This window comes from Pseudomonas sp. EL_65y_Pfl1_R83, assembly GCF_963970695.1.
GTDB lineage: Bacteria > Pseudomonadota > Gammaproteobacteria > Pseudomonadales > Pseudomonadaceae > Aquipseudomonas > Aquipseudomonas tritici.
The window spans coordinates 400,896-456,556 of the sequence record NZ_CAXAQI010000002.1 but is presented as its reverse complement, the minus strand read 5'-3'; the positions used below and the strand labels follow the sequence as shown (position 1 = coordinate 456,556).

The window sequence follows — 55,661 nt, the reverse complement described above, 5'->3', positions numbered from 1 at the left end:
ACACGAATATTGCGCATCAGCCAGCGGCGCGCCATGTCCTCCCCCGGATGGCGGGCAAATTTGGTCTTGGTGAGGTTCTGTGCCATGTACAAGGCAAACTGTTCCACCACAGGCCAGCCACCGATCAGGTAGTGGCGCATGGTCTTGGCGCTGAGCGTGTTATCGCGCATGCGCTGGTACAGTTCGTGTTCGACAACGCGACGCTTGCTCTCGCTACAGTCCTGGATCAGTTTTTGTGCCCAGGCGGGATAACTCGAGGCTTCCATAAGCGGGCCGGTTCTGTTGAATGTGTCGATCACTGTTTAAGGCTCCTTTTTAAGTGTGATTGTACAGACCAGCGAATGTTTCAGCGGAATGTGCCAGGCGCCTTGAATAACAGGGGCTGCGGCCGCACAGGTCGACACTGCAAGCTATCAAAGGTAAACAATTGCGGTCGTTCAATCAGGTAGCCCTGAGCGTAATCAACACCAATGTCGAGTAGTGCCTGTTCGATTTGCGGTGTCTCGACAAATTCTGCAATTGTGCGCTTACCCATGACATGGCCGATGTGATTGATCACTTCGACCATCGCGCGGTTAATCGGGTCGTCCAGCATATCCTTTACGAAACTTCCATCGATCTTCAGGAAGTCTACAGGTAAATGTTTGAGATAAGCGAATGAGGACATTCCGGCACAAAAGTCATCCAGCGAGAACTGACAACCTAAGGCTTTGAGTTCATTAATAAAACGGATTGCACTGCCCAGATTAGCGATCGCACTGGTTTCGGTAATTTCAAAACAGATCATGCCGGGCGGAATATTGTAAGTATGAAATTTCTCACGTAAAAATCCGAGAAACTCATCATCACCAATAGTTATACCTGACAGATTGATCGCACACACGGCCATAGGGCGGTTCGGACGCTCCTGCAGGCAACGGGCGATGATCTTGAACACATTCTCCACCACCCAACGGTCCAGGGACGTCATCAGACCGTAACGCTCGGCCGCAGGGATAAAGCTGTCAGGCAAGATGATGCGGCCGGCCTCATCATGCAGGCGCAGCAGGATTTCGATATGCCCATTGCCCGCATCGGTCTGTCCCAGGGGCGAGATTTCCTGGGCGTAGAGGCAAAACCGATTCTCTTCCAAGGCCATGTGCAGGCGCTGCACCCAGGCCATCTCGCCAAAGCGCAGGGACAATTCCGAATCATCGGCGTGGTACACCTGCACACGGTTGCGACCTTTCTCCTTGGCCATGTAGCACGCCATGTCGGCGGCGCGCAGCGAGGTTTCCAGGGTGGTTGGGGTTTGCCCAAGGTGCACCAGGCCGACGCTGACAGTGGTCATGAACGGCCGGCCCTTCCACACAAAATGCAGGCTCTGCACAGTATGGCGCAGGCTCTCGGCGATTTTTTCCGCCACGACCGCCGGGCAGTTTTCCAGCAAAATGCCGAACTCATCCCCCCCCAGGCGCGCCAGGGTGTCGCCCTCGCGCAGGTCCGACTGCAGCAACGCGCAAATATGTCGCAACAGTTCATCACCTGCCGCATGACCACAGGTGTCGTTGACCAGCTTGAACTGGTCCAGGTCAAGAAACATCAATGCATGCCGCCCGCCGTCCTGCTGCCCTGCTGGGTGCAGCACCTGTTCCAGGCGGAATTCGAATTCGCGGCGGTTGGCCAGGCCAGTCAGGGCGTCATGGGTTGCCTGCCAGGACAGGTTGGCGATGTATTGGCGCTCTTGGGTCATGTCATGCAACACCAGCACCGCCCCCGTGACCTTGCCGTCGCTGCGGATCGGCGCCCCCACCAGGGTTACCGAGACCGTGCTGCCATCCAGCCGCTGGATGGTCTTTGAATGCTCGCTGCCGCCGCTGAGCTGGCCCTTGACAATATGTTCGATCAGGGTAAACCCGTCGGGCTCGGCATCGTCATCCAACAAGTTGAACAGTGCTGCCAGCGGCAGTCCCTGAGCCTGGGCCGAATGCCAGTGCGTCAGCGCCTCGGCTGCCGGGTTCATATAGGTAATGGCACCGTCGACGTCGGTGGTGATCACTCCATCGCCAATCGACTCCAACGTGATCTGCGCTCGCTCCTTCTCCTGTTGCAGGGCGTTGGCGAAAGCGTGGCGCTGGGCCAGCAACTTATGCGTGCGCAACAGCGCCAGCGCAATCAGGCCAAGGGCCGTGGCCAGGTTGGTAATCAGCAGCAGCCGCAGGATCATCCGCGAGCCTTCGCCCAACGCATCGCTGAAGGCCTTGGCAGCTGGCGTTACGCCTTCATTGATCGCGATGATATGCGCCTTCCATTGCCGCACGTCGTGGGCGCTGACTTGGTCGCGGATGATTGCGCCGTGCATCTCCTGGGCCAGGCCATCGAGTTGCACCAGGTAGCCATCGCCCACGGTCCACAACTCGATGGCTTTTTCCAGGTAGCTGAAGTGACGAAAATTGAGGTACAGCCAAATCAGGCTCGATACGTCATCCGGGTGGTTGCCCCCCTTGAGAATGCCCAGCCGCGCAGCCGTAAGATCAGGCGTAGGACGATCGAGGGCGATGCGCAGCTCATGCCCGCCCTGAGGCACGGCTATGGCCTGCTTGTATCTGAGGTACGTGGCTTCGTCACGGTTGTCAGCGTAGAGCGTGAGGTAGTAGATGGCGTCTTTTTGGCCCTTCGACCACAGGCTCTCGCCGGCCACATAGCCGCGCACAGCTGAAAGCATGAAAAGACTGACACAGCCCAACAATGCCTGAAACAGCACCACGGCGATGAAAGGCCACACAATGCCCAACAGCCTTGGCGTTCCGAAAGTACGCTTTTGCTTCATGAAGTCCCTTGCACATGCACTGCTGGATACGCACGCGAAAAACCGCTTCCGATAGCTCAGCTTAGGCTGAATCAACGTACTTGCTGTAAGTGCCCGTAGAGTTTGGCGTACAAGCCGCCATCGGCAATCAATTGCTGATGATCACCGTCCTCAGCAATGTGACCGCCGTCGAACACTAATACTCGGTCGGCTTGCTTAACCGCCGACAGGCGGTGGGCGATGATCAGTGTAGTACGCCCACTGAGAAACCGCGCCAGCGCCTGGTGCAGGCTGTACTCGGTAGCGGCGTCCAGGGCGGAAGTTGCTTCGTCGAGGATCACCACTTTCGGCTCGGCCAACACCATGCGCGCAATCGCCAGGCGTTGACGCTGCCCGCCGGAAAACCTCACTCCGGAGCGCCCCACCACACTGTCCAAGCCCATCGGCAATACCTTGACGGTAGCATCCAACTGGGCGATTTCCAGTGCCTGCCAGCAGGCCTGGTCGCTGCGCTCGCGACCCATGGTCAGGTTGGCGCGCACGGTATCGTTGAACAGCGCGGGATGTTGCAGCACCACGGCGACGTTTTCGCGGATGCTCTCCAGCCCGATTTCCTGCTGAGTGGCACCACCAAAGCGGATAGTTCCAGCCTGTGGCGTATACAGCCCGAGCAGCAGTTGCACCAAGGTACTTTTACCGCCGCCGCTGGCGCCGACGATTGCCACTTTCTCGCCCGGCGCAATGACCAGGTTCAACTGGTCGAGCACCAGGTCTTCGCCGTAGCCGAAGTCCAGGCCGCGCACTTCGATGCCGACGGTCTCACGCCCGATAAACGGGTCTTCACCCCCGGCATACTGCGGTTCGTCGGCACGTGCCAGCAGTTCGTTGATCCGCGTCAGCGCACCGCCCGCCGCGTAATAGGCATATTGCAAGTTCAACAGTTGTTCCACCGGCCCGATCATGAACCATAAGTAACTGAACACCGCGAGCATCTGGCCAATGGAGAGGTCGGAAAACAACACGGTGAGCATGGCGGCCGCACGGAAAATATCGATACCAAACTGGAACAGCAAACCACTGGCGCGGCTGGAAGCGTCGGTTTTCCACTGTGAATGAATGGCAAAGTCACGCACTTCCCGGGCACGCTGGCCCAGGCGCCCGAGGAAAAAGCCCTGGCGGTTGCCGGCGCGCACTTCCTGGATAGCGTCGAGGGTCTCGGTCAAGGCCTGGGTGAAGCGCGACGTACTGTCGTTTTCCAGCTTCTTCAAGTGTTTGACGCGTTTGCCCAACTGCACCGTGGCGTAGATCACCAGCGGGTTGAACAACAGGATCAGCAGCGCCAATTGCCAATGCATCCACACCAGGATCGCCGAAGTGCCTACCAGCGTGAGCATGGCCACCAGAAAGCGGCTGAGGGTTTCGCCGACAAATCTATCCAGGGTATCCAGGTCGGTGACCAAGTGCGTGGTGACCGTGCCACTGCCCAGGCTTTCGTACTCGCCCAGGGAAATACGCTTGAGCCGCTCGATCAGGCGCACCCGGATGCGGTACACGATGTCCTTGGCCAGCCGCGCAAACAGCCGCGCCTGCACTACGTTGAACACCAGGGCACCGCAGCGCAGACACAGGGTCACCAGCAGCATGAGGCCGATATACCCGGCCGCTTTCTGCCAACCCAGCGGGAGGGCGTGGTTCATCACTTTGAGGGCAGCATCGCCATGACCCAGCAGCACTTCGTCCACCAGCAACGGCAGTAGCAAGGGGATCGGTACACTGCACAGGGTTGCCAGCACGGCGACACCATTGGCGAGCCACAGGGATTTCTTGTGACGCAGGGCCAGGCGGCGAATTTCCGCCCAGGTCAGTCGGTCCACACGTTTGCCGGCATCTTTGTCTGGCTGATCATGCACAGGTCGCTCGCTCCAGCCACCGGCCCAACAACGGCGACAGCTCGGACAACGGCTGGTAACCGTTGGTCAGCAGGGCCAACTGGCCATTACGCTCGGCCAACAGCGTCGGGAAGCCGGCGATACCCAAGTCCTGCACCCAAGTGAAGTCGGCAGCCGTGGCAGCATGCTGCTCGGCACGGTCAAAAGCACCGGCGAACTCGATACGCGGAATGCCCGCCTGCTCGGCCAGCTCCACCAGCACGCTGGCAAGGGTCACATCGCAGCCCTCGACATAAAAAGCACGCTGGATCAGCCCCAGCAGTTTCCACGCGCAATCCGGCGCCAAGCTGCGGGCGGTAACGATAGCGCGGCACGCGGGCTCCGTGTCGTACACAAAACCGTCAGGCAATGCGCCTTCGCGTTTGAACGGCTGGCCGGTGGCGTCGGTGACGGCCTGCCAGTGCTCCAGGATGTAGCGGCGGGTCGTCGGCTCCAACGCCGCGCCACTGCCAGTGCGCAGGCCGCCCACCACCAGGTGCAGTTCCACACCGGCCGACTGGGCCTGCTTCACCAACGCCTCGGCCACCGGGGCAAAGCCCCAGCACCAGGAACACATCGGGTCCATTATATAGAGCAGGCGCGCGGACATGGCTCAAGCCTCGGAAGGTGATTGCTTATAGTTGAAGCCAATCGGGTGCGGCATGTTGCGGGCCTTGGCCAGCTCGATCTGCTTTTGCCGATCAATCGCGCTGCGACGGGTCTTCTCGGGCAGCGTATCCCAACAATGCGGGCAGCTGATGCCAGCCACGTAGTGCTCGGATGCACGGTCTTCCACACTCACGGGTGTGCGGCAGGCATGGCATTGATCGTAGTCGCCTTCGCTCAAGTCGTGGCGCACGGTCACACGATTGTCGAACACAAAGCAGTCGCCCTGCCATTTGGTTTCTGCCTGCGGCACCTCTTCGAGGTACTTCAGGATGCCGCCCTTGAGGTGGTAGACCTCGTCGAAGCCTTCGCTGAGCATATAGCTGGAGGCTTTTTCGCAACGAATGCCGCCGGTGCAGAACATGGCGACTTTCTTGTGCTTGGCGGGGTCGAAGTTGGCTTTGATGTAGTCGGGAAATTCACGAAAACTGGTGGTTTTCGGGTCGATCGCGCCTTCAAAGGTACCAATGGACACTTCGTAGTCGTTACGGGTGTCGATCAGCAGCACTTCCGGATCGCTGATCAGCGCGTTCCAGTCCTGCGGGTCGACGTAAGTACCGACCTTTTTGTTCGGGTCGACGCCTTCGACGCCCAGGGTCACGATCTCCTTCTTGAGCTTGACCTTGGTGCGGTAGAACGGCTGATCGTCGCAGTAGGATTCTTTGTGGTCGATGTCGACCATGCGCGGGTCTTTTTTCAGCCAGGCCATCAGGCCATCAATGCCTTCGCGGCTGCCGGAAACGGTGCCGTTGATGCCTTCTTCGGCGATCAGCAAGGTGCCTTTGATGCCGTTGTCGACCATCGCCTGTAGCAATGGCTCGCGCAGGGCGACGTAATCTTCGAGGGTGACGAACTTATACAGTGCCGCCACGACAATCGGTTGAGTCACGGGTGTTCTCTCCAGGTGGCTACCCTCGTAAAGGGTGAACCGGATAGGGGCAGTTGCGAGTTTTCAGCTGCAAGCTACAAGTAAAGGCAAAAGCAAAAAAACGCGCCGACTATGCGGCGCGTTGAGGATTCTAACAAGAAGGAGCTATATGCGGTATGCGAGCTTCAATCTTGCAGCTTGCAGCTAAAAACTTGCCGCTGCGTCACTCTCCTCCTGCGCAGGTCGGCGAGGCCGGAGCTGCGTCGATTTTCGCCCATTCTTCAGGCGTGTAGGTATGCAACGCGAGCGCATGAAACTCGCCCATCAGGTCACCGAGGGTGGCGTAGACCTTCTGGTGGCGCTTGACGCGGTTGAGCCCTTCGAACTGCGGGCTGACCAGCACGGCCTTGAAGTGGGTCTGCAACCCACGGCTGTGCATATGGCTTTCATCCTGCACGCTCAAATAGTCCTGGCCCAGCTCGGCGAGCGCCTCTTCGATACGCTGTTGCATGGTCATTGCCGGCTCCACTTACTTCTTGGCAGGGGCGGCAGGTTTCTTCGCCGGTGCCAGTTGGTTGGTCATGTCTTCCAACAGCTTGTTCACCACCGGCACGGCGCTTTCCAGCTTGGCCTGGGTCATCTGGGCCGATTGCTGGGTCAGTTGCGGCATTTTTTCCAGGACTTTCTTACCCAGTGGAGACTGGTAGAAGGCAACCAGGTCCTTGAGTTCGGATTCGCTGAAGTTGGTGGTGTAGAGCTTGACCATGTCCGGTTTCAGCTTCGGCCAGCCGATAGCCTGGTCCAGGGCAGCGTTGGCCTTGGCCTGGTAGCTGTCCAATATGGACTGCTTGGCGGCAGGCGCCTTGGTTTGTTCGAAACGCTGGGCGAACATTTGCTGCACTTGCATGTACACCGGGGTACCCAGCTTGTCAGCGTGGGCCAGGGTAAGGAAGGCTTCGGCACTGGCGTTGTGGCTGGCGGTATCGGCAAAAACCTGGCCGCTGGCGCAAACCAGAGCAACCGCGGTACAGATGGCACGAAGACGAGTCATCGAGTTTCCTTTTCTAGCAGGCGAGGTAGGACCCCAAGGGCGCTCATTCTGCGCCTAAAAAACGCCATGGCTCAACCCCACCCCTTGTCGGGCCTGGATTTGCGGGCAATGAATCCGATGAACAACCTTTTATGGAACCCGGTGGGTCGATCAGGGCCTAAACTGCGCAAACGAACCCGAAGGAGTGTGCCCGATGAGCCGTATCGAAACCGACAGCCTGGGAGAAGTCCAAGTCCCGGATGACGCTTACTGGGGCGCTCAGACCCAACGTTCGCTGGTGAATTTTGCCATTGGCGAGCAACGCATGCCCCTGGCGGTACTGCACGCCCTGGCCCTGATCAAAAAGGCCGCGGCACGGGTCAACGATCGAAATGGCGACCTGCCTGCCGACATCGCACGCCTGATCGAACAGGCCGCCGACGAAGTACTGGCCGGCCAGCATGACGACCAGTTCCCCCTCGTGGTCTGGCAAACCGGCAGCGGCACCCAAAGCAACATGAACGCCAACGAAGTGATCGCCGGCCGCGCCAATGAACTGGCTGGCAACAAGCGCGGCGGCAAGAGCCCGGTGCACCCCAACGATCACGTCAACCGTTCCCAGAGCTCCAATGACTGCTTCCCCACCGCCATGAGCATCGCAGCGGTACAAGCGATACATGAGCGATTGTTGCCGTCGATCGCCACTCTTTCCGGTGGTTTGGCCGAACTGGCCGCACGGCATATGAAACTGGTGAAGACCGGGCGCACCCATATGATGGATGCCACGCCGATCACTTTTGGCCAGGAACTCTCGGCATTTATCGCCCAGCTCGATTACGCCGAACGCGCCGTGCGCAGTGCCCTGCCCGCCGTGTGCGAGCTGGCCCAGGGCGGCACTGCCGTGGGCACGGGGCTGAATGCGCCGCATGGTTTTGGCGAAGCGATTGCCGCCGAACTGGCGGCGCTGTCGGGCTTGCCGTTTGTGACCGCGCCAAACAAATTCGCCGCCCTCTCCGGCCATGAGCCGTTGGTAACCCTGCACGGCGCACTGAAAACCCTGGCCGTGGCCTTGATGAAAATCGCCAACGACCTGCGCCTGCTGGGCTCCGGCCCGCGCGCCGGGTTGGCCGAGGTGAAGTTGCCGGCCAACGAACCGGGCAGTTCGATTATGCCGGGCAAGGTCAACCCGACCCAATGCGAAGCGCTGTCGATGCTGGCCTGCCAGGTCTTGGGCAATGACGTGACCATCGGCATGGCCGCGAGCCAAGGGCACTTGCAGTTAAACGTGTACAAGCCGGTGATCATCCACAACCTGCTGGAGTCGATCCGCCTGCTGGCCGACGGCTGCAACAACTTCCAGGCGCATTGCATTGCCGGTCTCGAGCCCGACGCCGAGCAGATGGGCGCGCACTTGGAGCGTGGGCTGATGCTGGTGACTGCGCTTAATCCGCATATCGGCTACGACAAGTCGGCAGAAATCGCCAAGAAGGCCTACACCGAAGGCCTCACCCTACGGAAAGCTGCACTTGAGCTGGGCTATCTGACGGATGCCGAATTTGATCAGTGGGTTCGCCCGCAAGACATGCTCGGCGCCTAGCAAGCCATGCGCACCCGCCGGGCCTTGAGCCCGGCGAGTAACGACGGCGCCAGCGCAACAGTCGCCGAGCCCAACACCACCACCAACGCCCCGGCATACCCCAGGGCGTTGATTTCTTCGGCCTGCACATACTCAGGCCACAACCACGCCGCCAGGGCGACTGCTACAAAGGTCACCAACGGTGTGAGCGCAAGCGTCGCACTGACCCGCGAGGCTTCCCAATGCGCGAGCGCTTCAGCAAAGGCGCCGTAGGCCACCAGGGTGTTCATGCAGCACGCCAGCAGCAACCAGCCTTGCAGCGGGCTCAGGCCCAACGCCTCCAGCGGGTGCGCCCAAGGCGTGAGTAGCACGGCGCAGGACAGGTAGATCACCATCATCACTTGCAGCGAATTCCACACTGTGAGCAATTGCTTCTGACCCAGGGCGTAGAACACCCAGATCGACGTAGCGAGCAGAACGGTCAGCACCCCGGCGGTGTAGGTGCCAAGTGACGTCAACAGCTCCAACAGACGTTGGTTGAAGAACAGGCCAAAACCAACCATCAGCACCAACAACCCCAGCACTTGCCCGCGGCTGAAACGCTCCTTGAACACAAACACGCTGGCCACCATCAAGAAGATCGGCCCCATCTGCACCACTAACTGTGCAGTGCCGGGGCTGAGCATTTTCAAGCCCACCAAGTACAGCACGTAATTGCCCACCAGGCCGCACACGGCCATCCCCACCAGCCAGCCACCCTTGGGGCCCAGCACCTTGCGGCTGGGCAAGCGCCGGGTGAGCGCCAGGTAGACGAACAGGCAACCGCCGGCCACCGTCAGGCGAAACCAGGTGACGGTGATAGGGTCCATCACCTGCAACACCTGCTTGAGTTTGATCGGCAGAATGCCCCAGAGCAGCGCGGTCATCAGGGTCAGTAAAAAACCATAGACCCAGCGGCCGGAAGAGATGTGCATGAATGCCCCAGGAGCCAGAGGAAGTGGTGCAGCATTCTAGGGGTAAGTGAAAGGATTGGGCTACGACGCCGTTCAAATGTGGGATCTGGCAAGCCAGCTCCCACATTCGAGCCGGTTTTTTCAGTGGGGTTTAGCGGACGACTTCGAACAGGCCGGTGGCGCCCATGCCGCCGCCGACGCACATCGTGACAATGCCGTAGCGCAAATTGCGCCGCTGCAGCTCACGCACCAAATGCCCTACCTGCCGCGATCCGGTCATGCCGAACGGGTGCCCGATGGAAATCGAACCACCGTTGACGTTGTACTTCGCGTTATCAATGCCCAGGCGATTACGCGCATACAGGCACTGCGACGCAAACGCTTCGTTCAGCTCCCACAGGTCGATATCCGCCACTTGCAAGCCCTTGGCCTTGAGCAGCTTGGGCACCGAGAACACCGGGCCGATGCCCATCTCGTCCGGCTCGCAGCCAGCCACGGTAAACCCACGGAAAAAGGCTTTGGGCTTGAGGCCCAACGCGAAGGCTTTTTCCAGGCTCATCACCAGGGTCATCGAAGCCCCGTCGGACAGTTGCGACGAGTTACCCGCCGTCACCGAACCGTCCTCGGCAAATACCGGCTTCAACCCTTGCAGGCTGGCCAAAGTGGTGTCCGGACGGTTGCAATCATCACGATCAACCACGCCATCGAGCACCTGCACTTCACCGGTGTTCTTGTCCTCGACCTTGTACTTGACGGCCATGGGCACGATTTCATCGTTGAACAAGCCGTCAGCCTGAGCCTGGGCGGTACGCTGCTGGCTTTGCAGGGCGTACAGGTCCTGCTCTTCGCGGCTGACAGTGTAGCGACGAGCGACGATTTCAGCGGTCTGGCCCATGGGGAAGTAAATACCCGGCACCTGCTCTTTGAGCAGGGGGTTGATCAGGTTGTCGGTGTTGACGCTTTTCATGGTCAGGCTGATGGACTCGACACCACCGGCGACGATGATGTCGCTGCAACCCGAAGCAATCTGGTTGGCCGCAATCGCTATCGCCTGCAAGCCCGACGAGCAGAAACGATTGAGGGTCATCCCCGCCGTACCGGTGCCCAGTTGCGACAGCACCGCCACATTGCGCCCGATGTTGTAGCCCTGGGCACCCTCGTTGGAACCGGCGCCAACGATGCAATCTTCCACCGTCGCCGGGTCGACGCCGTTGCGGCTGAGCAGCGCATTGACGCAATGGGCCGCCATGTCATCCGGGCGAGTCTGGTTGAACTTGCCGCGAAAGGATTTGGCCAGGCCGGTTCGCACGCTGTCGACGATCACTACTTCACGCATGGGCTACCTCGATCTTGTGGTGGTTGGGAGATGGATCGAGAATAGATCCAGCTCCCATCAACCGCGACGATCATTCACCCTATGGATAGGCCTACTTCTTCTTGCCTTTCTTGCCGTGCTTGTCGGATTGTTCAAATGCCTCCTCCAGCGCCCGGTTGATCGTGCGCAGTACCTTGACCCGGGCCCAGCGCTTGTCATTGGCTTCGACCAACGTCCAGGGCGAGACTTCAGTGCTGGTACGGTCGACCATATCGCCGACGGCGGCGCGATAGTCGTCCCATTTGTCGCGATTGCGCCAATCGTCCTCGGTGATCTTGAAGCGCTTGAAGGGGATTTCCTCCCGAGCCTGGAAACGCTCCAACTGGGTCTGCTTGTCGATGGCCAGCCAGAACTTCACCACGATCACGCCGGCATCGCGCAGTTGCTCTTCGAAGTCATTGATCTCGCCATAGGCGCGCATCCAGTCCGCCGTGGTGCAAAAGCCCTCGATGCGCTCAACGAGTACACGGCCGTACCACGAACGATCAAACACGGTGAACTTGCCCCGCGCCGGGATTTTCTGCCAGAACCGCCACAAGTACGGCTGGGCGCGTTCGTCTTCGGTGGGCGCGGCAACCGGCACGATATGGTATTGGCGCGGGTCCAGTGCGGCGGCGACACGACGGATCGCCCCGCCCTTGCCCGCCGCATCGTTGCCTTCAAATACCGTGACCAGGGCGTGCTTGCGCATGCGTTTGTCTCGCATCAGGCCGGAGAGGCGCGCCTGCTCAGTAATCAGTTGCTCTTCGTAATCGTCCTTGTCCAGCCGCAGCGTCATGTCGAGGCTATTAAGCAGGCTCATCTGGTCCACCGCCGAGGGTAACGGCGCCGGGTTCATGCCACTGGCCTTGCCCTTGGACAGCTTCAAGGCGTTTTGCAGGCCTTCGAGCAGGATCTTGCCCACGGTCAGCCCACGGTAATGCGCGTCAACGCCTTCGATGACATGCCACGGTGCATAGTCGCGGCTGGTGCGGCGCAGCACACGTTCGCCGAAATGCACGAATTTGTCGTACGTCTCGGACTGCTGCCAATCCAGCGGGCTAATGCGCCAGCTGTGCAGCGGGTCATCGGCCAAGGCCTTGAGCCGCGCCTTCATTTGCTTTTTGGAGAGGTGGAACCAGAATTTGAAGATCAGCGCACCTTCATCGCAGAGCATCTTCTCCAGACGCTCGGCGCCGGCGATAGCCTGGTCCAGACGTGCATCCTTGATCTGCCCATGCACGCGGCTTTGCAGCATCTGGCTGTACCAATTGCCGAAAAACACGCCCATGCGGCCTTTGGCAGGCAGTTGACGCCAGTAGCGCCAGGCAGGCGGGCGCGCCAGTTCTTCGTCGGTCTGCTGGTCGAAGGTGCGCACTTCGATCAAGCGCGGGTCCATCCATTCATTGAGCAGTTTGACGGTCTCGCCTTTACCGGCGCCTTCGACGCCATTGATCAGGATGATGACCGGAAAGCGCTTCTGCTGTTGCAGCTCGTACTGCGCTTCCAGCAGGGCTTCACGCAGTGCCGGCACTTCGGCGTCGTAAGTGTCTTTGTCGATGGCGTGGCCGATTTCAGCGGATTCGAACATGGGCAGCTCCGTTTCAAAATGGATCAAGACTAGCGGATTGGGCAGCAGCGCGCGGGAGGAAATTCCATACGCGCTTGCCGTAGGTCAATTCAAAGCTTGTTGATCAGCTAGAATGGCCACCTTGCCTTTGCCTGCTTTTTTATGAGCCGTCCATGACCCCCATCACCCACGCCCAGCTCGACTGGGATGATCAAGGTCGCCCGCACTCGCGGGCGTTTGACGATGTGTACTTTTCCGACAAGTCGGGCCTTGAAGAAACCCGCTATGTATTCCTCGAACAGAACCGTTTGCAGGAACGCTTCGCGGCCCTCCCGGCGGGTGGGCGGCTGGTGATTGGTGAAACCGGCTTCGGCACCGGGTTGAATTTCCTGTGTGCCTGGCAACTGTTCGAACAGCACGCGGTTGCCGGCGCGCACCTGCATTTTCTCAGCGTGGAAAAGTATCCGCTGAGCCACGCCGACCTGCAACGCGCCCTCGCCCTCTGGCCCGAACTGCAGCCCTTCGCCGAGCAACTGCTGGCGCAGTACATCGCTGTCCATCAAGGCTTCCAGCGGCTGGTGCTGGATAACGGCCGCGTGACCCTGACCCTGTTGATCGGCGATGCCCTGGAACAATTGCCACAACTGGATGCGCAGATCGACGCGTGGTTTCTCGACGGCTTCGCCCCGGCGAAAAACCCGGACATGTGGACCGCCGAGCTGTTTGCCGAACTGGCGCGCCTGGCGGCACCCGGCTCAACCATCAGTACCTTTACCAGCACCGGCTGGGTGCGACGGTTGATCAACGCGGCCGGGTTCAAGATGAAGCGCACGCCAGGCATCGGCCACAAGTGGGAGATCCTGCGCGGCGAGTACCTTGGCTGGCCCCATGACACGCCGCGCCCAACGTCAGCCAAACCCTGGTTCGCCCGCCCGCCTGCCCTCGACGGTGAACGCCATGCCATGGTCATCGGCGGCGGCCTGGCCGGTTGCGCCACCGCCGCCAGCCTCGCGGCGCGAGGCTGGCGCGTCAGCCTGCTGGAGCGCCACGCGGCGTTGGCGCAGGAAGCGTCGGGCAACCCCCAAGGCGTGCTGTATCTCAAACTGTCCGCACATGGCACGGCCTTGTCGCAACTGATCCTCAGCGGGTTCGGCCACACCCGACGGCTGTTGGAGCACTTGCAGCGTGGTGTCGACTGGGACGGCTGCGGCGTGCTGCAACTAGCGTTTGATGCCAAGGAAAGCCAGCGCCAGGTGCAACTCGCCGACGCGTTCGCCCCGGATCTGCTGCACCTGCTGGACCGCGATCAGGCCCAACAACGCGCCGGGATCAGCCTGGCCCAGGGCGGCCTGTTTTTCCCCGAAGGCGGTTGGGTGCACCCGCCGGCGCTGTGCCAGTGGCAGGCGGCACATCCGTTGATTGAGGTCCTCACACACAACGAGGCCGTTGAGCTGCACCGGGTCGATGGCCAGTGGCAAGCCCGCAACGGCGATTGCGTACTGGCGAGCGCCTCGGTGGTGGTGCTGGCGGGCGCTGCTGAAATCAAGCGGTTCGCGTTCAGCGCCGACTTGCCGCTCAAGCGGATTCGTGGGCAGATCAGCCGCCTGGCGCAAACCTCGGCCAGTGAGGCGCTGACCACGGTGGTCTGCGCCGAAGGTTACGTCGCACCCGCCCGGCTGGGTGAACACACGCTTGGCGCCAGCTTCGACTTCACCAACGACGACCTCACGGCCACCGCTGCCGAACATGCTGGCAACCTGGAGATGCTGCGCGAGATTTCCGAAGACCTGCTGCAGCGCCTGGGCGGAGAACAACTGGCCCCGGAACAGCTGGAGGGGCGTGCCGCATTCCGCTGCACCAGCCCTGATTACCTGCCGATTGTCGGACCGCTGGCGGATGGTACGGTGTTTCAAAGCGTGTATGCCGTGCTCGGCAAAGACGCCCGGCAAGTCCCGGATACGCCGTGCCCGTGGCTACCGGGGGTGTACATCAATAGCGGCCATGGTTCACGCGGGCTGATCACGGCGCCACTGTGCGGCGAACTGATCGCCGCCTGGCTGAGTGACGAACCGCTGCCCATACCGGCCAATGTGGCCGAAGCTTGCCACCCCAACCGATTTGCCTTGCGGGCATTGATTCGAGGTAAAACAAAGACACCGTAATCAGCGCAAACGAGGGCGTTAACGCCAGTGCGCCTATTTGGCTTATAACTTATCGGTCTAAAACTCTACGGATAGCACTGGGTCAGTTTCTGGGTACGCGCCCTCAGGGCGTATTGAGTATTGACCCCTCCCCAACGGAAAAACCGGTAAGGAATTTATGTGCGGATTAGCTGGAGAATTACGTTTCGATGCCCAACCTGCCGACTTGGCGGCCATTGAGCGCATCACCCATCACTTGGCCCCACGTGGCCCGGATGCCTGGGGCTTCCATGCCCAAGGGCCGATTGCCCTGGGCCACAGACGCCTGAAGATCATGGACTTGTCGGACGGCTCGGCCCAACCCATGGTCGATTCACACCTCGGCCTGAGCCTGGCCTTCAACGGTGCGATCTATAACTTCCCGGAATTGCGCAAAGAGCTGGAAGCCTTGGGCTACGCCTTCTATTCCGGCGGCGACACCGAAGTGCTGCTCAAGGGCTACCACGCCTGGGGCGAAGCGCTGCTGCCCAAGCTCAACGGCATGTTTGCCTTCGCCATCTGGGAGCGCGATGCCCAGCGTTTGTTTATCGCACGTGACCGTCTCGGCGTAAAACCGTTGTACCTGTCGCGCACCGGCCAGCGCTTGCGCTTTGCCTCGGCATTGCCTGCGCTGCTCAAGGGCGGCGATATCAACCCGATCCTTGATCCGGTGGCGCTCAACCACTACTTGAACTTTCACGCTGTGGTGCCTGCACCGCGTACCCTGCTGGCAGGCATTGAAAAACTGCCACCGGCGAGCTGGATGCGTGTCGAAGCCAACGGCAAGACCGAGCAGAAAACCTGGTGGACCCTGCCCTACGGTCCGCATGAGGACGAGAAAAACCTCAGCCTGGAAGACTGGACTGATCGCGTGCTCGACAGCACCCGCGAAGCCGTGGCCATCCGCCAACGTGCCGCCGTGGATGTCGGCGTGCTGCTGTCCGGCGGTGTCGATTCGAGCATGCTCGTCGGCCTGCTGCGCGAAGTCGGCGTGCAAGACCTGTCGACCTTCTCCATCGGTTTTGAAGACGCGGGCGGCGAGGCTGGCAACGAGTTCCAGTACTCCGACCTGATCGCCAAGCACTACGGCACCCGTCACCACCAATTGCGCATTGCTGAAAGCGAGATCATCGAGCAACTGCCGGCGGCATTTCGCGCCATGAGCGAGCCAATGGTCAGCCATGACTGCATCGCCTTCTACCTGCTGTCGCGGGAAGTGGCCAAGCATTGCAAGGTGGTGCAGAGCGGCCAGGGCGCCGACGAGCTCTTCGCCGGTTACCACTGGTACCCGCAGGTGGATGGCGCCAGCGATCCTTATGCGGCGTATCGCGATGCGTTTTTCGACCGCAGCTACGAAGATTACGCCGCCACCGTCGCGCCGAAATGGCTGACGGCCAACGACGCTGCCGGTGACTTTGTACGCGAGCATTTCGCCATGCCAGGCGCCGATGCCGCCGTGGACAAGGCACTGCGTCTGGACAGCACAGTGATGCTGGTGGACGACCCGGTCAAACGCGTCGATAACATGACCATGGCCTGGGGCCTGGAGGCGCGTACACCGTTCCTGGACTACCGCCTGGTGGAGCTGTCGGCCCGTGTACCTGGCAAGTTCAAGTTGCCTGATGGCGGCAAGCAGGTCCTCAAAGAAGCCGCGCGCCGTGTCATCCCAAGCGAAGTCATTGACCGTAAGAAGGGCTACTTTCCAGTGCCGGGCCTCAAGCATTTGCAAGGCGATACCCTGAACTGGGTCCGTGAACTGCTGCTGGACCCCAGCCAGGATCGCGGCCTGTTCAACCCGGCCATGCTCGACCGCCTGCTCACCGACCCGCAGGGCCAACTGACGCCGTTGCGCGGCTCCAAGCTGTGGCAACTGGCGGCGCTGAACCTGTGGCTCAGCGAACAAGGAATCTGATTGATGAAACCTCTTGCAGCGGCTTACAGCCAACGCTTGCTGAAGGGCCAGGCGCCAACCTACGAGCGCCTGCAAGCCCGCCTGGCTGAAGACGGCAGCCCCTTGGCCGCCGAACCGATTGCCGTGCATTGCGGTTGGGGTCGGCTGTTGATCGGCCATACCTTTCCGGACCCTGCCAGCCTCGCCCTGGAGTTGCTCAATGAGCAGGCTGGCGAGCGAGACATCGCCCTGTATGTGGCGGCCCCCCAGCAAATTCTGGGGATCGATCCCCAGCAGTTGTTTCTTGATCCATCCGACACGTTGCGCCTTTGGTTCAGCGACTATCGCCCAGCGACTCGAGTGTTTCGTGGCTTCCGTATTCGCCGCGTGCAGAGCGAGGCGGATTGGCTGGCGGTGAACCGGCTCTATCAAGGGCGCGGCATGTTGCCTGTCGACACCGAACGCCTCACGCCGCGACATCAAGGTGGCCCGGTGTATTGGCTGGCAGAGGATGAAGACAGCGGCGCGGTGATCGGCAGCGTGATGGGCCTCAATCACCAAAAAGCCTTTCACGACCCGGAAAACGGTTGCAGTCTGTGGTGCCTGGCGGTTGACCCGCAATGCACGCGCCCCGGTGTGGGTGAGGTGCTGGTGCGCCATCTGGTGGAACACTTCATGAGCCGTGGCTTGAGCTATCTGGATTTGTCGGTGCTGCACGATAATCGCCAAGCCAAGAACCTTTACGCCAAGCTCGGTTTTCGCGCGCTGACCACCTTTGCGATCAAGCGTAAGAATGGCATCAACCAGCCTTTGTTTCTCGGCCCCGGCCCGCAGGCGGGGTTCAACCCTTATGCACGAATCATCGTGGAGGAGGCCCACCGCCGAGGTATTGATGTGCAGGTGGATGACGCTGACGCGGGCATGTTCACCTTGAGTCATGGCGGCCGCCGTGTGCGCTGCCGTGAATCCCTGAGCGACCTGACCACCGCCGTCAGCATGACGCTGTGTCAGGATAAAAGCCTGACGCATAAAACCCTGAAAGCCGCAGGGCTGAACGTGCCGTCGCAACAACTCGCGGGCAGCGCCGATGACAACCTGGAGTTCCTCGACGAACACCTGCGCGTCGTGGTCAAGCCGCTGAATGGCGAGCAAGGCCATGGTGTAGCGGTGGATTTGCAAAGCATCGAAGACGTGCAGCAGGCGATTGAAGCGGCGCGGCAGTTTGACAGTCGGGTATTGTTGGAAAGCTTTCACGAAGGCCTGGACCTGCGCATCCTGGTGATTGGTTTCGAAGTTGTCGCCGCTGCAATCCGACGCCCAGCCGAAGTGACTGGCGACGGTCAGCATTCCATCGGCGCCTTGATAGAAGCCCAGAGCCGCCGCCGCCAGGCCGCCACCGACGGTGAAAGCAAAATCCCGGTCGACGCCGAAACCGAGCGCACCTTGACAGCCGCCGGCTACGACTACAGCAGCATCCTGCCTCGCGGCCAGACCCTGGCCGTGCGCCGCACCGCCAACCTGCACACGGGGGGTTGCCTGGAAGACGTCACCGCGATCCTGCACCCCACGCTGGTGGACGCCGCCGTGCGCGCTGCGCGCGCCCTGGATATTCCCATGGTGGGCCTGGACCTGATGGTGCCTGCCGCCGATCAACCCGAGTACGTGTTTATCGAAGCCAACGAACGCGCCGGCCTGGCCAATCATGAGCCGCAACCCACTGCTGAAAAATTTGTCGATTTGTTGTTTCCGTATAGTGGGTAGCGGCAAGCGGCAAGCTTTTAGCTTCAAGCTTCAAGCGAAATCAACAGCCTTACACCACACCGAACTTGCAGCTTGCAGCTTGCAGCTTGCAGCTTGCAGCTAATAGCTTGCAACTAAAGGACCCCTTTATGCCCCAAACCATCCCCGAACCGGATCTCGCTTACCTGCAAAAAGTGCTGCTGGAAATGCTCGCCATCCCCAGCCCCACAGGGTTTACCGACACCATCGTGCGCTACGTCGCCGAGCGCCTGGAAGAACTGGGCATTCCGTTTGAAATGACGCGGCGCGGCACTATTCGCGCCACCCTCAAGGGCCAGAAGAACAGCCCAGACCGTGCGGTGTCCGCACACTTGGACACCATCGGTGCCGCCGTACGCGCGATCAAGGACAACGGCCGCCTGAGCCTGGCGCCGGTGGGCTGCTGGTCGAGCCGATTTGCCGAAGGCAGCCGCGTCAGCCTGTTTACCGATAACGGTGTGATCCGTGGCAGCGTGCTGCCGTTGATGGCCTCCGGGCACGCGTTCAACACCGCCGTGGACGAAATGCCGGTGAGCTGGGACCACGTGGAGCTGCGCCTGGACGCCTACTGCGCGACCCGCGCCGATTGCGATTCCCTGGGGGTCGGCATCGGTGACTACGTGGCCTTCGACCCGCTGCCCGAATTTACCGAAAGTGGGCACATCAGCGCCCGACACCTTGACGACAAGGCTGGCGTCGCTGCCCTGCTCGCCGCGCTCAAGGCGATTGTCGACAGCGGCGAGCCGTTGCTGATCGACTGCCACCCACTCTTCACTATTACCGAGGAGACCGGCAGCGGCGCAGCGGCCGCCCTGCCCTGGGATGTCAGTGAGTTCGTCGGCATCGATATTGCCCCCGTCGCCCCCGGCCAGCATTCCAGTGAACATGCGGTGAGCGTGGCGATGCAGGATTCGGGTGGACCGTATGACTATCACCTGTCGCGGCATTTGCTGCGCCTGGCGTCTGACAACGAGTTGCCGGTGCGCCGCGACCTGTTCCGCTACTACTTCAGCGATGCACACTCGGCCGTGACCGCCGGCCATGATATCCGCACCGCGTTGCTGGCGTTTGGCTGCGACGCGACTCACGGCTACGAACGCACCCATATCGATAGCCTCGCGGCGCTGAGCCGCCTGCTGGGCGCGTATATTCTCAGCCCGCCCGTATTCGCCAGCGACGCACAACCGGCCCAGGGTTCACTGGATCGGTTCAGTCATCAGATTGAACACGATGCACAAATGGAGAGCGACACGCGGGTGCCATCGGTGGAGAGCCTGGTGGGCAACAAGCCCTGAGACTGGCAACTCCGGTCCCGGCGCAGTAGCATCGCCGGGATCCATCACCCGAGGCTTGTATGCTGATTCCCTACGACGCTCTTGAAGTCGACACCCTGACCCGCCTCATCGAAGACTTCGTCACCCGTGACGGCACCGACAATGGCGACGACACGCCCCTGGAGACCCGCGTATTGCGCGTGCGCCAGGCGCTGACCAAGGGCCAGGCGCTGATCGTGTTCGACCCCGAGAGCGAACAATGCCAGTTGATGCTCAAGCACGACGTGCCCAAGCATCTATTCGACTGAAAATGCGCTAAGGGTTGGGGGCCGCGTTCAGCTCAGCGGCTTGGCGTTCGAGGATTTTCTGGTACACCTCCGCGCGATGAACATGCACCCCGGCCGGCGCTGCAACACCGAACTTCACCTGGTTACCGTTCAACTCGAGGATGTGTACGGCGATGTCATCGCCAATGGAGATGACTTCGCCTACGGCGCGGCTTAAGACCAGCATGGCGGTTGTCCTTTTAGAATGACAGGACCTCGACCATGCGCGCTGGCTGTGGGGCCATCAATGCCTTGCGGTGAAATCAGGCACTCCCTACATACGCAGGTAACTTGCCTGACAGACTGCCACCTGATCAGCCTTTAACCGCCTGCGCTTTGGCACGCATCTTGTCGGCCATGGTCGTCATCTCGTCATAGAGCAACTGCGGGTTCTTCTGCTTCAACGCCCACGCCATCCGCCCTTGCTCATGGGGCAGGATCATGAATTCGCCTGCTGCGACGCGCTCATAAATGTAATCGGCAATGTCTGCCGCCGAAATCGGCGAGCTCTCAAGCAGTTTGCCCACTTGGGCCTTCATCGCCGGGGTCGGCCCGCGGAACGAGTCGAGCAGGTTGGTCTGGAAGAACGACGGGCAGACCACGTGCACGCCGACTTTCTGCTGCTTTAGCTCCACCAGCAGACTTTCCGACAGCGCCACCACGCCGGCCTTGGCCACGTTGTAGTTGCTCATGGCCGGGCCCTGCATCAATGCCGCCATAGACGCGATGTTGATGATGCGGCCCTTGCTCTTTTCCAGCAGGGGCAGGAACGCCTTGCAGCCCTTGACCACGCCCATCAGGTTGATTGCTATTTGCCAGTCCCAGTCTTCCAGGGACAGTTCGGCGAAGAACCCACCCGAAGCCACGCCTGCATTGTTGACGATCACATCGATGCCACCCAGTTTCACCTCGCAAGCCTGGGCAAATGCGGTGAGCTGGCTGTAATCGCGCACGTCACAGCGTTGCACAAAACCGTCGCCGCCCGCCTCGCGCACGCGCTTGAGGGTTTCCTGCAAGCCCGGCTCGCTGACGTCAGACAAGGCCAATTGCCAACCTTCGCGGGCCCAGCGCAGAGCGATTTCGCGACCCAGGCCAGACCCGGCGCCAGTGATCATCATGCGATTTTGCATAGGAGGTAGCCTTGTGGTTCACGGAAGAAGTGACCGGCAGTGTAGCGAAGGTTTTCCCCACACCCACCCACCATCAGAGTGATGAATGCCCTTGGCAAACCGGCGGCTGGGTCGGATATTTTCCTATTGCCTAAGTTCAATATTTTTCAACTAGCAAAGTGGATTTGCGAACGCATTAAAAGAAATAAGCGAGTGCACGAAATGCTTTAAAAAATACTGAATTTTTCGCGAGGGGCAATAGTCGGAGTTGTTAAGGCGTCCGTAAGTTAGCTGTCGGGCCTATCGTTAAATAACCGGTCTTTGCAGAAAGCCAATAAGGAAAAAACCATGAGCCTCATTCTGATCATTATCCTGATCCTCCTGCTGGTCGGTGGTCTGCCAGTGTTCCCTCACTCGCGTAACTGGGGTTACGGCCCGTCGGGTATCCTCGGGGTGGTATTGGTAGTGCTGCTGGTGTTGATGTTGCTTGGCCGGATATAAAGTCCTGGTAGCAAAAAACAGCAAAAAAAGAGGCCTTGAAAAAGGCCTCTTTTTTATTGCCGGTTAATTAGTCCGGCTTGCCGTCAGCCACACCAGCGGTGTTATCCAACAGGCTCTTGGTCGCCGTCTGTAGGAACGACTCAAGTTTCTGCCTCAATGCCCCCTCGTCCGGCGATTCAGGAATCACTTTACCGGTCGGGTTGGCGCCCAGCTCATATTCCCAGAGCTTGGGTGGCATTTCCTTCGGCAACACCAGAATGCGATCGCCGGTAACCAGCGCCACTGTCTGATCGCTGCCCGACGGTTTGATCACGCCGAAGCCTTTATCGCCTTCCGGCAGGTTCAGCAGGTCGCGCCCCCAGCACTGGTGCAAGGTTTCGCCACCCAGGCGGCCCATGATGGTCGGCACGATGTCGATCTGGGTGCCCACGGTGTGGTCACGCTCGCCGAACTTCTCCTGTATGCCCGGTGCGATCATCAGCATCGGCACGTTAAAGCGACCCAGGTCCATTTCGGTGATCTGCTGTTCGTTGCCAAAGCCGTGGTCGCCGACAATCACGAACAAGGTTTCCTTGAAATACGGCTCCTTACGCGCCTTTTCAAAGAACTGGCCCAACGCCCAGTCGGAGTAGCGCATCGCCGTCAAATGCTCGTCGAGGCTGCCACGACCCGTGACCTTCTCGACCGGCAATGGCGTCGGCAAGGCATACGGCGTGTGGTTGGACAAGGTTTGCAGCAAGGCATAGAACGGCTTGCCGCCTTCGCGGGCTTTCAGCTCTTCCAGGCCACGGTTGAACATGTCCTGATCGGACACGCCCCAGGTCGGGTCGGAGAACACCGGGTCGACGAAGTCGTTGCGACCAATGAAGTGGGTCATGCCCTGGTTGCTGAAGAAGCCCGATTGGTTATCCCAGGCGAAGTCACCGTTGTAGACATACACGTCGTCAAATTTGCGTGCGCTGAGCAACTGCGGCAGGCCCGACAGCTTGTGGCTGCCTTCCGGGGTCTGCATCAGGTATTCGAACGCCGGCAGGTTGGGGAAACACGCCATGGTGGCGAACATCCCCTGGTGAGTGTGAGTGCCGTTGGAGAAGAAGCGGTCGAACAACAGGCCTTCCTTGGACAGTTTGTCGAAGTACGGCGTGATGTTACCCGGACGACCCAGGGCGCCGACCGAGTGACCGGCGAAGCTTTCCATCAGAATCACGACGACGTTCTTGATCGGCAGGGTTTTCTCTGCCGGTGGGGTGAACTCGCGGCGCACAGCGGCGGTGTCGGTATCCACCAGTTTTTCCGTCGGCAGCACCAGCATGTCGCGCACAGTCTGGGTCGCCAACGGCTGTTCCAGCGTCGCCTTCCAAGTGTTGTCACGATGCTCGGAGAACCGTGCCTTGGCCGCGCCGACCAGCGACAACGTGCCATTCAGGCCCAGTTGGTTGGCGAAGTTCGAGTCGGTGGTGTAGACGTCACCCCAACGCAGTGGCGCGCCTTGGCGCAGGGTGCCACGCGCGGCGATGACAGCGACCAACAGGCAGACCACGAACACCGCAATACGCGTGTACCACGGCGCTACTTGGCGAGTGCCGATGCTGCCACCGCTGAACGGCCCGCGTGGGCGCGTTGCACGGTCGGCGCCTTTGAAGGCGATGCTCAGGATCAGCGTGCCCACGGCCCAGGCCAGCAGGTAACGCACCACCGGGAAACCGTACCAGAGCATGCTCATCACGGTTTTCGGGTCTTCCTTCACGTACTGGAACACCAGGCCGTTGAGGCGCTGGTGGAACTCGCGATAGAAGTCCATTTCCATCAGGCCCAGGAACAGGGCGATGCTGGACGCCACGGTCAGCCAGAAACGGAAGAACCCGCGAGCAGCCATCGCCCGTACGCTGAACAACGCCAGCAGCAATGGGATGATCAGGTAAACCACCAGGCGCAGGTCCAGGCGCAGGCCGTTGGCGAACGCTTCAAGGAAGGTCGAGGCCGGCGTGTCGAGGATCATCTCGCGGTTGTACACAAGCAGCGCCAGGCGCAGCAGGGAGAACATCACCATCATGACCAGTGCGCAGAGCAGCGTGTATGCCAGATGGGATTTGACGGTCGGTTGCAGCAGGCGACTTGAAGCTCGCTGCTGATTCAGGGCGTCCGGGTTTGCCATGTCGTTTGAGGACCCATTGGAAGTTTAAGTTGCGAAATATTGCTGCGGCATCCTGCCCACGCCCAAGCGTGTAGGAACGGGGGGGTAAGCGCGTTGGCGCAAATGGTGCCCGATGAATGCCATCAACGCTATTGATTACTGAGGAAAAACACTTCTTTGTAGGGCTTTCGCTGGCCGGCGACAGAGCCGTCCTACAAGGAAATAGAACGAAGGGAATTGTCCGGAAGGCTGTGTGAAAATTCTGTGTAGCGAATATTTCGACACAAAGAAATGTGGGAGGGGGATTGCCCCCCTCCCACATTGACTACAGCCACTCAATGTTGAGTGGGCAGTTTTACAGTCATATCCGCACGTTGCCACGCGGCCCGGCGATTGCCCAAATGATCAAGCCCAGCACCGGCAACAACAGGATCAGCAAAATCCACAGCACCTTGGCGCCCGTGCTGGCACCGCTTTTGAACACATTGATGATCGCCCAGATATCCAGCGCCAGGATGATCAGCCCGATCAGGCCATTGAAAGTCGAACCCATGGTGTCGCTCCTAAGTGAGGGCATGCACTTGTAGGATAGTCAGCACTGGCCGGGGTTCCGTTCTATTTCAGACGTGCACAGCGATCTTCAGCGCTTCCAGGGACGGCTCGCCCTTGATACCGACTTCGGCGCACAACGCCAGCACACGCGGCAGGTCGTTGCCGTAGACCAGCACGGCCTGGATCTCGTCGTCCAACAGTTGGCTGAAGTTGAGCAACACGTAGCCGCCATCTTCCGGGCTGAGGGCACTCATCTGGATCTGGATGCGGTTCAGTGCAGTCAGGTCTTCGGTCTTGGCCAGTTGCTTGGGCTTGAGGTTGAACGCCACGCCTGGGCCGAACGAAGCGACGATCTGTGCGAACAGGTCGCCGTAGGTGTCGGCCTGGAACAACACGGTGTCCGGCAGGCTGCCGACGACGATCCATTCACCCAAAGGAATCGGGAAGGTATCGTCGTAGTTGATATCCGGGTTGGCCGCCAAAAACGCCGCCGGGTCCGCGTAGGCCTGGGCCGCTTCATCGGCGATACGCGCCACTTCGTCCTCGCCCATGACGCCGGCGCTGATTTTGCTGATGAGTTCGACGAGGGCGGTTTTCATGGGCATGGTCCTGTAGCGGGCTGGTTTTTGAGGGCGCGTAGCCTACACCAGTTTCTGCAACTGCGCCGCCGTATCCACGGCGCCCATGGTCTGCGCCGCCGCCAACGCCGTCGCGCCCTGGGCATCAGTCGCCTTGGGGTTGGCGCCCTGGCCGAGCAGGTAGTCGACCATCTCCACGCGGTTGAACATTGCCGCCATCATCAAGGCGGTACGGCCGTCCGAGGAGGAGGCATCCACTGGCGAGCCACCTTCGATCAGCGCCTGTACTACCGGCAAGGTGCCCTTGAACGCAGCCCCGGCGATCGGCAACTGGTTTTTGTCATTGGCGATCAGCGGGTCAGCCTTGAACTCCAGCAGGACTTTTACCGCCTCGGCATGGCCGTGGTACGCCGCGAGCATCAACAGGGTGTCGCCGTTATGGTTACGAAAATTGGGTGGCAAGCCTTTGGCCAGAAGCGCGGCGAGCATAGCGGCGTCGCCTTTGCGGGCGACGTCAAAGACCTGCTCGGCAAATTCGGCGGCTTCATCATCGGTCATTTGTTTGGGTTGATCTGACATGTGGGGCTCCTTGTCCTGATACTGAATAGGCGCCAGTGTCGCGAGGGAGTTCCCACCTGTCATGGCTTTTTTGTCAAAAGGCGCCATAGGCAGAATCAATAACGCTACGGTTAATAACGGAAGTGGCCGGCCTGGATCTGCGCCAACAATGGCCCCGTCACCGGTACATAGCAGTCCGAACCCGGCAGCCAGGCGTAGACCGGATCATTGCCTGCCTTGTCCGGGTCGAACGCCTCCTGCTTGAGCCGCACCTTCTGGTATTTGAAGGTGCCGGTGGTTTCCATCTTCACCTTGACCCGCAGGAACAACGGCACCGCATAGTGCGGCAACTGGTCATGGGCGAACTGCAGCAACTCGCGCATGTCCAGGGCGGCCAGGGACTCGCTCGGGGTGATGGCAACCATGCCGGCACGGCCGTTGGTGTTTTCGATTTCCACACCATAGGCCACGACCTCGGCGATCTGCGGATGTTGCAACAGGACATTCTCAACTTCAGTGGTGGAGACGTTTTCGCCCTTCCAGCGATAGGTATCCCCCATACGGTCGACGAATTGCGCATGGCCAAAGCCAATGCTGCGCACCAGATCGCCGGTATTGAAGTAGCGGTCGCCCTTCTCGAATACATCGGTGAGGACCACCTTTCGGTTCTTTTCCGGGTCGGTGTAGCCATCATAAGGCGACTTTTCATCGATCCTGGCCAGCAATAATCCCTGCCCACCTGTCTTCACTTTGTGCATGAAACCATCGCTGCCGCGTAGGGGCTCACCCGTATCGTGGGTGTAGTCCACCAGCGCCCAGTGCTGCAGGCAAAAGCCGACGGTATTGTCGAAATTCAAGACGTTGGTGAAGCCGATATTGCCGTCGCTGGCGGCATACAACTCGCACACATGATCGACGCCGTAACGCGCCTTGAACTGCTCCCACACGCCAGGACGCAGGCCATTGCCGACCATCTTGGTCACGCGGTGATCACCATCGTTTTCGCTGGCTGGCTGGTCGAGCAGGTAACGGCACAATTCACCGACATAACCGAGGGTGGTCGCCTTGAATCTACGCGCGTCGTCCCAGAACTGGCTGGCACTGAATTTACGCCGGATGGCAAACCCCGACGCTCCGACAATCGCCGAGCCCCAGCACACGCACAGGCCGGTGGCGTGATAGAGCGGCAGCGTGCAATAAAGGACGTCGTCCGGGCCCATGTCCAAGGCAATGCAGCCGAAGCTGACGGCGGTCTTGGTCCAGCGGCCGTGCTTCATGATGCCGGCCTTGGGCAAGCCCGTGGTGCCGGAGGTGTAGATATAAAAGCAGGGATCGTTGAAGAAAACCTGCGCAGTGCTGGCCGGGTTAGTCGCCGGCCGCTCGGCGCTGGCAGCGATCAGGTCGATGTAACCTTGCGGCACGGTGCCGCCGTGTTGCTCGGCGACGAACCACGTGCGTTTTGCCTCGATCGCCACCTCATTACGCACGACTTCGTAGGCGGCCACCAATTCTGCCCCCACCACAATCGCCACGGGGTTCACCAGGTTAAGGCTGTGCACCAGCGCCGCTTGGGTTTGCGCCGTATTGAGCATGGCGCAGATGCCGCCCAGCTTGGCCACGGCCAACACGTTAAGCAGCAGTTCGGGACGGTTTTCGATAAACATCGCGACTACATCACCCTTGCCGATGCCATGGGCCTGCAGATGATGGGCAATGCGGTTGGCGTGTTGGTTGGCTTCGGTGTAGCTGAGGACGCGGTCGGCGTACAACAAGGCGGCGCCATCCGGGTTACGCAAGGCGGCTTGTTCAAAGTGCCAGCCCAGGCCGCAGGGTTGCTGGGGGTCTGTGACATTGGCGGCACGCATGCCGCGTACCACGCGGGGGAGCGCACAAACAATGGCAGGCACCTTACGCAGCATCATGCCCCAAGTGATCATGTCGTTTTGCGGATGGCTCATGGGAACGTCCTTTTTCTTATTCTTCGTAAACCTTGCAGGAAAGTACGTCAGCCCCTCTTCGGCTGTACACGCAGGATTTGAAAAGTTTTGTATCCCGATGAGCGACCGCGGAAAAATGGAATTTAGCGACGCAGAGGCAGTCTTTAAAACTGATGGGGCGCCTGTTCAGGCCTGAGGAACAACGCAAAATGCAGGATGCATGACGGCCATCCATGCAAATTGCACGAAACTGAAATTCCTGATTTTTCGCAAATAACTGATTTATAACGATATTTTTATAAATCAGTAGCTGGCACAATCACTGCACCTATCACTCCATGCTTGCCAACTTGAGCCAACGGAGCTGATAGACATGAGCCTGATCCAAGATAAATTCGCTTCAGTATTCTCCAACTACGACGTCACCACTCAGCCACGTCCTGACGGCGGCATCCTGTTGACCCTGCGTAACAGCGAAGGCAAACAGGTGAAACGCTCGATCTCCTACCAGCAGTTGCACACTGCCGACCAATTGACCTGGGTGATCAGCGCCATTCGCCGCGACCTCGCCGAACAAGCCAGCGACCTGCCGCAGATTTCGATGCTGCAGAGCCAAAACCGCTTTGCCCTGCCGACGTACCACTCGGCTTAAGGCTCAGACAAAGCAAAGGGCCGCGACACTGTTGAGTGTCGCGGCCCTTTTTTATGCCTTCAGCAAAGCCCCTGACGCGCGGCCTCATTCATTGCCTGCACGCGGTTGGTCACTTCCAACTTGCCGTAGATATTGCGCAAGTGGAATTTTACCGTGGCTTCTGACGTGGCGCGTATCTTACTGATCTCCCACACAGTCTTGCCTTCCGAGGCCCAGCGCAATATTTCCAATTCTGTCGGGGTCAGCGACTTGCCCGCCAGGTTAATGCGTCGCCTGGCAGCATTGGGTACCGAATACGGCGGTAGAAACGATTCCCTCGGGCCTCTCATTGCGTTCTCTCCATTTTATTGGTCGACGTCCTATCACCCTTCGGATTCCTCCTATTGACAGGTGATATAAACGCTAATACCAGAGAGAGTTACATAAGGAATGGTATTAAGGCGCAGGCCCGAAAATAAACAGCAAGCCCCTACAGAAGGTTAAGTTTCTTCCCACAGAAACTTCCACCATACGGGGATTGAAGTTTCTGATAGGCCGTAATTAATCGTCCAAACCGGGAAAGCGCCGGGCAATATCGTCACCTGTGAATTCAGGTACCCACCCTTTCGCCGTATTGAACAACCGCAACGCTACGAAGTGCGGGTTCTCACCCATGTCAAACCAGTGCGCAATACCGGCGGGAATCACCAGCAGGTCGTTTTTCTCACAACGCACGGCGTACACGTAGTCGCCAATGTGCAGGGCGAACAGGCCCTGGCCAGCAATGAAAAAACGCCCATCGTCTTCACTGTAACGGCGCTCGTCCAAAAACTGTGCACGCCGTTCAGATTTTTGCGCGTGATCGCCGGTAACGCGCAGCACTTCTACAGAGCCGTAGCCGAGAGCATCGATCTGCGTCTGATACGCCGCGATCAGTTCGGCATCGCTGGCGCCCTGCTCAATCGGGCTCGGCTGCCAGCGGTCAAAGCGCACGCCATGCTCGGCCAGAGTCGCGGCGATGTCATCGAAATGGGTCAAGACCTTGTTCGGAGTGTCCGGTGTAGCGGCGGAGTAGACAGCGACGTAGCTCATTGAAGGGTTCCTTGGTTCTGCTCTTGCATTCGAAGACCGATGATAACGGCGGCGGCCAGGGCGGCGACGCTGGCGATGCTGAAGGTTAGGGTCGGCCCCAACAGGTTCCAACTGTAGCCCGAATACAGCGCGCCCAGCGCACCGCCGGTACCGGCCAGGGCGGCATACAGTGCCTGGCCCTGGCCTTGTTGTTTGTCGCCAAAACTGCGCTGCACAAAGGCAATCGCTGCCGCGTGAAAGCTGCCGAAGGTGGCGGCGTGCATCACCTGCGCCAGCAACAGCACCCAGAAAAACTCGGCAAACGAACCCAACAGCAGCCAGCGCAGTGCCGCCAGCAGGAAACTGGCGAGCAATACCCGGCGTACCGAAAAGCGCGAGAGGATACGGCTCATGGCGAGGAACATCAGCACTTCCGCCACGACACCCAAAGCCCACAACAGGCCGATCACACCGCGGCTGTAACCCAGGTGTTCGAGGTGCAGGGTGAGAAAGGTGGAGTACGGGCCGTGGCTCATTTGCATCAACGCCACACAGGCGTAAAACGCCAAGACGCCCGGGCTGCGCAATTGTTTCAGGAACCCCTCGCCTGCCAGGCGACTACCCTGGGTCGCCGGCTGCGCGTTCGGCACCCACAGGCTGGCGCCGATGATGCCGGCCATGATCACCACAACCACCATCGGGTAGATGTCCAGGCTCAGCCAGTCGAACAGGCGACCCATGATCACCACGGTGAGGATAAAACCAATGGAGCCCCAGAGGCGGATCTGGCTATAGCGAGAGGTTTTTTTGCGCAGGTGCGCGAGGGTGATCACTTCAAACTGCGGCAGCACTGCGTGCCAGAAGAACGCATGCAGCGCCATCACCAGGGCCAGCCAGGCGTAGGTATGACTGACGAAGATCAGCGAAAAACTCGCCAGGGTGCACACCGCGCCAACGCGCACGATGGCCAGGCGCTGGCCGGTGTAGTCACCCAGCCAGCCCCACAGGTTGGGCGCCACGCAGCGCATCAGCATGGGGATGGCTACCAGCTCGCCGATGCGCGCGCTGGAGAACCCGAGGTGATTGAAATACAGCGCCAGGAACGGCGCGGTGGCGCCCAGGAGGGCGAAGTAGAACAGGTAGAAGCTGGAGAGGCGCCAGTATGGTAGGGCTTTGTTCATAGTGTTATAGAGGGCTGCTTCGCAGCCCTGAGCGACGATTCGACAAGCTCGCTCACTACAACTGTCACAGCTGGCCCAGTACCGGGGTGGTTACGTGGACGTCAGCATTTTGACCCCGGTTGCGCAGCAGGTGGTCCATCAACACGATGGCCATCATCGCTTCGGCAATCGGCGTAGCGCGGATGCCGACGCAGGGGTCGTGGCGGCCCTTGGTGATCACGTCAACCGGGTTGCCGTGCACATCAATCGAACGGCCCGCTGTGGTGATGCTTGAGGTCGCCTTGAGCGCCAGGTGCGCAACGATCGGCTGGCCGGAGGATATACCGCCGAGGATGCCGCCCGCGTTGTTGCTGAGAAAACCTTGCGGGGTCAGCTCGTCGCGATGCTCGGTGCCGCGCTGGGACACGCACGCGAAGCCGGCGCCGATTTCCACGCCTTTGACGGCGTTGATGCTCATCAGCGCGTGGGCCAGTTCGGCGTCGAGGCGGTCGAAGATCGGTTCGCCCAGGCCCGGTTTAACGCCTTCGGCAACCACGGTGATCTTGGCGCCGACCGAATCCTGGTCGCGGCGCAACTGGTCCATGTAGGCTTCCAGTTCCGGCACCTTGTCCGGGTCGGGGCTGAAGAAAGCGTTTTCTTCCACGCTGTCCCAGGTCTTGAACGGAGTTTCAATCGGGCCCAACTGGCTCATGTAGCCGCGGATCACGATGCCCTGGGTCGCCAGGTATTTCTTGGCAATGGCGCCGGCAGCCACACGCATGGCGGTTTCGCGGGCCGAGCTGCGGCCACCGCCACGGTAGTCGCGTTCGCCGTATTTGTGGTGGTAGGTGTAATCGGCGTGGGCCGGGCGGAACAGGTCCTTGATCGCCGAGTAGTCCTTGGACTTCTGGTCGGTGTTGCGGATCAGCAAGCCGATGGAGCAGCCGGTGGTACGCCCTTCGAACACGCCGGAAAGAATCTCGACTTCGTCGGGCTCCTGGCGCTGGGTGGTGTGGCGGCTGGTGCCGGGTTTGCGACGATCGAGGTCACGCTGCAGGTCTGCCACGGACAGCTCGAGGCCAGGCGGGCAGCCGTCGACAATGGCGACCAACGCCGGGCCATGGCTTTCGCCCGCGGTGGTGACAGTGAACAACTTGCCGAAGGTATTGCCGGACATGCAGGGCGCTCCGTGAAATCAGTCGAATCAAGTCAACTGTAATAACTTAAGGCCGCCAGTATACGCAGGCCAACCGACTAGTTCATCCTCGAAACCTTACCGGTAGACCTTGGTCCAACCGGCACCTCTCTGATGATGGCGCGATGATGCTGCGAGTTCTACTGTTGACCCTCACCCTGTTTTCCAGCCTTGGCTTTGCCGCCTCTCCCATTGTGTTGCAACGCCCAATAAGCCTGGACACCGGTAGCGGCGAGCTGTTTGGCTCACTCCTACTGCCCAAATCCGACGAGCCAGTACCGGTGGTGCTGATCATTGCCGGCTCCGGCCCCACCGACCGCAACGGCAACAGTGCCGACGGGGCGCGCAACGACAGCCTCAAGCGCCTGGCCTGGGTGCTGGCGCGGCATAACATCGCCAGCGTGCGCTACGACAAGCGTGGCGTGGCCGCCAGCCTGGCCGCCACGCCGGATGAGCGCAACCTGACCCTGGACGCTTACGTCGCGGACGCCGTGGCCTGGGGCAAACTGCTCAAAGCCGACAAACGCATGGGCCCGCTGATTGTGCTCGGCCACAGTGAAGGCGCCCTGGTAGCAGCCCTCGCCGCGCCGCAACTGGACCCCGCCGGGGTGATTTCCCTGTCCGGCAGCGCACGCCCGGTTGATCAGGTGATCCGCCAACAGTTGGCCGATCACCTGCCGCCTGCCCTGCTGCTGCGCAGCAATCAAATCCTCGATCACCTCAAGGCCGGCCAAGTGGATATGGATGTGCCTGGCCCACTGGAAGGCATTTTCCGACCCAGTGTGCAGCCGTATCTGATCAGTTTGTTTCGCGCCGACCCGTCGGCCGCCTTCGCAAAGCTGCGCATGCCAGCGCTGATCATCCAGGGCACCAACGACATCCAGGTCGGAGTGGGCGATGCCCAGCAACTGAAAAAGGCCAAGCCAGACGCTCAGCTTGCGGTGATCGGGGGCATGAACCACGTGATGCGCATCGTGCCCAACGACGTGAAACAGCAATTGGCCTCCTACAACGACCCGCAATTGCCCCTCGCCGCAGAGCTGGGCAGTCGTCTGGTGCGCTTTATCGACGGACTTCAACCCCATTAAGCGGCAATTTGCCTCCAGTCTTGGAAAAAACGGCCGATAAGCCCAGGGTCGACAGTAAACAGACTGTCGGTTTGCTGGGCTTGGACAGGATCGCGCCGCATGACAACCACTGAAGCAACACCGGAACCTACCGCCGAAACCCCGGCTGAAAAAACCGAGGCCGTCGACGCGGCGACCCTGCCATGGGCGGATGTTCAGGCCGAGCATTTCAAGATGCTGCGCCTGGCGCCCTTGGCCACCGACCGGGCCACGGGCGTGCGGCCATTGCGGTTCGTGCAATTCGGTTATGCCGAGCGCAATGACAAGCACCACAGCCTGCTGCGCATGGTCATCCAACTGCCGGGCCAGCGCGTGCGCCGTGAGCAGAATCACCTAGATATCTGGGTCGACCACGACAAGCACCGCGTGCATTTCGGCCCGGGCACCAGCCTGGAAATCGAACCGGCCAACCGCGGTATTGGCCGCTTCCTCGTCGCCCAAGCCGCCGCGTGGGCGAAGAAGAAGTGGTCGCACTATCGCGTCGACGGCGTGGACCTGTCCAACAAGGACGCATTGAACGAAGCGACACGCCTGCGCCGCGATCACTTCTTGCGCATCCAGGGTTTTGATGTGGCCTACGCCGATGTGCAGCACCTCAAAGGCAATGTGCAACCGGGCAAGGTCAGCGACGTGCTGGACAGCTGGAACACCGAGAAGGTGCAGTTCGTGGAGATTCTTGAAGCGGCGCAGATGCTGCAACAGGCCGAGCAGAATCTGATGGAACACGAAGTGAAGCTGCGCAAGGAAGAGGAAAAAGTCACCAAGTTCAAGCGTGAGGACAGCGGGTTGCGCTTTACCATCACGTGCCTGGTGGCGTTTACGGTGTTTCAGGCGGGGTTGTTGATCTGGATTGCGACACACCGCTGACAGCCGCTGAAATGCGGTCAAACATGTGGGAGCTGGCTTGCCTGCGATAGCGGTGTGTCAGTTTCCACTGCTATCGCAGGCAAGCCAGCTCCCACATTGACCGCGTTTCTATCTTGCGATTAGGTTAAACGCGGGCGACAAACACTGCCTGATGCTGGCGGCACTGCTCCGCCGTCAACATAAACACCCCATGCCCACCGCGCTGGAAATCCAGCCAGGCAAAATCCACTTCCGGGTACAGCGCTTCGACGTGGACCTGGCTGTTGCCCACTTCAACCATCAGCAAACCCTTCTCGGTCAAGTGGTCCGCCGCCTCGGCCAGCATACGCCGCACGAGATTCAAGCCATCATCGCCGCACGCCAAGCCCAGCTCCGGCTCGTGCTGGTATTCGTCAGGCATGTCGGCAAAGTCTTCGGCATCCACGTACGGCGGGTTGGACACGATCAAGTCAAAGCGCTGGCCCGGCAGGCCGTCGAAACCGTCGCCCTGTACGGTATACACGCGCTCATCGACGCCATGACGCTCGATGTTCTGGTTAGCCACTTCCAGGGCTTCGAAGGACAAGTCCCCCAGCACCACCTCGGCGTCCTGGAACTCGTAGGCACAGGCGATGCCGATGCAGCCGGAGCCGGTGCACAGGTCTAGGATGCGTGCCGGTGGCTGGGCCAGCCAAGGCGCGAAGCGGTTTTCAATCAGCTCGCCGATCGGCGAACGCGGGATCAGCACACGCTCATCGACGATAAATGACATGCCACAGAACCAGGCCTCGCCAATCAGATAAGGTGTCGGCACGCGTTCGTGGATCCGGCGGTGCAGCAACCGTTGCAGGTGCGCGACTTCCTCTTCTTCCAGGTTGCAATCCAGGTAACTGTCGGCAATTTCCCATGGCAGGTGCAAGGCGCCGAGCACCAGTTGCCGGGCATCGTCCCAGGCGTTGTCGGTGCCATGGCCAAAAAACAGGTCTTCCCCATGAAAACGGCTGACAGCCCAACGGATATGGTCGCGCAAGGTGCGCAGGCGGGAAGAAGTGGTCACGGGGGCAAGCTCCTGGAAAAAACGACTGGCGATTCTAACAGCCTTAGCCCCTGCCGACGATGTACGAACACCCGTCGCCACACGTCGGAATTCATCAAAATTGCCATCATTGTGTTAACCAAGCCCACCTATTGACATCGCTGCACGTCAACAACGGCGTACCTTACGATCGTAGCGATTCACAGAACCGCTCAGCCAGTGGACAATGTCGCAAAAGCCCCCCTCACAGGAGCCCCAGAATGTCCGTTCCAAAGACGATGTTTCAACTCAGCGGTCGTGGTTACGCAGCAGCGAACCTTGCTCATGCGACTCTCGTGATCATCGACGCCCAGAAGGAATACCTCAGCGGTCCACTCGCCCTCTCGGGCATGGACGCAGCTGTCGAAAACATCAAACAACTGGTTGCAGCGGCACGCAATGCCGGGCGACCGATCGTGCATGTACGCCATCTGGGCACCGTGGGTGGCCTGTTTGACCCCCAGGGCGAGCGCGGCGAGTTCATTCCCGGCCTCGAGCCTCTTGGCGACGAAACCATCATCGGCAAGCTGCTGCCCAGTGCCTTTCACGGCACGGGCCTGGAAAAACACCTGCAAGACCTCGGCCCTCTGGACTTGATCGTCTGCGGCTTCATGAGCCATTCCAGCGTCAGCACCACCGTGCGTGCCGCCAAGAACCTGGGCTTTCGCTGCACCCTGGTGGAAGACGCCTGCACCACCCGTGACCTGCCTTACAAAGGCGGCATCTTGAGCGCCGAGCATGTGCAGCAGACTGAAATGGCGATCATGGCCGACAACTTTGCCACTCTCGCGCAGACCAAAGACCTGATCTGATCGACCTTTTGATGAGCGGCGCGGCAGTGTTTATTGCCCCGCTCATCCTCAGAGCCCTTTCATTTGGCGCATTTACCCCTCCCCCCGGAACAACCTGTGTATTGTCCGGTCGAAGGCCCGATACCCTGGAGGAAAGGTCGGAATGAAGATATCCGATGGTTTTGATGCTCGTCGCTTGCGCCCCAAGGGCCCGAGCAACTGGCGTCTGCGCCTGGTGGCCGGCATTGCCGCGCTGCTGGCGATTATTGGTGTGCTGTTGGCTGGCGCTGGTGGCGCCGGTCTGTTTGGTCACTCGCCGGCCCTTGGCGAGCTGAATGCCAGCCCTGGCGGTTCGGCGATTCTGTTGGTGATCGGGCTGTTGGTGCTGTGGCTGGGCGTGTGGTTGTGGCGGCGCAGCCGTCGGAAAATGCGCCAGCCGTTGTCGCTGAACATCGCTTCGCATCTGATGAAAAAGCACGACTGATGGCGCTTGGATAGCGTTTCCTGCGCCCTGGCCGCCGCGATTTAGGTAAACTGCCCGCCCTTCGCGGAGGCCAACATGCACGACGACGACTTTTCCCTGTTCAAAAACGAGCTGCGCGGCGTCAAGCCGATCAAGCACGATCGCGCCGATACCGGCAAACCCAAGGCCGACCGGGCGCACATCGCCAAGCTGCGCCAGGCCGCGACCGTGCGCACCGACGCCACGACCGTGGACGGCCTGTCGGACCAATTCGTAATCGATGTCGGCCCCGAAGACGAGCTGATGTGGACCCGCGACGGCGTGCAGGAAAGCCAGATGCGCAAGCTCAAGGCCGGCCAGATCCCCTTCGAAGGCAGCCTCGACCTGCACGGCATGACCGTCGAAAAAGCCCGCGAAACCCTGTGGGCCTTCCTGGCCGAAGCCACCAAGTTCGAAATCCGCTGCGTGCGCGTTACCCATGGCAAGGCCGTGCGGCTGGACGGCAAGCGGCCCATGATCAAGAGCCACGTCAACACCTGGCTACGCCAGCACGCCCAGGTACTCGGCTTTACCTCGTGCCAGGCCCGCCACGGCGGCGCGGGAGCGGTGTATGTGATGCTCAAGCGCACCATGATGGAAGGGCGTGACGAGTAACAAGTGCCCTCGTCAGGCTTGCAGCGATGTGTCCGCCACCGTAACCTTGCGCTTTGCGAAAATCCCACAGGTAGTTTCATGTCCCTGGAACAGAATTACACCGTGATTCTGAAGGGGTAAGGCAAAGTAATAATAGTCAATGAAATCGGGTACTTGCTTACTCAGCATTACCCGGTTTTGACCTGCTTTACACGGTCAGTGGTACAAAAATTGGTACGAGCTGCATCCCCTCCCGGCGTCCTGCCGACGAACACCACTCCCACATCCGCAACACCTCGACCACTGTACGCACATACAGCACTTGAGCGCACCACCATGAACATCGACGAAGACACCTCAGCGTGGCTTGGCTGCCCTACGCCCCTGGAAATGTACAAGCACCAGTGCGCCCTGCTCGAGGACGAACTCATCCAGACCCAGGTCATGCTGCGCAAGGCTCGGGCCAATATAGGTGGCCTGGTGCAGATGAATGACGTGCTCGCCACCGGTAAAGTCGCGGCAGAGGCGGCGCTCGCGAAAGCACTTGAGCGCATAGCAAACATGAACGATCGGGAGCCTGACAACGTGAGCTTTCGCCCCATCGACCTGGTTACCGGTCAGCGCGACCACCTGCTCAGGGAGAATCAGCGGCTTCTGCTAGAGCTGAAGGTGTTCAGGGGGCCACAGCCCTGAGGTAAGCCTGGCACGCCCTAAGTGCGATCAGTCCTTGATCGCCCTGCTGCCGGACTGGGAGAAGTCGCAAGGCGCCAAGCTGGAAGTCCTAATCGCCGAACGTCTCGGCATGACGGTTGTGAATGCCCATGATCTGGTAACGAGGGAGGCTGTATGAGCGAAGTGAAGCGCTGGAAGTTGAAAGGCTTCCTGCCCGGTGTTGAGGGTGAATGCAAGGCGGCTTTCCAGCCAACGGTAGTCATGGCCGAAGACTTCGACAACGCCACTCGCCTGTTTCTAGACGCGGCCGAACGCTGCGTAGCCTCGGAACGTCGGGAGAAGGAACTGCAACGGCGCCTGACCGCAGCGGATGAGCGGGCGGATGCGCGCCATCCTGGAAGGCCGGAAGACGGTCAATCGGCGCGAAGTGAAGAAACGCGCAGCGCTTGATTGCTTGACTGCTGGGTTTGAACCCGCCTTTTTGGCACTGCCCGGCAATGCTGATCTTTGCCCCTACGGCAAACCCGGCGACCGGCTCTGGGTGCGCGAGACTTTCAGCATTGAGTCGAACCGCTGGGCCGATGACCCGTACTCGCCTCCGCACAAAGACGGCAGGCCTACCCAGCGCTACGAGGACGATAAGTGGGACCAGCCGCACTACAAGGCCACGGATGTAGAGCCGGAACTCTGGTACGACGACCGTGACAGCCCTGGGTGCCGATGGAAGCCATCGATCCATATGCCGCGCTGGGCCAGCCGCATTCTGCTGGAGATCACCGACGTGCGCGTCGAGCGGTTGCAGGACATCACCTACGAGCAGGCGACCGCCGAGGGCGTTCACCGAGGCCCTCTACGCGAATGGTGCGCGAGCGACGAAGGCGGTGCCTGCCACAAGTACCCGGTGCCCGCGTTCCGCGATCTGTGGCAATCCGTCGGCGGCAACTGGGACGCCAACCCGTGGGTCTGGGTGGTCGGGTTCAAGCGGCTGTAGCGCAAGCCGAGGAAGATCAGCGCTTGGCTCGTTGGGCGAGCCCGATAGCCATAAAGGCGATGCCGGGTATCCAAAAGCCAGGGTTAGATGTCCCCAAGCCGACCGCAAGTAGTGACACACCGACAGCAAACATATGCGCTCCTCCCTGAAAAACTATCCATTTTATATCCACCAATTTAAGCATAAACCGGCCATCAAAACGGCCAAGGACGAAGTCATGCCTGAAGAAATCAAATTGATCCAGCCAGCCTCGGTCGTGCGCGATGAATACGGGATGTTTGCTCATCCCGATATGCCCGACTTCGACGAGGGCGACGGTGATAAGCGCAAGGCCTGGGTAGCCGCACAGCGCTTGCACGTGAAGATGGTGAGCCTCGAATACCACAGCGACGAAGCGGTATCTGAGCGCTATTTCGAAGCCGGCGACCCGGACTGCAGCTACTGGGAGCCGGATCGGCCTGATGGCGGGGGCTGGTTCTGCCTGGCCATTCACGACATCGACGACGGTCCGGTCTGCTGGTGGGCACGCCGCGAGGTGACGCCATGATCACCACCCTCTGGTTCGCCTACGTGTTCATCTACTGAAGGCCCAGGCCATGCGCATCAAGCGCGCACCTACTCAAGCACGGCTTGTGCTTGTTAACAGGCGCGCTCTCAACGCTACAAATAAAGTCGCAGAAACTAGGGCAGATGTTATTCCCGAAGATGACTGAACCACCCTGAGAAAATCACCAAAGGTCGCGGTCTCCGGATCAGCCGAAAAGAGATAAAACACAATGGGGCCAAGATAGGAGCCTATAGCACAAGCAAAAAACCACTTCATTTCTACACGTACAAAAGCGCCTGTGCGGTGAGAAATCACAGCGGCACTACGACGTGCACTTTTTAGCGATTCATTCAAGTCCATAGGCCGGCTCCTTCCATCAATTGTTGTCCGAAGATAGTAATTCAACACAGACCAAACCCCAATCCCCCTACATGCCTGCCGGTGAGCGGCGGGCGAGGTATTCCTATGTCCGAAGAAAAGAATGCATTCCGCGAAGGCGCTATCGAAGCGATCTCGGATATGGCGCAGCACCTGCCGCTCGATTGCGAACTGCTGGTGGTGGCCTGCCGCCCAGGCAAGAAAGACTTTGACCTGGTGCTGCCTTCGCCCGAGTCGAACCTGAACAACGCCCTCGACGCGCTTCGCCGTAACGGCCTGAGCATCGACGGCGACAACACCTACAAGCGTGACCTGCTGGACTGCGTTGTCGGTGCCCTGGCCACTGGCGCGCAAAACTCCAACCCGCCACCGGCCGGGCACTGGGGCCAGCGCTTCTGGGATATCGGCCGGGAGGAACGCGCCAGCAGCGAGCAACTGCTGAAAGCACTGACAGCGCTCACCCAGGTGGCGGGCGAATGCGAGCAGATCGCCAGCAACTACAGCGGCTCCATCGACGGCATCTTCGAGCACGGCGGCGACGATCACGAAGATCCGAGCTGCGCGATCTTCCACCGCCTGTACTACGCCATGTTCGATGCAAGGGCCGCAATCAAGAAAGCCACCACCTAACCCACCTTCTGCCGCCCAGCGCGGCAAGGACACCCCATGTTCGCAACGAAACTCACCCTGATCCTGCTGGGCGCTTTGCTGTACCTGGTTGGAACACTCGGCTGGTTCGCCTGGCTCGTGCCTGAGCTGCTCAGCACAGGAGCTACCGAGGCGCTGCTCGGCGCATTCGCCGGCACCTGCGGCTGGCTCCTGGTCAGCTTCGGGCTGGCCGTCCACATCATCAAGACAGCGCGGCCCACTGCGGTCGGCGGGAGGTAGTTATGGCAGCAGCAGAGCAGATACCCGTCGAGTACCTGTCCGACAAGGTCGCGGAGAAGAACTTCGCGGAGATGGTCGGCACAACGCGCCGCGCACTTCAGGGCAAGCGCCAGCGCAACATCATCCCGAAAGGGGTGTGGAACGAAATCGATGGTCAGATTTACTACAGCATCAGGAGATATGAGGCATGGCTAGAAAGCCTTTGGGATTGCCCGACGGAGTTGAATTCGCCGGTCAATCAGTCCGCATTCGCTTCACCTGGAAGTTCAGGAGCTGCGAGACCCTCGCCTATTCCCAAACGCCAAAAGGCATTAAAGCGGCCGCAGATCTACGCGCTACAGTAATAAGCCTGATCAAGCACGGCGTAATGGACGACAAGCGTTACGCCGAGCTTTTCCCAAACTCGACATACTCCACCTACTCCGCGACTCCACTATTTGGAGAGTACGCCCAGACCTGGCTGGACAGCCGCGAAGTGGTAGGGGGCACCCGCAAAAACTACCGGATATCCCTCAACCTTTACTGGATGCCGCATCTTGCGCTGCTTCCTATCGATCAGATCACATCGGCAATGCTCCGGAAAATAGCCGGAGAGACGCCGTGGAAGTCGTCGACGGTAAAGCGCTCGGCAATCCAGCGCCTGCACACGATGTTCGAATGCGCAGTGAACGATGAGCTGATCACCAGGAATCCGGTCGGCTCAATTGAACTGCCGGTGAAGGCGAAGAAACCGGTTGACCCTTTCACAGTAGCGGAGGCGGATTTGATCATAGGGCACCTGTACGAGGTGCTGACCGGCTCAATGCGGGTGTACGCGGCCTACTTTGAGTTCGCGTTTTACACCGGCATGCGGCCTCGGGAGATAGCGGCGTTGCGCTGGGATGAGGTGGATACAGAGGGGCGTGTCGCCAACGTGTGCAGAATCGTGGCGGACTACAAGATTGAGGAGCGCACGAAAACACGCGAGACGCGGCGAGTCATGCTGAACAGCAGGGCATTAAATGCCATTGAGGCGGCCAAGGGGGTGGCCGAGTTGAGGGCGAAACAGAGCCGGCGCCAGCATAAACAATCGCCGTACGTTTTCCCGCCGACCAAGAACTTCGAATTCATTCAGCAGGCCAGCGTGACCGACAAGCACTTCAAGGCGGCGCTGGTCGCGTTGAAGATCAGGGCCAGACGGCAATACAACTGCCGCCACACTTACGCTACCATGTGCTTAATGGCAGGCATGAACCTTGGGTTCATCGCTAATCAGCTCGGTCACAGCGTGCAAATGCTGCTGACGACTTACGCCCGGTGGATCAATTCCAGTGAAGACTGGAGCGAAGTCGGGAAGCTTGAGCAAAGCCTGATTGGTACAAAATTGGTACAGACAGAACCCGTACCCCTCTAGAACCCATACGGAATAACGCTCTGTGACATTGGAACAGAATTACACCGCGATCCTCGGCCAACTCGGCGAGGACGTTTCCCGCGAGGGCCTGCTCGACACGCCAAAACGTGCCGCCAAGGCGATGCAGTACCTTTGCCGCGGCTATGAGCAGACGCTCGAAGAAGTCACCAACGGTGCCTTGTTCAGCTCCGACAACAGCGAAATGGTGCTGGTCAAGGACATCGAGTTGTACTCGCTGTGCGAACACCACCTGCTGCCGTTTATCGGTAAGGCCCACGTGGCGTATATCCCGAGCGGCAAAGTGCTGGGCCTGTCAAAGGTTGCGCGGATCGTCGACATGTACGCACGCCGCCTGCAGATCCAGGAGAACCTCAGCCGCCAGATCGCCGATGCCGTGATGCAAGTGACAGGCGCACTGGGTGTGGCCGTGGTGATTGAAGCCAAGCACATGTGCATGATGATGCGCGGTGTCGAGAAGCAGAATTCGTCGATGATCACCTCGGTGATGCTGGGTGAGTTCCGCGAAAACGCGGCCACCCGCAGCGAATTCCTCAGCCTGATCAAGTAACAGGCTGCATACGAAAAAGCCGGCGTTCATCGCCGGTTTTTTTTCGCCTGCCAAATTGAGGTAAGCTGCGGCCCCTTCTGTATCGGGCAAGAGGTTTTAGCCATGTTCGTCAAAGCACTTCGAGTGGGCCTCGGCCACGTCATCATCGCGGGCGACTTTCTTACCCGCCCGCGCAAAAAGCAGCGGCCTGCCGAACAGCAGGCGTTGGTGAATGCGGCAGCCAAGGAGCTGACGCTCTATCAATTCCATGCCTGCCCGTTCTGCGTGAAGACCCGCCGCACCCTGCATCGTCTGAATGTGCCGGTGGCATTGAAGGATGCGAAGAACAACGAGCAGGACCGCCAGACCCTGCTGGAGCAAGGCGGCAAGATCAAAGTGCCGTGCCTGCGCATTGAAGAAAATGGCCAGACCACCTGGATGTATGACTCCAAGGTGATCATTGATTACCTGGACAAGCGGTTTGCAGCGGCCTGAGAGGCTTAAAAAAATCAAAATGTGGGCGCTGGCTTGCCTGCGATGGCCTCAACTCGGTGCAACTGAAAGACCGCGTCGACTGCATCGCAGGCCAGCTCCCACATTTGCCCTGTGCCCGCCTTAACGCCGTATTACCAGATCCAGCAGCGCGGAACCCAGGCACTTGCCATGCGCATCCAGCGCCAGCGAACGGGTGACGCCACCGCGCAGGATCCCCGGCAGCACGAAATTCAGCGCCTGCACATTGGGCAACTCATAACGCCGCACAGGTGCCGCACCTGGTTCGCGCAAGCCAGCGAAAAACTCAGCCACGCGCTCCGCCGTGAGCTGTTCGCGCAGCAGCGGATAATCCTCGGCACGGTAGGCAATGATCGAGATATTCGACGTATCACCCTTATCCCCGGTGCGGGAGTGGGCCAGCGTGTACAACTTCATGCTTCGATCCTCGGGTTGACCGCATTGCGCGGCAGCAGCAACGACGCCACGGCCACCACTTGGCGCACGCTTTTGCTGGCGCCGCCGCCTCCGGACGGGCCATTGGTGTAGAGGGTTTCAACTTCATTGCCAACGCGCACCGCTTCGCCGCGATCCTCACAGCGGGCCGCCACGCGCAGGCGCACTTCCCAGGGTTCGACTGTGCTGCGTGTGCCGTGAAGCGAGTCCATGCCGATCAGCTCCGCGCGCACGTCTTGCATCTTCACGCCCATCAACTCAAGACGCTTGAGGACTACATCCCGCGCCAGCTGCGCCCGTGCGACAGCACCAGGGCCGCCGTAGGACATCTGCCCTTCACCGATCCAGCCATCCAGATAGCCGACGCTGACCTTCAATTGTTCGGGCCGCGCGCGGCCGTCGGCACCGCTGGCGCGCACGCGATCAACGCTTTCTTCGACAAACCCCACCTGGGAAAAATCGGCCGTCACATCCGGCGTGAGGTACGCCGCCGGGTCGTGCACTTCGTAGATCAGTTGCTCAGTACAGGTGGCGCGGCTGACCCGCCCACCTGAGCCGGCAACCTTGGTGATCAAGGCGTCGCCGTCGGCATCGATCTCAGCCAAGGGGAAGCCCAGGCGCGCGAGGTCATCCACGTCCTTGAAGCCGGGATCGGCAAAATACCCACCGCTGACTTGCCCGGCGCATTCGAGCAAATGCCCCACCAACGTGCCGCGCCCCAGACGCAGCCAATCATCCGGCGCCCAGCCAAATTCAAACATCTGCGGCGCCAGGAACAGCGATGGGTCAGCCACGCGCCCGGTGATCACCACATCTGCTTCGGCACGCAACGCCTCCAGAATACCGTCGACGCCCAGGTAGGCATTTGCGGAAATCAGCCGTTCGCCCAATGAGCCGACAGTCTGGCCGTTATCCAACAGAAACTCGGGCTGCAACACGTTCAACACGTCGTCGCCGACGACCGCAACCACCTTAAGATCAAGGCCCAACTCGTCGGCAATCCGCCGCACTTCAATAGCCGCGGATACCGGATTGGCGGCGCCCATGTTGGTGATCACCCGCAGGCGGCGGCGCCCTTCAGGCCGGCCAACAAAAGGCAACACCCGGCGCATGCGCTCACTCAGCAAGGGGTCGTACCCACCCTGTGGATCACTGATCCGCGCCTGTTGCGCCAGGGCAATCGTGCGTTCAGCCAGGCACTCGAACACCAGGTAATCCAGGTCGCCCCGCTCGGCCAGCTCAACGGCAGGTTCGATACGGTCGCCGGAATAGCCGGCGCCGGAACCGATGCGCAAGGTTTTCATCTCAAATTACTCCCAGGAGCAACGCCGTCAGGGTCATCAACACCGACGCTGCGAACAGAAACGGAATGGTGAAGCGCTGGTGATCGGCCAATTCGATCTTGCACAGGCCCACCAACAGGAAGGTCGCGGGGGTCAGCGGGCTGACCGGGAAACCGGTGGTGTGCACGCCGAGCAATGAGGCTTGGGCCACTTGCAACGGGTCGACGCCCAAGGCCTTACCAACTTCGGCGATCACCGGCATTACGCCGAAATAGTAGGAGTCGGGGTCGAACAGCATGCTCAACGGCATGGAAATAAAGCCCACCACCGCCGGGATCAACTTGCCGTGGCCGGCCGGAATCTGCGCCACCGCCACTTCGGCAATCGCCTTGAGCATGCCGGTGCCTTGCATGATCCCGGTGAACACCCCGGCGGCGAGCAGGATACTGGCCATGGTCAGCGCGGTCTTGGCGTGGGCATCGATGCGGGCGCGCTGGGCGTCCACATTGGGGTAGTTGATGCACAAAGCCATCACGGTGCCGAGCATAAACATCACCACCGGGTCGACCCAGCCGGCAATCATCACCACCATCACCAGCACGGTCAGGATCAAGTTGACCCAGAACAGACGTGGGCGACGCAGCTTGATGTCGTCGTCACTGAGCACCCGTTGCGGCATCGCATCGACGACCGAGCCGGCGCCGAGGCCCAGGCGTTTTTCTTCGCGATGACCCAGCCACCAGGCGCAGGCGAATACGAAGATCAGACCAACGATCTGCACCGGGATCAGCGGCTGGAACAGGTCCGCCACAGGCACATGCAACGCCGCGGAGGAGCGCAGCACCGGGCCGGTCCACGGTAAGAAGTTGACCCCTGCCGCCATCGCGCAGACACACGCGAGGATGCGCTTATCAATGCCCAGCCGCGTGTACAGCGGCAGCATCGCCGGCACCGTCACCAGAAAGGTCACCGCGCCGGAGCCGTCCAGGTGCACCAGTAACGCCAAGGTCGCCGTACCCACGACAATTCGTGTAGGACGCGTCCCTACCGTGCGCAGGATGCGATCAATGATGGGATCAAGCATGCCGGCGTCGGTCATGATCCCGAAAAACAGGATCGCGAACACAAACATACCCACCACGGGGGCGACGTTCTTGATACCGGTGATGATGAAGGCGCTGGTTTGCAGGCCGAACCCGCCGAGCAGCGCGGCGATGATCGGCAAAGCGATCAAGGCGACCAGCGGCGAGAGGCGTTTGCTCATGACGGCAGCGAGTAGGCACAGGATGGTGATGACACCCAGGGTAGCGAGCATGGGTTACTCCAGAGCGGCCTTTGTGGCCGGTTATTGTTTTCCCTGGAGTATTGGAAGCGGGTTAGTCTTTGTAAATTGGAATATTCACTAGCGAGTGTTCGGAAAAACAAAATGAAGAACAGCATCCAACACATCCAGGCATTCCTTGCCGTGGCCCGCACCGGCAGTTTCACCAAGGCCGCCAATGAGCTGCACCTATCGCCTTCTGCGCTGACCGTGCAAGTGCAGCAGCTGGAAGACTGGCTCGGCGTCGCCCTGCTCGACCGCAGCCCACGTCACGTCAGTATCACCGCCGCCGGCCTGGATGCGCGCGCGCCCATGGAAAAACTGCTGCTGGACCTGGACAACATCGTCACCGGTTCCCGCGACCTCGCCGCCTTACGCCGAGGCGTGGTCACCATCGCCGCCCTGCCCTCGGTCTGTGCCGGTTCGCTGCCGCCGGTTCTGCGCCTGTTTCGCGAGCGTTTTGCCGGGATCGAAGTACGCCTGCATGACCTGGTGGCCCATCGCATTCACGCTCAAGTACGTTCCGGCGAAGTGGATTTCGGCATCGGCGTGCGCGCACGGCTCAGCCACGGCCTGGAATTCGTACCGGTGCTGAATGATCGTTTGTGTGCGTTTGTACCGCTGGATCATCCCCTCACCCGCCATCAACAACTGACCTTGGAACAATTGGCGGACCAGCCGATCATCCTCACCGGCCGCGACAGCAGTGTGCGCGAGCACGTGGATGCACTGTTCGACGAGACACGACTGACGATGAACGCCGGGATGGAGGCCAACTACATGTCGACCGTGTTGGCGCTGGTGCGCCAAGGGCTGGGGATCAGTGTGCTGCCAGAGTCGGCGGCGGACAGTCTGGAGGGGTTGAAGCGCATCAATATCGATCATCCTGGCGTGAACCGGGAGATCGGGTTGATCAGTCGCAGCGGGATGGGGCTGAGTCCCGCAGCGCAACGCTGCTTTGATCTGCTGAACGAACAACTCGCTGACACACCATTGAGCTGAATGTGGGAGCTGGCTTGCCTGCGATGGTATCGCCGCAGTGCAACTGACAGACCGTGTCGTCTGCATCGCAGGCAAGCCAGCTCCCACATTTTGACCGAGTGAATCAGCTCAACATGGCGACATGCTTAGGATGACTGGCCACTCGCTTCAACCACGCCTGCACGGCCGGATAAGCGTCCAGGTCAAACCCACCTTCATTCGCCACATGGGTGTAGGCATACAGCGCCACATCGGCGATGGAGAACTGGTCGCCCACCAAGTAAGGCGTCAACTGCAGCTGGCGCTCCATCACCTTGAGTGCCTTGTAGCCGCCTTTGTGCAGTTTTTTGTATTCCTCCAGACGATCCTCGGGAAGTCCCAGGTAAAACTGGATAAACCGCGCCACTGCAATGTACGGCTCGTGGCTGTATTGCTCGAAGAACTGCCACTGCAGCACTTGCGTGCGCAGGCGCGGCTCGGTGGGCAGGAACTCACTGCCATCGGCGAGGAAGTTGAGAATCGCGTTGGACTCCCACAGGCAGGTGCCGTCTTCCAGTTCCAGCACCGGGATCTTACCGTTGGGGTTCTTGGCCAGGAACTCGGGGGTCTCGGTATCGCCGTTGAGGATATCGACATCGATCCATTGATACGGGATGCCCAGCAGGCCGAGCATCAATTTGACCTTGTAGCAGTTGCCCGACTTGTAATCGCCATAAACCTTGTACATGGGGCTCCCCTTATGCCGCTTGCGCGTGCTGTGCTTGACGGACCACCGCGGCCAGGCACTTGAGACCTTCGTCGAGGCGGCCCGGGTCGATATGGCTGAAATTGAGTCGCAGCGAACCGTGGTGCTGGTCCGGCTCGGAAAAGAACGGCTCACCGGGCATGAACGCGACGTTCTGATCGAGCGCTTGAGCCAACAAGGTGCGGGTGTCGAGCGGCTGTTTCAAGGTCAGCCAGAAGAATAATCCACCCTGGGGCACTTGCCAGTCGGCCAGATCGGCGAAGTGACGTTCCAATGCGGCTTGAAACGCATCGCGACGCTCGCGGTAAAAGCTGCGAAGTTCCACCAGGTGATGCTGGTATTTCTCCGTGCCGATCCACTGCATCGCTTGCCACTGGCCGACGCGGTTGGTGTGCAAATCCGCCGACTGCTTGAGCTTGAGCAGGTGCGGGAACAGGTCCGGGCTGGCAATCAGGTAGCCAACGCGCAGGCCCGGCAACAGGGTCTTGGACACGGTGCCGGTGTAGATCCAACTGGCTTTTTTCAGGCGTCCGACAATCGGTGTGGCGCTGCCGCCGTCGAACGTCAGTTCGCGGTAGGGCTCATCTTCGATCAGGGTCACGCCAAACTCATCGAGCAAGGCGGCGACGGCGGCGCGCTTGGCGTCGCTGTAGCGCACGGCCGACGGGTTCTGGAACGTCGGGATCAGGTAGATGAACGCCGGACGGTGGCGTTCAAGGTTGACCCGCAGAGCGGCCAGGTCGGGGCCATCGGCTTCCAATGACACGGTGAGGCAATCGGCGCCGAACAGCTGGAAGATCTGCAAGGCAGCCAGGTAGGTCGGGCCTTCCAACAGGATCTGCGTGCCTTTGTCGATATACAGCTTCGCCGCCAGGTCCAGGGTTTGCTGGGAACCGCTGACCACCAGCACCTGGCTGGCCTGGCACGGCACGCCAAGGGCGCGGGCCTCGGCGGCGAGCAACTCGCGCAATTGTGGCTCGCCTTCGCTCATGCCGTATTGGCCGATGTTCAGCGGCATGTCATCCCAGTTCAATGCTGGCAGCATGGCCTCGGCCGGCAGCCCCCCGGCGAACGACATCACTTCCGGGCGCTGGGCTGCCGCGAGGATTTCACGGATCAGGGAGCTTTTAAGGCGCGTAACACGTTCAGAGAAGGCCATGGGGTCACCGGTAGCGAAGATCGCGTTAAATACGTCAAACTGGTTGACCGAAATTACGACAACTTCAGTGGATACGTCAACATGCTTGACCTTAAAAACCAGACCCGCCAACAAGAGGCCATGGAGGCGTTCTTTTTCGGCTACCAGGCCTTCACCGCCAAAGCCGACGAAATGCTCGAACGTCGAGGCCTGAGCCGCGTGCACCAGCGCATTGTGTTTTTTATCGCGCGCTACCCCGCCTTGAGCGTGAAGGAACTGCTGGAATTGCTCGGTGTGAGCAAGCAGGCGCTGAACATGCCCCTGCGCCAATTGCAGGAAATGCATCTGGTCAACAGCGTCGCGTCAGAAACCGACAAGCGCAAACGCCTGCTGGAGCTCACTGAAGAAGGCCTGCGTTTTGAGCAATCACTGCGCCGCGAACAGGTGAAGTTGTTGCAACGCGCCTTCAGTGACGCGGGGGCTGAAGCCGTGGCCGGATGGCTAGCGGTGAACCAGGCGCTGAGTGCCGTGAACTAGCCTTTCATCCACTTTTACCCAGCTTATCGAAAACATTATTTGCTTTATTTGTATACAAAAGCATAATTCGCCTCGTGCGAGTTCCTGACCTATTGGTCAACAAACCCGCCAGCACCTCACAGCGCCTAAGCGCTGGCCATAACAATAAAATGCTTGAGGAGTACTCGCTGTGGATAGCCGCAAATCCGAAGCCTCACCCCTGGACCTGCAACCCACCCGCACCGGCTGGCTGGAACGCCTGTTTAAGCTGCGCTTGCATGGCACCACAGTGAAGACCGAGCTGATCGCCGGCCTCACCACCTTTATCACCATGGCCTACATCATTTTCGTCAACCCGAACATCATGGCCGACGCCGGCATCGATCACGGCGCGGCATTCGTCGCCACCTGCATCGCCGCCGCGCTGGGCTGCCTGTTAATGGGCCTCTACGCCAACTGGCCGGTCGGCCTGGCGCCGGGCATGGGCTTGAACGCGTTTTTCACCTACACCGTGGTCGGCACCATGGGCTACACCTGGGAAACTGCGCTGGGCGCAGTGTTTATTTCCGGCGTTCTGTTCATGGGCCTGACCCTGTCCCGCGTGCGCGAATGGCTGCTCAACAGCATCCCCGTCAGCTTGCGCCATGCGATGGGCGCGGGTGTAGGCCTGTTCCTCGGGGTGATCGGCCTGAAGACGGCGGGCATCATCGTCGACAGTCCCGCGACCTTGATCAAACTCGGTTCGTTGCACGAGCCCGCGCCACTGCTGGCAGCTGTGTGCTTCCTGCTGACCGCGATCCTCAGCTACCACCGCGTGTTCGGCGCGATCCTGATCAGCATCATCGCTGTGACGCTGGCGGGTGGGGGCCTGGGCCTGGTGCACTACAATGGCATTCTTGCCACACCTCCGAGCCTGGCGCCGACCTGGATGGCCATGGACGTAAAAGGTGTATTCAATGTCAGCATGATAAGCGTGGTATTTGCATTTCTTTTTGTACACATGTTCGACACTGCCGGTACACTGATGGGCGTCGCGCAGCGGGCCGGCCTCGTCAATGCCGATGGCAAGATCGATAACCTGTCCCGTGCGTTGAAAGCCGACAGTGCTTCCAGCGTATTCGGAGCCATGGTGGGTGTTCCACCGGTAACCAGCTACGTGGAAAGTGCTGCCGGCGTGGCCGCTGGCGGGCGTACCGGGCTGACCGCCGTGACCGTGGGCATCCTGTTTGTGGCGGCGATGTTTTTTGCACCACTGGCGGGGATGATTCCAGCGTATGCCACGGCGGGTGCGCTGATTTATGTCGCGATGCTGATGATGGCGAGCATGGCCCATATCAATTGGGATGAAGCCACTGACAGCATCCCGGCGATTGTCACCGCAATCATGATGCCGCTGACCTTCTCGGTCGCCGACGGTATCGCCTTGGGCTTTATCACGTATGTGGCGCTCAAGGCCGGCACCGGCAAGTACCGCGAGATTTCTGTCAGCCTGTGGGTGCTGTGCGCGATCTTTATCGCCAAATTTGTATTTCTATGAAATAGCGGCCAGTTTTCAGCAGCAAGCGTTTACCTTGCAGCTCCAGGCTTGCCGCTGACTACTGGAGGAATGAAATGACGATTGAAACCTGGCTACTGTTCAGCGGCGCAGCATTGGTGGTGATCCTCATACCAGGGCCACTGTCCCTGCTGATGATCAGCAACAGCCTCAACTATGGGCTGCGCCGCTCGTATCCAGCGTTCCTTGGCGGGGTGTTTGCCTCGATATGCCTGCTCAGCGCCTCGGCGCTGGGTTTGGGTGCGTTGTTACTGGCTTCCGAGCAACTGTTCAGCGCCTTGAAGATCGTTGGCGCGTTGTACCTGTTTTATCTCGCCTGGCAGAGCTGGCAGCAATCGCGGCAACCGGCCCATGGCGCCGAAGTTCCGCAGTCGGCTGCCACGCCCCGCTTTCGCACAATGTTTGGCCGCGCCTTTGTCCTCGGCGCCAGCAACCCAAAGGACATTCTGTTTTTCGCCGCCTTCCTGCCCCAGTTTCTCAACGGCGAGCAGCCGTTCCTGCCACAACTACTGGTAATGATCGCCACCTGGACAGGGCTCGACCTGTTTTGCAAACTGGCCTATGGCTTGAGCGCCCATGGCGCCGCCCGCTACCTGCGCAGCGGCAAAGGCCAAAGCTGGTTCAACCGTGTCAGTGCGGGATTGTTTGGCGGTGCGGGCATGATGTCGTTGATGAAGGTCAGAATGGACTCACTTTGACGAAATAAACACTGGGAGGAACCGTACCCCGGACGGGCCATTGAATGCCTGCTGCGATCCGGATCAATCGCCCGTCCTCCATGGCACTTTTGACTTGCGCAAGCGCGCTCAAATTTGGAGATCGGCTAATGGCTCGATTAAACCAACCATCCGTCAACCTTTCATGCAACGTGATAACCCCTTTTTCGGCCCACTGGACTGTCACGTAGTACAGCGGGTTCTGATCGGAGGACGTATGCGTCGCGATAAAATCGCGCGTGAACCGGCTACCTCGCTTTTTGCGCAGCTCATTGACACTGAAACCCTGCCGCTCCAGCACCTGCCTGACGGCCGCATACTGCGCATCGTTTCGCTCAACCCAGCGCCCCGCGCGACTGGGCCGCAACGAAGGATCCAACCCCATCGCCTGAAAGTCGACACGAGTAAAGCCGGGCGCTTTACCGTCGAAACCGATGAACACCGTGCCTTTCTTCCTATGGGAATACCGCAACATCCTCAGCAAGTCATCCGTTTGACCGGGGCTGGCAGGCAGTGGTGGTAACCAACCGTCCAACGTCGTACGAACGTTGAGCAGATGAGTCGCCGTTGCAGAGCGGCTCGGATCCGCCCGTTCAATCAGCCTTGCGACAGTGAAATCCCGGCTTTTGATGGTCATGTCAGGAAATGCATCCCCCACAGACTCCGCCAATGGCTTGTTGAATAGAGGTGTATGGAACACCCAGTCGTTCGTCGAAGTGCGTGAGGCCGCAATAGGCTGTTCGAGCCGCGCGGTGCTGGTCCAACGCTCGAGATCAACGCTGGCCAATGACACCAACGGTTCATCCTTCATGATAAATACAATGCCGTCCAAAGGCGCTTGATTACCTTGAGGGAGCAACCTGTAATAAGCACTTGACGGATCAGCCAAACTCGCGCCAGCCGGGGCGTCTCGCAGTACATTACAGGCAAAACCTCGGGAATCCATCGGAATGTGATACACATCAGGCGCGAGCACGATCATTTGGTCAACATTCGGAGTTTGCATACGCCACTGCAGCCCATCAGAGGGTGCCGTGACGGTTTTCTTAATCCAGTCTTCCGTCGCCGTGCGCACTAAGGGCGGCGACCAGTCCGGCGACGGTGGTACCGGAGCTGTCCACGGGCCAGGCATGCTTGAACTCGTTCCCGCCACCGGTTGCGGCGCGTCTGCGCCGAGTAACCACTCCCTGGACTGGTGGATATCCAGAATCAATTCGTCCTGACCCGGCGACTGCTGGTTTTTCAGACGAAACCCTTGCTCACTGCCCCGTTTGTAAACCGGATAATGGTGTGTGTCATCCGCCACAAATAGCCCTCCATTTTTGACGTAGACACCTTCCCGACCCGGCCCCTTCAACGCCACAGCCCCCTCCGGCACCGATGCAGTCTTGAAACGCTCCAGGGCCGGAAGTTGCCTCACGGATGACGCCGAACGGGGACCACCGCTCGGTTCCACCCGCCAGCGGCGTATCCGCCCCAAAGCCGGGGGCAGCGCCGACCGTATAGCGGAAGCCCCCGCAACACCCGCCCTCTTGGGGCCGGGTAAGAACGTCATTACCAGATTGACCATAAAAAATTTAATCGTATCGGCCAACACGCGCTTATCACTGGGATCGCCATAACGCTTGTAACGGCGCGCTGCAACGTACAACTCATAGATGTCACTGGACACTCCGAGTACGGGAATGAAGATACTTAACACCATCCGTGTTTTGGCCAAGCTATCGTCGCGAAGGCGGCGGATTCGATATTCCTTCAGCGCTTTATTGGAGTAACTGGCGGCCTGTGCCTGGCGTTGCAACTCGTGCACTTTGCCGTGGTACAGCAACGCCTGGGCATTGCAGTTGGACGTGGCGACAATCGCCAGCCAATCCCCTGGATCACTGGCAATCTGCTCGAGCACCTGTTCTTCAATCTCATCAAGTAACAGCGACGGTTCCAGATGCTTGACGCGCAGCAGGCGGGTCAACCGCCAAATCCCTCTCACGAGGGAACTGCCAGGAAGCACATCAAGTATGTTGAAGGCCGTTGGTTCGAACGGGGACTGGTGCTTTGCCTGAAAGGCCCAGCCGGGTGCGACCTGGCGTGCCAGCGTCTTAACGTTATCGGGCAATGCGCACAGACGGTTCAATTCAGCCCCGGCCTTTTCAAGGTTGCTGTACTCAGTGAGCACCATGGCGAGGGGGGCCTGGGGCCAATAGACCACGCAAAGCTGCGAACGCTTGTCTTGCACGACCACTATCCCTGCGACATAGCGATCATGCTGCATCGTATGTCCCACCAAATGAACCACGTGCAGGTGTAACTCATGCGGGTTCGTCATCAGATCCTGCGGTGTCCGTGCGGCCATTGCAGTACTGAATACGCTTTGGGCGTTCGCCGACAGCCCGTGTTGAATCGCTGAAAACAGATGATGCTCAACACCCCCACGCAGCGCGCGATTCAATAACTCGGGAATGCGTCCTTTGCTGAGCGAGTTGCTGGGATTAGCAGATGGATAAAACACCTTATTGATCAATGCGTCGTACCGGCCGCCTACATCCAGCGAAGATACGATTTGCCTCAAACGGCCAGTCGAAAGACTGTCTGGCCACGTCCATCGCAAAGGGCAAGCACGGTTTAACTTATATTGCGTCCAAGGTGCCAACGGGTCCAGGTTGTGCAGCGCCAGCTCCAATAGACTGAAGGCTCTGCACGACGACGAGGGGGGCAGTATCTTTTGCGGATCTTTCAAGAGGCAAGCCTCTTTATGATCACAATACGTGCCATGGATATCACCGGACATCGCCATAAAGGGCTCGTCTATCTGCATCCCCAAGGAGATCCCCTCGTCACGCAACCGGGCGGTCAACGCCTGGCGGGCATAGGTGTTCAAGTCCGGTAGACGTTGTTCCAGCCGGCTTAAAAATGCCCAGGTGCTGCTCATGTAAAGCTTCTTCGAGCGCCTGAAGTGTCTGCGCTGCGCACGCGTGGCCCCCGCTAACCATCCCGGCAGTTTTTTCGCCTCAAGTGCGACGTTGCGCAGCAACTCAATATTCGCCTGCGCGCGGCTCAGGGCGCTATTGAAGGGAACCTGCAGGTGTTGTTCCAGCTCAGTCAACAGCAGCGCACGGCTCAAGTCGACATCCTTGACCTCACTGAAAATACGCGTGATGTGATCGGTGCTTTTGTACAAGCGATCACAGGTCCCAAGGCGCTTTTTGAGGGAGGCCAATGCCGGTTTACCTGGGATGGGCACGTAGCGCACCTCTAAGGTTTCACGCACCGCATGTGTGCGTAAGTTGTTGCGCTTATCGCGCGCGACACAGCTCCACAGCACGGAATCGTCCCGACTGACGAGACTGGCTTTGACACTTCGGGTGAGGGCGTCCAGCCCGGCAAAAGCCATCACCCCGCCCTCCTCTCCGAAGGCGTACAGCACCACGGGTAGCTGGCGAAGCGGGACTCTCACCGCCGCGGCGGTCGTAACCACCCAAATGTTATGGAGCGAGTAAAAGGCATCCAGCTCGCTGCCGATGGCAATCGACAGCACCTGGGTTTGACTGTCCGGACGCCGGGCGGGCAAAGGCTGCTCCACCACTTCAATCATCAAGTCACGATGCGCCGTACTCAGCAACTTAAGCCTGTGTTGCAACTGCACTTCGCAGCGCAAGGCCTCGGTTTGGGCGTGCATAAACGACACAACCCGCCTGGGCGTCCCCTCCCCACCTGGGCGCTCAGACCAAAAATCAACGTGAAGCAAGCGTTGCCCGGCACCCTGCGACAATGCATTCAAGGTTTGGGCGTGAACCTTGAGTTGACTCACCCATGCGACGACCTCCTGATACGCCGGTGTCTCGGCGCTTGGATCATCCGGATCCAGCAGCGCGACCATGCCTTTTTCGTAACGCTTGATCTGCTGCTCTGCGGTGCGCAGCGCCAAACCGGACGCGATACTGGCAAAGATAATTTCTGTGCTCCGTCGCTGGTGGTCCCAATCGAGCAATTCGTCACGCAGCTCGCCGAGCCGAGCCCCTCCGACCAGTCTTTTCCTGTTGCCCTCCACGTACTTGAGAAAGGAACCTGCATCAAGTGGCTGCGGCCGCTCTTTGGCAAATACGTGCTGGTGATAGATCACCGAAACGCAGGCCAACTCGTTATTCCATTGCTGCATCAGCAACTCCTGCGCCCCCAGCGCCAACGCATCCTCCAGAATCTCCTGGCCACGCACAACGCTGGACGCCGCGGACAAGTCCGCAGGACGGCATAACACGTGGCGACGATTTAAAGGCAAGCATTGCCAGAGCACGTCAAACCGCGACTTGCTCAGCTCCAGCACACCGCACTGAAGCGCGACGAAGGAAGGGTACTCGTAGAGATTGCGGGCCACACCCGGCAGGTAAATGATATGCGACACACCACTGGGGTCACCCTCGCGATAGATATGCAGGGCACCTGGAATCACCATCGCAGGTGTACCCGGCCAGAGTAACTGGCCCACTCGCACATAGGCCCAATC

General features: G+C 59.9%; 57 protein-coding genes (2 of these 57 cut by a window edge). 28 read left to right on the top strand and 29 right to left on the bottom strand.

Translation table 11 applies throughout. The features are described from left to right. The 7 genes from AACY08_RS04300 to AACY08_RS04270 all read right to left on the bottom strand — a co-directional run. Positions 1-266 carry the start of a TenA family transcriptional regulator gene (locus AACY08_RS04300; protein WP_445261414.1) on the bottom strand. It extends 502 nt beyond the left edge of the window, so only the first 266 of its 768 coding nucleotides appear in the window; it begins with the start codon at positions 264-266; its stop codon lies off the left edge, out of view. Positions 267-346: 80 nt separating this feature from the next. After that, a complete protein-coding gene (locus AACY08_RS04295; RefSeq protein ID WP_339468276.1) occupies positions 347-2,809 on the bottom strand; it encodes an EAL domain-containing protein in 2,463 nt (820 codons plus the stop codon). A 71-nt stretch (positions 2,810-2,880) separates the two neighbouring features. Continuing rightward, the gene (locus AACY08_RS04290) at positions 2,881-4,698 is read right to left on the bottom strand and encodes an ABC transporter ATP-binding protein (RefSeq protein WP_339468275.1); all 1,818 of its coding nucleotides are present in this window, start codon (positions 4,696-4,698) and stop codon (positions 2,881-2,883) included. Next, a complete protein-coding gene (locus tag AACY08_RS04285; RefSeq protein ID WP_339468297.1) occupies positions 4,691-5,293 on the bottom strand; it encodes a DsbA family protein in 603 nt (200 codons plus the stop codon). Before AACY08_RS04285 ends, AACY08_RS04290 begins: the two co-directional genes overlap by 8 nt. Before the next feature lie 36 nt (positions 5,294-5,329). Next, positions 5,330-6,271 carry an oxygen-dependent tRNA uridine(34) hydroxylase TrhO gene (trhO, locus tag AACY08_RS04280; RefSeq protein WP_339468273.1) on the bottom strand — a complete coding sequence of 314 codons (942 nt, stop codon included), beginning with the start codon at positions 6,269-6,271 and terminating at the stop codon, positions 5,330-5,332. A 202-nt stretch (positions 6,272-6,473) separates the two neighbouring features. Next, the gene (locus tag AACY08_RS04275; RefSeq protein WP_339468271.1) at positions 6,474-6,767 is read right to left on the bottom strand and encodes a BolA family protein; all 294 of its coding nucleotides are present in this window, start codon (positions 6,765-6,767) and stop codon (positions 6,474-6,476) included. Positions 6,768-6,779: 12 nt separating this feature from the next. After that, a complete protein-coding gene (locus tag AACY08_RS04270) occupies positions 6,780-7,301 on the bottom strand; it encodes a DUF2059 domain-containing protein (RefSeq protein ID WP_339416474.1) in 522 nt (173 codons plus the stop codon). Between the two features lie 193 nt (positions 7,302-7,494). Between AACY08_RS04270 and AACY08_RS04265 the strand changes: the two genes are divergently transcribed. After that, positions 7,495-8,877, top strand: coding sequence for a class II fumarate hydratase (locus AACY08_RS04265; protein WP_339468269.1), 1,383 nt, complete (start codon positions 7,495-7,497; stop codon positions 8,875-8,877). Here AACY08_RS04265 and AACY08_RS04260 read toward each other — a convergent pair. From AACY08_RS04260 to pap, 3 genes are all read right to left on the bottom strand, one after another. Further along, complete coding sequence (locus AACY08_RS04260) at positions 8,874-9,830, bottom strand: DMT family transporter (protein ID WP_339468267.1); 957 nt, start codon at positions 9,828-9,830, stop codon at positions 8,874-8,876. The two genes, AACY08_RS04265 and AACY08_RS04260, sit on opposite strands and share 4 nt — an antisense overlap. A gap of 130 nt (positions 9,831-9,960) precedes the next feature. Then, the gene (locus AACY08_RS04255; RefSeq protein ID WP_339468266.1) at positions 9,961-11,145 is read right to left on the bottom strand and encodes a thiolase family protein; all 1,185 of its coding nucleotides are present in this window, start codon (positions 11,143-11,145) and stop codon (positions 9,961-9,963) included. Between the two features lie 91 nt (positions 11,146-11,236). Then, a complete protein-coding gene (gene pap, locus AACY08_RS04250; RefSeq protein ID WP_339468265.1) occupies positions 11,237-12,754 on the bottom strand; it encodes a polyphosphate:AMP phosphotransferase in 1,518 nt (505 codons plus the stop codon). Positions 12,755-12,906: 152 nt separating this feature from the next. On the opposite strand from pap, the gene mnmC reads away from it, so the two are divergent. From mnmC to AACY08_RS04225, 5 genes are all read left to right on the top strand, one after another. Next, positions 12,907-14,895: a bifunctional tRNA (5-methylaminomethyl-2-thiouridine)(34)-methyltransferase MnmD/FAD-dependent 5-carboxymethylaminomethyl-2-thiouridine(34) oxidoreductase MnmC gene (gene mnmC, locus AACY08_RS04245; RefSeq protein WP_339468263.1), complete on the top strand. Its 1,989-nt coding sequence runs from the start codon at positions 12,907-12,909 to the stop codon at positions 14,893-14,895. A gap of 157 nt (positions 14,896-15,052) precedes the next feature. Further along, positions 15,053-16,825, top strand: coding sequence for an N-acetylglutaminylglutamine amidotransferase (locus tag AACY08_RS04240; protein ID WP_339416481.1), 1,773 nt, complete (start codon positions 15,053-15,055; stop codon positions 16,823-16,825). A gap of 3 nt (positions 16,826-16,828) precedes the next feature. After that, a complete protein-coding gene (ngg, locus tag AACY08_RS04235; protein WP_339468262.1) occupies positions 16,829-18,565 on the top strand; it encodes an N-acetylglutaminylglutamine synthetase in 1,737 nt (578 codons plus the stop codon). Positions 18,566-18,693: 128 nt separating this feature from the next. Beyond that, a complete protein-coding gene (locus tag AACY08_RS04230; RefSeq protein WP_339416483.1) occupies positions 18,694-19,878 on the top strand; it encodes an osmoprotectant NAGGN system M42 family peptidase in 1,185 nt (394 codons plus the stop codon). A 59-nt stretch (positions 19,879-19,937) separates the two neighbouring features. Beyond that, positions 19,938-20,165, top strand: a complete 228-nt coding sequence (locus AACY08_RS04225; RefSeq protein WP_003192759.1) for a YheU family protein — start codon at positions 19,938-19,940, stop codon at positions 20,163-20,165. Positions 20,166-20,172: 7 nt separating this feature from the next. Here AACY08_RS04225 and csrA read toward each other — a convergent pair whose 3' ends face one another. Continuing rightward, the gene (gene csrA / locus AACY08_RS04220) at positions 20,173-20,370 is read right to left on the bottom strand and encodes a carbon storage regulator CsrA (RefSeq protein ID WP_339468261.1); all 198 of its coding nucleotides are present in this window, start codon (positions 20,368-20,370) and stop codon (positions 20,173-20,175) included. A 127-nt stretch (positions 20,371-20,497) separates the two neighbouring features. Continuing rightward, positions 20,498-21,313 carry an SDR family oxidoreductase gene (locus tag AACY08_RS04215; protein ID WP_339468260.1) on the bottom strand — a complete coding sequence of 272 codons (816 nt, stop codon included), beginning with the start codon at positions 21,311-21,313 and terminating at the stop codon, positions 20,498-20,500. Positions 21,314-21,640: 327 nt separating this feature from the next. Here AACY08_RS04215 and AACY08_RS04210 point away from each other — a divergent pair, with 327 nt between their 5' ends. Further along, the gene (locus AACY08_RS04210; protein WP_065873322.1) at positions 21,641-21,793 is read left to right on the top strand and encodes a DUF3309 family protein; all 153 of its coding nucleotides are present in this window, start codon (positions 21,641-21,643) and stop codon (positions 21,791-21,793) included. Positions 21,794-21,860: 67 nt separating this feature from the next. Here the strand turns inward: AACY08_RS04210 and AACY08_RS04205 are convergent, their stop codons facing one another. From AACY08_RS04205 to AACY08_RS04185, 5 genes are all read right to left on the bottom strand, one after another. Beyond that, positions 21,861-23,948 (bottom strand): LTA synthase family protein, encoded by a 2,088-nt coding sequence (locus AACY08_RS04205; protein WP_339468258.1) that lies wholly within the window; start codon positions 23,946-23,948, stop codon positions 21,861-21,863. Positions 23,949-24,288: 340 nt separating this feature from the next. After that, positions 24,289-24,480, bottom strand: coding sequence for a PLDc N-terminal domain-containing protein (locus AACY08_RS04200; RefSeq protein ID WP_003172956.1), 192 nt, complete (start codon positions 24,478-24,480; stop codon positions 24,289-24,291). Positions 24,481-24,547: 67 nt separating this feature from the next. Continuing rightward, complete coding sequence (locus AACY08_RS04195) at positions 24,548-25,078, bottom strand: hypothetical protein (protein WP_314561447.1); 531 nt, start codon at positions 25,076-25,078, stop codon at positions 24,548-24,550. Between the two features lie 42 nt (positions 25,079-25,120). Next, positions 25,121-25,636, bottom strand: a complete 516-nt coding sequence (locus AACY08_RS04190; protein ID WP_339468257.1) for an ankyrin repeat domain-containing protein — start codon at positions 25,634-25,636, stop codon at positions 25,121-25,123. A 110-nt stretch (positions 25,637-25,746) separates the two neighbouring features. After that, a complete protein-coding gene (locus tag AACY08_RS04185) occupies positions 25,747-27,573 on the bottom strand; it encodes a long-chain-acyl-CoA synthetase (protein ID WP_339468255.1) in 1,827 nt (608 codons plus the stop codon). A gap of 352 nt (positions 27,574-27,925) precedes the next feature. On the opposite strand from AACY08_RS04185, the gene AACY08_RS04180 reads away from it, so the two are divergent. Then, complete coding sequence (locus AACY08_RS04180) at positions 27,926-28,204, top strand: DUF3509 domain-containing protein (protein ID WP_010208870.1); 279 nt, start codon at positions 27,926-27,928, stop codon at positions 28,202-28,204. A gap of 59 nt (positions 28,205-28,263) precedes the next feature. Here AACY08_RS04180 and AACY08_RS04175 read toward each other — a convergent pair whose 3' ends face one another. From AACY08_RS04175 to aroC, 4 genes are all read right to left on the bottom strand, one after another. Next, the gene (locus AACY08_RS04175; RefSeq protein WP_339416489.1) at positions 28,264-28,533 is read right to left on the bottom strand and encodes a response regulator transcription factor; all 270 of its coding nucleotides are present in this window, start codon (positions 28,531-28,533) and stop codon (positions 28,264-28,266) included. Positions 28,534-28,744: 211 nt separating this feature from the next. Next, positions 28,745-29,275 carry a 1,2-dihydroxy-3-keto-5-methylthiopentene dioxygenase gene (locus AACY08_RS04170; RefSeq protein ID WP_339468254.1) on the bottom strand — a complete coding sequence of 177 codons (531 nt, stop codon included), beginning with the start codon at positions 29,273-29,275 and terminating at the stop codon, positions 28,745-28,747. Continuing rightward, positions 29,272-30,435, bottom strand: a complete 1,164-nt coding sequence (locus AACY08_RS04165; protein WP_339468253.1) for an MFS transporter — start codon at positions 30,433-30,435, stop codon at positions 29,272-29,274. The genes AACY08_RS04170 and AACY08_RS04165 overlap by 4 nt, the downstream gene beginning before the upstream one ends. 64 nt (positions 30,436-30,499) lie before the next feature. Next, positions 30,500-31,591 carry a chorismate synthase gene (aroC, locus tag AACY08_RS04160; protein WP_339468252.1) on the bottom strand — a complete coding sequence of 364 codons (1,092 nt, stop codon included), beginning with the start codon at positions 31,589-31,591 and terminating at the stop codon, positions 30,500-30,502. A gap of 143 nt (positions 31,592-31,734) precedes the next feature. On the opposite strand from aroC, the gene AACY08_RS04155 reads away from it, so the two are divergent. Together AACY08_RS04155 and AACY08_RS04150 are read left to right on the top strand one after the other, a co-directional pair. Beyond that, complete coding sequence (locus tag AACY08_RS04155) at positions 31,735-32,697, top strand: alpha/beta hydrolase (RefSeq protein ID WP_339416496.1); 963 nt, start codon at positions 31,735-31,737, stop codon at positions 32,695-32,697. A gap of 99 nt (positions 32,698-32,796) precedes the next feature. Beyond that, positions 32,797-33,603 carry a hypothetical protein gene (locus tag AACY08_RS04150; RefSeq protein WP_339468251.1) on the top strand — a complete coding sequence of 269 codons (807 nt, stop codon included), beginning with the start codon at positions 32,797-32,799 and terminating at the stop codon, positions 33,601-33,603. A gap of 124 nt (positions 33,604-33,727) precedes the next feature. On the opposite strand, the gene prmB is transcribed toward AACY08_RS04150, so the two are convergent. Then, a complete protein-coding gene (gene prmB / locus AACY08_RS04145; protein WP_339468250.1) occupies positions 33,728-34,639 on the bottom strand; it encodes a 50S ribosomal protein L3 N(5)-glutamine methyltransferase in 912 nt (303 codons plus the stop codon). A gap of 239 nt (positions 34,640-34,878) precedes the next feature. On the opposite strand from prmB, the gene AACY08_RS04140 reads away from it, so the two are divergent. From AACY08_RS04140 to AACY08_RS04105, 8 genes are all read left to right on the top strand, one after another. Further along, positions 34,879-35,469, top strand: coding sequence for a cysteine hydrolase family protein (locus AACY08_RS04140; protein ID WP_339416501.1), 591 nt, complete (start codon positions 34,879-34,881; stop codon positions 35,467-35,469). A 142-nt stretch (positions 35,470-35,611) separates the two neighbouring features. Beyond that, positions 35,612-35,932, top strand: coding sequence for a hypothetical protein (locus AACY08_RS04135; RefSeq protein WP_065873331.1), 321 nt, complete (start codon positions 35,612-35,614; stop codon positions 35,930-35,932). Between the two features lie 75 nt (positions 35,933-36,007). Further along, complete coding sequence (locus AACY08_RS04130; protein WP_339468248.1) at positions 36,008-36,565, top strand: Smr/MutS family protein; 558 nt, start codon at positions 36,008-36,010, stop codon at positions 36,563-36,565. Positions 36,566-36,880: 315 nt separating this feature from the next. Next, on the top strand, positions 36,881-37,237 hold the full coding sequence (locus tag AACY08_RS04125; RefSeq protein ID WP_339468247.1) for a hypothetical protein: 357 nt from the start codon (positions 36,881-36,883) through the stop codon (positions 37,235-37,237). Positions 37,238-37,271: 34 nt separating this feature from the next. Further along, the gene (locus AACY08_RS04120; protein WP_339468246.1) at positions 37,272-37,394 is read left to right on the top strand and encodes a DUF4406 domain-containing protein; all 123 of its coding nucleotides are present in this window, start codon (positions 37,272-37,274) and stop codon (positions 37,392-37,394) included. Then, the gene (locus AACY08_RS04115) at positions 37,391-37,666 is read left to right on the top strand and encodes a hypothetical protein (protein WP_339468245.1); all 276 of its coding nucleotides are present in this window, start codon (positions 37,391-37,393) and stop codon (positions 37,664-37,666) included. The genes AACY08_RS04120 and AACY08_RS04115 overlap by 4 nt, the downstream gene beginning before the upstream one ends. Continuing rightward, entirely contained in the window at positions 37,599-38,207 is a 609-nt protein-coding gene (locus tag AACY08_RS04110; RefSeq protein WP_339468244.1) for a hypothetical protein, read from the top strand. Before AACY08_RS04115 ends, AACY08_RS04110 begins: the two co-directional genes overlap by 68 nt. Before the next feature lie 217 nt (positions 38,208-38,424). Continuing rightward, positions 38,425-38,754 carry a hypothetical protein gene (locus AACY08_RS04105; protein ID WP_339468243.1) on the top strand — a complete coding sequence of 110 codons (330 nt, stop codon included), beginning with the start codon at positions 38,425-38,427 and terminating at the stop codon, positions 38,752-38,754. Positions 38,755-38,826: 72 nt separating this feature from the next. Here the strand turns inward: AACY08_RS04105 and AACY08_RS04100 are convergent, their stop codons facing one another. After that, entirely contained in the window at positions 38,827-39,114 is a 288-nt protein-coding gene (locus AACY08_RS04100) for a hypothetical protein (RefSeq protein ID WP_339468242.1), read from the bottom strand. Between the two features lie 105 nt (positions 39,115-39,219). Between AACY08_RS04100 and AACY08_RS04095 the strand changes: the two genes are divergently transcribed. The 6 genes from AACY08_RS04095 (at position 39,220) to AACY08_RS04070 (ending at position 42,455) form a co-directional block, all read left to right on the top strand. Further along, positions 39,220-39,762 (top strand): hypothetical protein, encoded by a 543-nt coding sequence (locus AACY08_RS04095; protein ID WP_339468241.1) that lies wholly within the window; start codon positions 39,220-39,222, stop codon positions 39,760-39,762. A gap of 36 nt (positions 39,763-39,798) precedes the next feature. Beyond that, positions 39,799-40,020 (top strand): hypothetical protein, encoded by a 222-nt coding sequence (locus tag AACY08_RS04090; protein WP_339468240.1) that lies wholly within the window; start codon positions 39,799-39,801, stop codon positions 40,018-40,020. 2 nt (positions 40,021-40,022) lie between these two features. Beyond that, complete coding sequence (locus tag AACY08_RS04085; RefSeq protein ID WP_339468239.1) at positions 40,023-40,364, top strand: hypothetical protein; 342 nt, start codon at positions 40,023-40,025, stop codon at positions 40,362-40,364. Then, positions 40,268-41,413 (top strand): tyrosine-type recombinase/integrase, encoded by a 1,146-nt coding sequence (locus tag AACY08_RS04080; RefSeq protein ID WP_339468295.1) that lies wholly within the window; start codon positions 40,268-40,270, stop codon positions 41,411-41,413. The genes AACY08_RS04085 and AACY08_RS04080 overlap by 97 nt, the downstream gene beginning before the upstream one ends. Before the next feature lie 22 nt (positions 41,414-41,435). Then, a complete protein-coding gene (folE, locus tag AACY08_RS04075) occupies positions 41,436-41,981 on the top strand; it encodes a GTP cyclohydrolase I FolE (protein WP_019826593.1) in 546 nt (181 codons plus the stop codon). A 102-nt stretch (positions 41,982-42,083) separates the two neighbouring features. Continuing rightward, positions 42,084-42,455, top strand: coding sequence for a glutathione S-transferase N-terminal domain-containing protein (locus AACY08_RS04070; RefSeq protein ID WP_339468238.1), 372 nt, complete (start codon positions 42,084-42,086; stop codon positions 42,453-42,455). Between the two features lie 120 nt (positions 42,456-42,575). Here AACY08_RS04070 and AACY08_RS04065 read toward each other — a convergent pair whose 3' ends face one another. From AACY08_RS04065 to AACY08_RS04055, 3 genes are read right to left on the bottom strand one after another with little or no spacing between them, the layout of a single operon-like run. Further along, positions 42,576-42,890: an AtuA-related protein gene (locus tag AACY08_RS04065; RefSeq protein WP_339468237.1), complete on the bottom strand. Its 315-nt coding sequence runs from the start codon at positions 42,888-42,890 to the stop codon at positions 42,576-42,578. Beyond that, complete coding sequence (locus AACY08_RS04060) at positions 42,887-44,212, bottom strand: acyclic terpene utilization AtuA family protein (RefSeq protein WP_339468234.1); 1,326 nt, start codon at positions 44,210-44,212, stop codon at positions 42,887-42,889. Before AACY08_RS04060 ends, AACY08_RS04065 begins: the two co-directional genes overlap by 4 nt. Before the next feature lies 1 nt (position 44,213). Then, positions 44,214-45,506 (bottom strand): CitMHS family transporter, encoded by a 1,293-nt coding sequence (locus tag AACY08_RS04055; RefSeq protein ID WP_339468231.1) that lies wholly within the window; start codon positions 45,504-45,506, stop codon positions 44,214-44,216. Positions 45,507-45,617: 111 nt separating this feature from the next. Here AACY08_RS04055 and AACY08_RS04050 point away from each other — a divergent pair, with 111 nt between their 5' ends. After that, positions 45,618-46,514, top strand: a complete 897-nt coding sequence (locus AACY08_RS04050) for a LysR family transcriptional regulator (RefSeq protein ID WP_339468229.1) — start codon at positions 45,618-45,620, stop codon at positions 46,512-46,514. A gap of 103 nt (positions 46,515-46,617) precedes the next feature. Here the strand turns inward: AACY08_RS04050 and AACY08_RS04045 are convergent, their stop codons facing one another. Both AACY08_RS04045 and AACY08_RS04040 read right to left on the bottom strand, forming a co-directional pair. Further along, positions 46,618-47,220: a glutathione S-transferase family protein gene (locus tag AACY08_RS04045; RefSeq protein WP_339468227.1), complete on the bottom strand. Its 603-nt coding sequence runs from the start codon at positions 47,218-47,220 to the stop codon at positions 46,618-46,620. Between the two features lie 10 nt (positions 47,221-47,230). Beyond that, the gene (locus AACY08_RS04040; RefSeq protein ID WP_339468225.1) at positions 47,231-48,397 is read right to left on the bottom strand and encodes an aminotransferase-like domain-containing protein; all 1,167 of its coding nucleotides are present in this window, start codon (positions 48,395-48,397) and stop codon (positions 47,231-47,233) included. Between the two features lie 81 nt (positions 48,398-48,478). Here AACY08_RS04040 and AACY08_RS04035 point away from each other — a divergent pair, with 81 nt between their 5' ends. From AACY08_RS04035 to AACY08_RS04025, 3 genes are all read left to right on the top strand, one after another. Beyond that, positions 48,479-48,913: a MarR family winged helix-turn-helix transcriptional regulator gene (locus AACY08_RS04035; RefSeq protein ID WP_314561394.1), complete on the top strand. Its 435-nt coding sequence runs from the start codon at positions 48,479-48,481 to the stop codon at positions 48,911-48,913. Positions 48,914-49,082: 169 nt separating this feature from the next. Next, complete coding sequence (locus AACY08_RS04030) at positions 49,083-50,429, top strand: NCS2 family permease (protein WP_339468224.1); 1,347 nt, start codon at positions 49,083-49,085, stop codon at positions 50,427-50,429. A gap of 74 nt (positions 50,430-50,503) precedes the next feature. After that, positions 50,504-51,145 carry a LysE family translocator gene (locus AACY08_RS04025; protein ID WP_339468223.1) on the top strand — a complete coding sequence of 214 codons (642 nt, stop codon included), beginning with the start codon at positions 50,504-50,506 and terminating at the stop codon, positions 51,143-51,145. Here the strand turns inward: AACY08_RS04025 and AACY08_RS04020 are convergent. Further along, on the bottom strand, positions 51,126-55,661 hold the 3' portion of the coding sequence (locus AACY08_RS04020) for a dermonecrotic toxin domain-containing protein (protein ID WP_339468222.1). Its footprint extends 738 nt past the window's final position; 4,536 of the gene's 5,274 nt are visible here — the last part of the coding sequence; the start codon falls outside the window, past its right edge — the gene reads right to left on this strand; it ends in the stop codon at positions 51,126-51,128. The genes AACY08_RS04025 and AACY08_RS04020 overlap by 20 nt on opposite strands.

What these genes read in the sequence shown, in the direction of transcription:
- AACY08_RS04295 (WP_339468276.1), bottom strand. Translation starts at nt 2,809, where the DNA reads ATGAAGCAAAAGCGTACTTTCGGAACGCCAAGGCTGTTGGGCATTGTG.
- AACY08_RS04285 (WP_339468297.1), bottom strand. Translation starts at nt 5,293, where the DNA reads ATGTGTTCCTGGTGCTGGGGCTTTGCCCCGGTGGCCGAGGCGTTGGTG.
- AACY08_RS04275 (WP_339468271.1), bottom strand. Translation starts at nt 6,767, where the DNA reads ATGACCATGCAACAGCGTATCGAAGAGGCGCTCGCCGAGCTGGGCCAG.
- AACY08_RS04270 (WP_339416474.1), bottom strand. Translation starts at nt 7,301, where the DNA reads ATGACTCGTCTTCGTGCCATCTGTACCGCGGTTGCTCTGGTTTGCGCC.
- AACY08_RS04265 (WP_339468269.1), top strand. Translation starts at nt 7,495, where the DNA reads ATGAGCCGTATCGAAACCGACAGCCTGGGAGAAGTCCAAGTCCCGGAT.
- AACY08_RS04260 (WP_339468267.1), bottom strand. Translation starts at nt 9,830, where the DNA reads ATGCACATCTCTTCCGGCCGCTGGGTCTATGGTTTTTTACTGACCCTG.
- AACY08_RS04255 (WP_339468266.1), bottom strand. Translation starts at nt 11,145, where the DNA reads ATGCGTGAAGTAGTGATCGTCGACAGCGTGCGAACCGGCCTGGCCAAA.
- pap (WP_339468265.1), bottom strand. Translation starts at nt 12,754, where the DNA reads ATGTTCGAATCCGCTGAAATCGGCCACGCCATCGACAAAGACACTTAC.
- mnmC (WP_339468263.1), top strand. Translation starts at nt 12,907, where the DNA reads ATGACCCCCATCACCCACGCCCAGCTCGACTGGGATGATCAAGGTCGC.
- AACY08_RS04240 (WP_339416481.1), top strand. Translation starts at nt 15,053, where the DNA reads ATGTGCGGATTAGCTGGAGAATTACGTTTCGATGCCCAACCTGCCGAC.
- ngg (WP_339468262.1), top strand. Translation starts at nt 16,829, where the DNA reads ATGAAACCTCTTGCAGCGGCTTACAGCCAACGCTTGCTGAAGGGCCAG.
- AACY08_RS04230 (WP_339416483.1), top strand. Translation starts at nt 18,694, where the DNA reads ATGCCCCAAACCATCCCCGAACCGGATCTCGCTTACCTGCAAAAAGTG.
- AACY08_RS04225 (WP_003192759.1), top strand. Translation starts at nt 19,938, where the DNA reads ATGCTGATTCCCTACGACGCTCTTGAAGTCGACACCCTGACCCGCCTC.
- csrA (WP_339468261.1), bottom strand. Translation starts at nt 20,370, where the DNA reads ATGCTGGTCTTAAGCCGCGCCGTAGGCGAAGTCATCTCCATTGGCGAT.
- AACY08_RS04215 (WP_339468260.1), bottom strand. Translation starts at nt 21,313, where the DNA reads ATGCAAAATCGCATGATGATCACTGGCGCCGGGTCTGGCCTGGGTCGC.
- AACY08_RS04210 (WP_065873322.1), top strand. Translation starts at nt 21,641, where the DNA reads ATGAGCCTCATTCTGATCATTATCCTGATCCTCCTGCTGGTCGGTGGT.
- AACY08_RS04205 (WP_339468258.1), bottom strand. Translation starts at nt 23,948, where the DNA reads ATGGCAAACCCGGACGCCCTGAATCAGCAGCGAGCTTCAAGTCGCCTG.
- AACY08_RS04200 (WP_003172956.1), bottom strand. Translation starts at nt 24,480, where the DNA reads ATGGGTTCGACTTTCAATGGCCTGATCGGGCTGATCATCCTGGCGCTG.
- AACY08_RS04195 (WP_314561447.1), bottom strand. Translation starts at nt 25,078, where the DNA reads ATGAAAACCGCCCTCGTCGAACTCATCAGCAAAATCAGCGCCGGCGTC.
- AACY08_RS04190 (WP_339468257.1), bottom strand. Translation starts at nt 25,636, where the DNA reads ATGTCAGATCAACCCAAACAAATGACCGATGATGAAGCCGCCGAATTT.
- AACY08_RS04185 (WP_339468255.1), bottom strand. Translation starts at nt 27,573, where the DNA reads ATGAGCCATCCGCAAAACGACATGATCACTTGGGGCATGATGCTGCGT.
- AACY08_RS04180 (WP_010208870.1), top strand. Translation starts at nt 27,926, where the DNA reads ATGAGCCTGATCCAAGATAAATTCGCTTCAGTATTCTCCAACTACGAC.
- AACY08_RS04175 (WP_339416489.1), bottom strand. Translation starts at nt 28,533, where the DNA reads ATGAGAGGCCCGAGGGAATCGTTTCTACCGCCGTATTCGGTACCCAAT.
- AACY08_RS04170 (WP_339468254.1), bottom strand. Translation starts at nt 29,275, where the DNA reads ATGAGCTACGTCGCTGTCTACTCCGCCGCTACACCGGACACTCCGAAC.
- AACY08_RS04165 (WP_339468253.1), bottom strand. Translation starts at nt 30,435, where the DNA reads ATGAACAAAGCCCTACCATACTGGCGCCTCTCCAGCTTCTACCTGTTC.
- aroC (WP_339468252.1), bottom strand. Translation starts at nt 31,591, where the DNA reads ATGTCCGGCAATACCTTCGGCAAGTTGTTCACTGTCACCACCGCGGGC.
- AACY08_RS04155 (WP_339416496.1), top strand. Translation starts at nt 31,735, where the DNA reads ATGATGCTGCGAGTTCTACTGTTGACCCTCACCCTGTTTTCCAGCCTT.
- AACY08_RS04150 (WP_339468251.1), top strand. Translation starts at nt 32,797, where the DNA reads ATGACAACCACTGAAGCAACACCGGAACCTACCGCCGAAACCCCGGCT.
- AACY08_RS04140 (WP_339416501.1), top strand. Translation starts at nt 34,879, where the DNA reads ATGTCCGTTCCAAAGACGATGTTTCAACTCAGCGGTCGTGGTTACGCA.
- AACY08_RS04135 (WP_065873331.1), top strand. Translation starts at nt 35,612, where the DNA reads ATGAAGATATCCGATGGTTTTGATGCTCGTCGCTTGCGCCCCAAGGGC.
- AACY08_RS04130 (WP_339468248.1), top strand. Translation starts at nt 36,008, where the DNA reads ATGCACGACGACGACTTTTCCCTGTTCAAAAACGAGCTGCGCGGCGTC.
- AACY08_RS04125 (WP_339468247.1), top strand. Translation starts at nt 36,881, where the DNA reads ATGAACATCGACGAAGACACCTCAGCGTGGCTTGGCTGCCCTACGCCC.
- AACY08_RS04115 (WP_339468245.1), top strand. Translation starts at nt 37,391, where the DNA reads ATGAGCGAAGTGAAGCGCTGGAAGTTGAAAGGCTTCCTGCCCGGTGTT.
- AACY08_RS04110 (WP_339468244.1), top strand. Translation starts at nt 37,599, where the DNA reads ATGCGCGCCATCCTGGAAGGCCGGAAGACGGTCAATCGGCGCGAAGTG.
- AACY08_RS04105 (WP_339468243.1), top strand. Translation starts at nt 38,425, where the DNA reads ATGCCTGAAGAAATCAAATTGATCCAGCCAGCCTCGGTCGTGCGCGAT.
- AACY08_RS04100 (WP_339468242.1), bottom strand. Translation starts at nt 39,114, where the DNA reads ATGGACTTGAATGAATCGCTAAAAAGTGCACGTCGTAGTGCCGCTGTG.
- AACY08_RS04095 (WP_339468241.1), top strand. Translation starts at nt 39,220, where the DNA reads ATGTCCGAAGAAAAGAATGCATTCCGCGAAGGCGCTATCGAAGCGATC.
- AACY08_RS04090 (WP_339468240.1), top strand. Translation starts at nt 39,799, where the DNA reads ATGTTCGCAACGAAACTCACCCTGATCCTGCTGGGCGCTTTGCTGTAC.
- AACY08_RS04085 (WP_339468239.1), top strand. Translation starts at nt 40,023, where the DNA reads ATGGCAGCAGCAGAGCAGATACCCGTCGAGTACCTGTCCGACAAGGTC.
- AACY08_RS04070 (WP_339468238.1), top strand. Translation starts at nt 42,084, where the DNA reads ATGTTCGTCAAAGCACTTCGAGTGGGCCTCGGCCACGTCATCATCGCG.
- AACY08_RS04065 (WP_339468237.1), bottom strand. Translation starts at nt 42,890, where the DNA reads ATGAAGTTGTACACGCTGGCCCACTCCCGCACCGGGGATAAGGGTGAT.
- AACY08_RS04060 (WP_339468234.1), bottom strand. Translation starts at nt 44,212, where the DNA reads ATGAAAACCTTGCGCATCGGTTCCGGCGCCGGCTATTCCGGCGACCGT.
- AACY08_RS04055 (WP_339468231.1), bottom strand. Translation starts at nt 45,506, where the DNA reads ATGCTCGCTACCCTGGGTGTCATCACCATCCTGTGCCTACTCGCTGCC.
- AACY08_RS04050 (WP_339468229.1), top strand. Translation starts at nt 45,618, where the DNA reads ATGAAGAACAGCATCCAACACATCCAGGCATTCCTTGCCGTGGCCCGC.
- AACY08_RS04045 (WP_339468227.1), bottom strand. Translation starts at nt 47,220, where the DNA reads ATGTACAAGGTTTATGGCGATTACAAGTCGGGCAACTGCTACAAGGTC.
- AACY08_RS04040 (WP_339468225.1), bottom strand. Translation starts at nt 48,397, where the DNA reads ATGGCCTTCTCTGAACGTGTTACGCGCCTTAAAAGCTCCCTGATCCGT.
- AACY08_RS04035 (WP_314561394.1), top strand. Translation starts at nt 48,479, where the DNA reads ATGCTTGACCTTAAAAACCAGACCCGCCAACAAGAGGCCATGGAGGCG.
- AACY08_RS04025 (WP_339468223.1), top strand. Translation starts at nt 50,504, where the DNA reads ATGACGATTGAAACCTGGCTACTGTTCAGCGGCGCAGCATTGGTGGTG.